This is a genomic window from Pseudomonas sp. NPDC087346, from assembly GCF_044744235.1.
In the GTDB taxonomy this organism is placed as follows: Bacteria; Pseudomonadota; Gammaproteobacteria; order Pseudomonadales; family Pseudomonadaceae; genus Aquipseudomonas.
Genome location: NZ_JBIUXX010000008.1, coordinates 77,014 through 134,684 on the forward strand (window position 1 = coordinate 77,014; position 57,671 = coordinate 134,684).

A 57,671-nucleotide genomic window follows, 5' to 3' on the forward strand; every position below is an offset into this window, starting at 1 on the left:
GGCAATGCCGGTTATTCTTGGCCCCGACTGTTACGTGTGCATCGGGGGAAGGCCAGCATGGATAAAGTCGTTTTGATCACCGGCGGCGGACGCGGAATTGGCGCGGCTACGGCGCTGTTGGCAGCCGGGCAGGGCTATCGGATTTGCATCAACTACCAGTCAGACGAACAGGCCGCACAAGGTGTGCTGGAGCAAGTTCGGGCGTTGGGCGCGCAGGCCATTGCGGTTCGTGCTGACGTCAGTATCGAAGATGAAGTGATCGGTTTGTATCAACGTATCGACACCGAACTTGGCCGGGTCACCGCACTGGTGAACAATGCCGGCACCGTCGGACACAAATCGCGGGTCGATGAAATGTCCGAGTTTCGTATTCTCAAAATCATGAAAACCAACGTTTTGGCGCCGATCCTCTGCGCCAAACACGCGATCCTGCGCATGTCGCCCAAACATGGCGGGCAGGGCGGCAGCATCGTCAACGTGTCGTCGGTGGCGTCGCGCCTCGGTTCGCCGAATGAGTACGTTGACTATGCAGCCTCAAAAGGCGCACTGGATTCGTTCACCATCGGTCTGTCCAAAGAAGTGGCGGGCGAGGGGATTCGGGTCAATGCGGTGCGTCCGGGTTTTATCTACACCGACTTCCACGCGTTGAGCGGCGACCCGGATCGGGTCAGCAAGCTTGAGTCGGCAATCCCGATGGCCCGTGGTGGGCGGCCGGATGAAGTGGCGGAGGCGATTGTCTGGCTGCTGTCGGACAAGGCTTCGTATGCCACCGGGACTTTTGTTGATTTGGGTGGGGGGCGTTAGGCCCATGGATTAGTGTTGTATTGGTGGGCCCTATCGCTGGCAGGCCAGCTCCCACAGTATTTGATGTTGAACATAAATTTTGTGTACGACATCGGAACCTGTGGGAGCTGGCCTGCCAGCGATAGAGCCAACGCAATCAACATCAAACCATCAGAACGACCGCACAATCCGCCCCAACGTCTCCATCGCCTGCTCCGAATCCTCGGTCCACGGGCTACCGTAGTTCAACCGAATGCAATTCCTGAACCGTTGAGTCGGCGAGAAAATCGGCCCCGGCGCGATGCTGATGCCTTGCGCCAGCGCCATCTGAAACAACTTCAGCGAATCCATTTGCGGTGGCAATTCCAGCCACAAGAAGTAGCCACCCGCCGGCTGACTGACGCGGGTCTGCGCCGGGAAATAACGGGCGATGGCAGCGAGCATGGCGCTTTGCTGTTCTTCCAGCGCATAACGCAACTTGCGCAGGTGACGGTCGTAGCCGCCGTGTTGCAGATAGTCGGCAATCGCCGCTTGGGCCGGCATCGAGGCGCACAGCGAAGTCATCAGTTTCAGGCGTTCGATTTTCTGCGCGTAGCGCCCGGCGGCGACCCAGCCGATGCGGTAGCCGGGGGCCAGGCTCTTGGCGAACGAGCCGCAATGCATCACCAATCCTTCGGTGTCGAAGGCCTTGGCCGGTTTTGGCGCCTGTTGGCCGTAATACAGCTCGGCGTAGACGTCGTCTTCGATCAGTGGCACCTGGTGCTTGCGCAGCAGCTCGACCAGTTCCTGTTTCTTCGCTTCGGGCATGGTCGCGCCCATCGGGTTCTGGAAACTGGTCATGCACCAGCAGGCCTTGATCGGGTGCCGCTCCAGGGTTTGTGCGAGCACACCCAGATCAATGCCGTCACGCGGATGCACCGGGATTTCCACGGCTTTGAGCTTCAGGCGTTCCAGCACTTGCAGGCTGGCGTAGAACGCCGGGGCTTCGATGGCTACCAGATCGCCCGGTTCGGTCACGGCTTGCAGGCACAGGTTGAGGGCTTCGAGAGCGCCGTTGGTGATCAGCAGTTCTTCCATCGGCAACATCAGGCCGCCGACCATGTAGCGCAGGGCGATCTGTCGACGCAGTTGCGGGTTGCCCGGCGACATATCGGTGACTACCATGCGCGGGTCCATCTCGCGGGCGGCGCTGGCCAGTGATCGGGACAGGCGTTGCAGCGGGAACAGGGTCGGGCTGGGGAACGCCGAGCCGAAGGGCACGGTGCTCGGGTCTTTGATCGATTCCAGCACGGAAAACACCAGTTCGCTGACGTCGACTTCGGTGGAATCGCTGACGTGGCTGCTGATCACTGGCTCGGAGAATGGACTCGGCGCATGGGCATTGACGAAATAGCCGGAACGCGGACGCGCGCGGATCAAGCCACGTCGCTCCAGCAGGTAATAAGCCTGGAACACCGTGGACGGGCTGACGCCATAGGTCTGGCTGGCGTAGCGCACCGATGGCACGCGCTGGCCGGGGCCAAGGACGCCGGAGCGGATCAGTTCAGCGATGTCTTCGGCGAATTTTTCGTAGCGTTTCATCGGTTGCCTGGTGAGTAAGTGAATCGAGTGTACGCAATTGTGGTGAGGGGACTTGTCCCCGTTGGGCTGCGAAGCGGCCCCTCGCGGTATAACAAGAGCATCTGATGTGCAGGTTTTGCGACTGCTGCGCAGCCGAGCGGGGACAAGTCCCCTCGCCACAGGGTTCCTGGCGCCTGAAGTTTTCCAACAGGCTCGGAGTTTAAAGGCTCAGCGATTCATCGGCGCAACAAACCTGCTCTTCGCCACGCTATTGACCTCAGGCTCATCACTGTCAGTCACCTTGAAGCTCAAGGTCTGCGAGCCACTCGCCGGGCGTTCCGTGGTCATCGCCACCGACACCGGAACATCGACAATCTCGCCCGGTGCCAGGCTCAGTTCGGTCTTGCCTTGTAACTGGAAGCCGTCGCCGTCCACCAGACTGAGCTGATAGTCCTGACGTTGCTGGGTCTTGTTGATGACTTTGAGGCTGTAGATGTTCTCGATCTGGCCCTGTGCGTTTTCCCGGAACAGGCCACGGTCCTTGGTCACGTCGAGCGAGACCATTGGCCGTTCGACCAGCGCCAGTGCCAGCGCGCCGATCATCAGCAACAGCACCACGGTGTAACCGATCAGTCGCGGTCGTAGCAGGTGAGTCTTGCCGCCCTGCAATTCACGCTCGGAACTGTAGCGGATCAAGCCGCGCGGGTAGTTCATTTTGTCCATGATCGAGTCGCAGGCGTCGATGCACGCGGCGCAACCGATGCATTCCATTTGCAGACCGTCGCGGATGTCGATGCCGGTCGGGCACACCTGCACGCACAAATGGCAGTCTATGCAATCGCCGAGGCCGGCTTCGGTTGGCTTCACCTCACGTTTGCGCGGGCCACGGTTTTCGCCACGGGCCACGTCGTAGGAAATCGCCAGAGTGTCTTTGTCGAACATCACGCTTTGGAACCGCGCATACGGGCACATGTGCATGCACACCGCTTCACGCAGCCAGCCGGCATTAATGTAGGTGGCGGCAGTGAAGAACAACACCCAGAACAGCGAAACGCCGCCGATTTGCAAAGTCAGCAGCTCTTCGGCCAACGGCCGGATCGGGGTGAAGTAGCCGACGAAAGTCAGGCCGGTGAGTACGCTGATCGCCAGCCACAAGGTGTGTTTGGCGGCGCGTCGAGCCAGTTTGTTCAGGCCCCACGGCGAGGCTTGCAGCTTGATCCGCTGGTTGCGTTCGCCTTCAGTGATTTTCTCGCACCACATGAAAATCCATGTCCACGAGCTCTGCGGGCAGGTGTAACCGCACCAGACCCGTCCGGCGAACACGGTGATCGCGAACAGGCCGAACGCGGCAATGATCAGCAGCGCCGACAGCAGGATGAAATCCTGCGGCCAGAAGGTGGCGCCGAAGATGTGGAATTTGCTTTCCGACAAGTCCCACAACACCGCCTGACGTCCGCCCCAATTCAGCCACACAGTGCCGAAAAACAGCAGAAACAGAACCCCGGCGCCGCTCATGCGCAGGGTGCGGAACAGGCCGGTAAAGCTGCGGGTGTGAATCTGGTTGTCGCTGGATCTGGCCTTTGCCTTCATTGGGCGACCAGGAATGTTTTTTATGGTTGGAGATGCTTCTACGGTTCGGACGGGGATTTGTTCGCTCATGGTCTTTCGCTCATCAGCCTCCATCAGGCCGATGCACTATGAGCGCCGATCTGTTTGCATAACAGACTCAGCTATTTGAATAAAAAGCGTATCAGATGGGCTTTTACGCAGGCCCTGCGACAACTTGAAGCAGCCCGTAACAATTGGCGCAAGCGCCTATCGCAGGCGTCTGCGCCGGGTGTTGATCAGGGTCAGTCAAATCACCGAATCACTCTCATCGGCTTTCAGATGCTTACGACCGTCAGTGGCGCCTGCTACGGTCAATGCATCGGCTTCTGCTTCGGTGATGTAGATGCGCCGACCTTCGATCTCCACCGCCGACATGGCTTTCGCGCTGTCGGTGATCACCGTCAAATCGCCGCACAGACGGATCTGCTCGCCGTTTTCAGTGGCAAAAAAACAGGTCTGGTTTTCGATGCGTACGGTCATGGGTCTGTCCTTTTTTCCGAGGTGTCTGAAAGGTTAGGGCGCAGCGGCGGATGATCGTTCTACGCAACCGATTAATGGTCGCTGCTGTCCATGCTCTATCGACCTCTCAGGGATTACGCGATGAACGCTTGGTGGCAGGAAGTGTGGGACACGCTGCAACAGGAATTCGCTGATGTCGGCGATGCCTCGCAACTGACGCGGATTACCGTGCGTTTGCTGATGGCGGCGGTACTGGGCGGGATTCTCGGCTTCGAACGTGAGCACAAGGGCAAGGCTGCCGGGGTGCGTACGCACATGCTGGTGGCGCTCGGCGCGGCGTTGTTTGTAATGGTGCCGCAGGTGTCAGGCGCACAGGCTGATGCGATGAGTCGGGTGGTGCAGGGGGTGATTGCCGGGATCGGCTTTCTTGGCGCCGGCACCATCCTGAAGAATCACGAAGGTGATGAAGGCCACGTCAAAGGCCTGACCACCGCCGCCGGATTGTGGATGACCGCCGCCATTGGCGTGGCGGCTGGCTTGGGTAAAGAGGCAACGGCGCTGCTCAGTACGTTGCTGGCACTGGGTGTTTTCAGCGTGATGCCCCGGATCGTCAAACTCTTCGAAAAAGATCAGTAATGACACATAAGTCCTGTAGCTAAAGATCAAAAGATCGCTGCCTCGTTTCACTCGTGAGCTCCTACAGGGGTTCTGTAGGAGCTGCCGAAGGCTGCGATCTTTTGATTTTGCTTTGGGTAGTCAGACGATGACCGGGGGCATGGTGGTTGGCGGTTCTTCTTTTGGCGGCGGCGTGGTCCCCGGTGGCTCCTGTTCCGGGATTGGCTGCGGTTCGGTCTCGGGCAGGGTGGGTTTGTCGATGTTCGGATCGGGCGTTTCTGCCGGGATCGGGATATTCATCTGATGACCTCCGTGTGGCACATGGCGTGAGAAGTGCTTAAGTGGATTGACCACTTGATGACGAATTCGATCCGCTTTTATCCGCAGGCAAATCCCCGTGAACTTTTCCCCGCGATGGTCGCTCGGAAACTAAGTGAGTTCATCCCGGGGCAGCTGCTTCGTTGTGAACACTGATCCGGCACAAGAGCGTCCTTGGGGCGTTAAGGAGAGATGCTCGATGACTGCTGAAAAACCCTCAGAGCAGAGCTACAACCCGCACATGCCGCTGTCACAGGCGTTGCTGTTGCCGCGCATCGTGATCGAAAACACCATGCCGACCCTGGATGGCGGGCAGTTTGCCGTCAAAGCCGTCGTCGGCCGCGAAATCCTGGTTACCAGTAAAGTCTTCGCTGACGGTCACGACAAACTGGCCGTGCGTATTCGCTGGCGTGATGGTGTCGATGACACCTGGCACAGCGAGGTCATGAGCGATCAGGGCAATAACGGCTGGGCAGGGCGGTTTCGCCCTGAGGTGCAGGGCAGATATGTCTTCTGTATCGAAGCGTGGATCGACCACTTCGCCAGCTTCCAGTACGAACTGGAGAAGAAGCACAGCGCAGCGGTCCCGGTGTCGCTGGAGCTGCAAGAAGGTCGCACGATGGTGCAACAGGCCGCCGAGCGCAGTGAAGGTCAGCTCAGCGAACAACTGGCTGCGCTGCATCAAAAATTGTCCGGGTTGCTCGAAACCGAGCAGGTCGCGCTGTTCTTGCACTCGCACAGTGCGCAGCTGATGGCCGAGGCCGATCATCGCGCCTACTTGAGTCTGAGCGCCGAATTCCCGGTGGACGTTGAGCGCGAACTGGCGGAATTCGCCAGTTGGTATGAACTGTTTCCCCGCTCGATCACCGACGATCCTCACCGTCACGGCACCTTTAATGACGTGCATTCGCGCCTGCCGATGATTCAGGATATGGGCTTCGACGTGCTGTACTTCACGCCGATTCACCCGATCGGCCACAGCCATCGCAAGGGCCGCAATAATTCCTTGACTGCCGGGCCCGATGATCCGGGCAGTCCTTACGCGATCGGCAGCGAGGAGGGTGGACACGAAGCGATCCACTCGCAACTCGGTACCCGCGAAGACTTCCGCCGCCTGGTGGCCGCTGCCGCCGAGCATGGTCTGGAAATCGCCCTCGACTTTGCCATCCAGTGTTCCCAGGACCATCCGTGGCTCAAGCAGCATCCGGGCTGGTTCAACTGGCGGCCGGACGGCACGATCAAATACGCGGAAAACCCGCCGAAGAAATATCAGGACATCGTCAACGTCGACTTCTATGCGCCGGATTCGATTCCGAGCCTGTGGGTCGAGTTGCGCGACATTGTCGTTGGCTGGGTCGCGGAGGGCGTGAAGATCTTCCGCGTCGACAACCCGCACACCAAGCCGCTGCCGTTCTGGCAATGGCTGATAGCCGACGTGCGGGCAAAACATCCGGAGGTGATGTTCCTCGCCGAGGCCTTTACCACGCCGGCAATGATGGCGCGTCTGGGCAAGGTCGGTTACAGCCAGAGCTACACCTATTTCACTTGGCGCAATACCAAGGCCGAGCTGGCCGAATACTTCACTGAGCTCAATCAGTCGCCGTGGCGCGAGTGCTACCGGCCGAACTTCTTCGTCAATACACCTGACATCAACCCGGCGTTCCTGCATGAGTCAGGGCGCCCGGGATTCCTGATTCGTGCGGCGCTGGCAACCATGGGTTCCGGCCTGTGGGGCATGTATTCCGGGTATGAACTGTGCGAGGCCGCGCCAGTGCCGGGCAAGGAGGAATACCTCGACTCGGAGAAGTACGAGATCCGTGTCCGCGACTTCAATGCGCCCGGCAACATCATTGCCGAGATCGCCCAGCTCAACCGGATACGCCGGCAGAACCCGGCGTTGCACACCCATCTGGGGCTGAAAATCTACAACGCCTGGAACGACAACATTCTGTATTTCGGCAAGCGCAGCGCGGATGGCAGCAACTTCATTCTGGTAGCGGTCAACCTTGATCCACGTAACGTGCAGGAAGCGAATTTCGAACTGCCGCTGTGGGAAATGGGCCTGCCGGACGATGCGACCACCCACGGCGAAGACTTGATGAACGGCCATCGCTGGGACTGGCACGGCAAGTACCAGTTCATGCGGATTGACCCGTCGTATCAGCCGTTCGGGATTTGGCGAATCAGCCACTCTTGAGGCAGGCAAATATCACTGTGGGAGCTGGCTTGCCAGCGATTGCAATCAGTCAGCTTGCATCTTTGGGACTGGACCACCGCCATCGCTGGCAAGCCAGCTCTCACAGTGACCCAATTTCTTCAGGAAACAGGTTGTTTTCCTGAATTGAACAGGAGTTTCACATGGCGAAGAAACCCAAGTCAGCCACCTTCATCAAAGATCCGCTCTGGTACAAGGACGCGGTGATTTATCAGGTTCACGTCAAATCGTTTTTCGACTCCAACAACGATGGTATCGGCGACTTTCCCGGCCTGATCGCCAAGCTCGATTACATCGCCGAACTGGGCGTCAACACCATCTGGCTGCTGCCGTTCTATCCATCGCCACGCCGCGACGACGGCTACGACATTGCCGAATACCGTGGCGTACACAGCGACTATGGGACCATGGCCGACGCCAAGCGCTTCATCGCCGAAGCGCACAAACGCGGCTTACGGGTAATCACCGAGCTGGTGATCAACCACACCTCCGACCAACACCCGTGGTTCCAGCGTGCGCGTAAAGCCAAACCCGGTTCGGCGGCACGGGATTTCTATGTGTGGTCGGATGACGATCAGAAATACGACGGCACGCGGATCATTTTCCTCGACACCGAAAAGTCCAACTGGACCTGGGACCCGGTCGCCGGCCAATACTTCTGGCACCGCTTCTATTCGCATCAGCCGGATCTGAATTTCGACAACCCGCAAGTGATGAAAGCTGTGCTGTCGGTAATGCGTTACTGGCTGGACATGGGTATCGACGGCTTGCGGCTGGATGCGATCCCTTACCTGATCGAGCGCGACGGCACCAACAACGAAAACCTCCCGGAAACCCACGACGTCCTCAAGCAGATTCGTGCCGAAATCGATGCCAACTATCCCGACCGCATGCTGCTGGCCGAGGCCAATCAGTGGCCGGAAGACACTCAGCTGTACTTCGGTGACACCGATGCCGCTGGCGAGAATGGCGACGAATGTCACATGGCGTTTCACTTCCCGTTGATGCCGCGAATGTACATGGCGCTGGCGCAGGAAGATCGCTTCCCGATCACCGATATTCTGCGTCAGACCCCGGAAATTCCCGCCAATTGCCAATGGGCGATCTTCCTGCGCAACCACGATGAGCTGACCCTGGAAATGGTCACCGACAAAGAGCGCGACTACCTGTGGAATTACTACGCCGCTGACCGGCGTGCGCGGATAAATCTCGGTATTCGTCGGCGTCTGGCGCCATTGATGGAGCGCGACCGTCGTCGCGTCGAGCTGCTCAATAGCCTGTTGCTGTCGATGCCTGGCACACCGACCCTGTATTACGGCGATGAAATCGGCATGGGCGACAACATCTACCTTGGCGACCGCGATGGCGTGCGTACGCCGATGCAATGGTCGATCGACCGCAACGGCGGTTTCTCTCGCGCCGATCCGGCGAGTCTGGTGCTGCCGCCGATCATGGACCCGCAATACGGTTACCTGTCGGTCAACGTCGAAACCCAGGCTGGCGATCCGCATTCGTTGCTCAACTGGACGCGACGCATGCTCGCAGTGCGTAAACAATCCAAGGCGTTCGGGCGTGGCACGCTGAAAATGCTCTCGCCGAGCAATCGGCGGATTCTCGCCTATACCCGCGAATTCACCGACGCTGACGGCAAACACGAAATCATTCTCTGCGTGGCCAACGTGTCGCGCAGCGCGCAAGCGGCGGAACTCGATCTGTCGGCCTACGTCGGCATGGTTCCGGTGGAGATGCTCGGCGGCAATGCGTTCCCGCCGATTGGCCAGTTGAATTTTCTGCTGACCCTGGCGCCGTACGGCTTCTACTGGTTCGCACTGGCGGCGGAAAACCAGATGCCGAGCTGGCATGTCGAACCGGCGCAAAGCCTGCCGGACTTCACTACGCTGGTGCTGAAAAAACGCATGGAAGAACTGCTCGAAGCGCCGTCACGCTCGACGCTGGAGCAGGGCATTCTGCCGAGCTGGTTGCAGAATCGTCGCTGGTTTGCCGGCAAGGATGCGGCCATCGACAAGGTGCATCTGGCTTACGGCGTGCGTTTCGGCGATGCGCAGCATCCGGTGCTGCTCAGCGAGATCGAGGTCACCAGCGGCGGGCAGGTCAGTCGTTATCAACTGCCGTTCGGCTTTATCGCCGAAGATCAGGTCGGTCCGGCCTTGCCGCAGCAACTGGCGTTGTCCCGTGTCCGCCGCGTGCGGCAGGTCGGTTTGATCACCGATGCGTTCAGCCTCGAATCGTTTATCCGCGCCGTACTGCAAGGCATGCAGGCCAACACCGTGTTGTCGTCGAGCGAAGGCGATATCCGTTTCGAACCAACGCCGCTGCTTGAGGAGCTCGGTCTCGGCACAGAGTCGGAAGTACGCTATCTGTCGGCAGAGCAGTCGAACAGTTCGGTGGTGATCGGCAATAGCCTGGTGCTGAAACTGATCCGTAAAGTCGCCTCCGGGGTGCACCCGGAACTGGAGATGAGCGCTTATCTGACTGAGGCCGGTTTTGCCAATATTTCGCCGTTGCTCGGCTCTGTAGTCCGCCGCGATGCCAACGGTGAAGACAATCTGCTGATGATTGCCCAAGGCTATCTGAGCAATCAGGGCGACGCCTGGGAGTGGACGCAGAACAACCTCGAACGTGCCTTGCGTGATGAACTGGCGGACGCCATGTCCGAGCAGGAACAGCACTACAACGCGCTGGGCGAGTTGAAGGATTTTGCCGGAATGCTCGGCCAGCGCCTGGGCGAGATGCACCAGATACTGGCGGCGCCGACCGACAATCCGGACTTTGCCCCGCAAGTCACCAGCGTCAAGGATGCACAGACGTCCGGCAAGGATGTCGCGGCGCAGGTCGAGCATGCGTTGAAACTGCTCAAGCAGCATCAGGGCACTCTCGGCGAAGCGGATCAGAAACTGGTCACACGCCTGCTCGACAACAAAAAAACCATCCTCAGCCATGTGCAGGATCTGGCGAAGAAAGCCGTCGGTGGTTTGCGCATTCGCGTCCACGGCGACCTGCATCTGGGGCAAGTGCTGGTGATCAAGGGCGATGCCTATCTGATCGATTTCGAGGGTGAACCGGCGCGGCCATTGTCCGAACGGCGTGGCAAGCACAGCCCGTACAAGGATGTCAGCGGCGTGCTGCGCTCATTCGATTACGCGGCAGCGATGACCATCAACGTGCACAACGTCGATCACAGCTCCGAGTCTGAGGCGGCGCGTCAGCGGGTTGCCGAACGTTACTTGCGTGAAGCGCGTGAGGCATTTGTCGAGGCATATCGCCGGGCAGCAACTAGTCTTGATCATGCCTGGCAAGATCCTGAAGGTGCCGACGCCGCGCTTGCGTTGTTCGGTCTGGAGAAGGCGGCCTATGAAGTGGCCTATGAAGCCGAAAATCGCCCGACGTGGCTGCCCGTGCCGTTGCACGGTTTGTATGGGTTATTGAGGGGGCTTAAACCCTTTTCCGATCTTGGTGGAGAGTAGTCATGAGCTGGTCAAACAAAGAACACTCGAACAAGGAACAGGGGCAAGCCAAAGAAGCCTTGCTGCCGACGCCAAAAGACATCGACGCGCTGGTTCGCGCTGAACATCACGAGCCGTTTTCCATCCTCGGCCCGCATGACGATGGCGCCGGAGGGCAGTTCATTCGCGCCTATTTACCCGGTGCGTTGAGCGTGGTGGTACTCGACAAAGACAGCGGCGACGAGCGCGGCGCGCTGGAGCAGAGCGAAACCCCGGGGCTGTTTGTCGGGCACTTCGATCAGTCGCGGCCTTATGTGCTGCGCACGCGCTGGGCCGGTGGTGAACAAGTCGCGGAAGATCCTTACAGCTTCGGTCAGTTGCTCGGTGAAATGGATTTGTATCTGTTCGCCGAAGGTAATCACCGTGACCTGAGCAGTTGCCTCGGCGCGCAACTGCAAACCATCGACGGCGTTGACGGCGTGCGTTTCGCCGTGTGGGCGCCGAATGCGCGGCGGGTATCGGTGGTGGGGGATTTCAACGTTTGGGACGGTCGCCGCCATCCGATGCGCCTGCGTCATCCGTCCGGGGTCTGGGAGTTGTTTATTCCGCGCCTTCAAGCGGGGGAGTTGTACAAATACGAGATTCTCGGCGCCCGCGGCATCTTGCCGTTGAAGGCCGACCCGATGGCGCTGGCCACCAGCTTGCCACCGGACACCGCCTCGAAAGTCGCCGCGCCGTTGCAGATCGACTGGCAGGATCAAGACTGGATGACTGGTCGTCACGAGCGGCAAAGCCACACTGCGCCGCTGTCGATCTACGAGTTGCATGCCGGTTCCTGGCAATGCGAACTCGATGATCTCGGTGAAGTGGCCCGGCAATACACTTGGCCGGAGTTGGCCGAGCGGCTGATTCCGTACGTGAAGGAGCTGGGTTTTACGCACATCGAACTGATGCCGATCATGGAACACCCGTTCGGAGGTTCGTGGGGTTATCAGTTGTTGTCACAATTCGCACCGAGTGCGCGTTATGGCACGCCGGAGCAGTTCGGCGAATTCATCAATGCCTGCCATAAGGCCGATATCGGGGTGATTCTGGACTGGGTGCCGGCGCATTTTCCTACCGATACCCACGGTCTGGCGCAATTCGATGGCACTGCGCTGTACGAGTATGGCAACCCTCTGGAGGGTTTCCATCAGGATTGGGACACGCTGATCTACAACCTCGGCCGCACCGAAGTTCACGGCTACATGCTCGCTTCGGCGTTGCATTGGTTGAAGCATTTTCATATCGATGGGCTGCGGGTCGATGCGGTGGCGTCGATGCTCTATCGCGACTATTCGCGCAAGGCTGGCGAATGGGTGCCGAACCGCCATGGCGGACGCGAGAACCTTGAAGCCATCGACTTCCTGCGGCACTTGAACGATGTGGTGGCGCTGGAGGCTCCGGGCGCTTTGGTGATTGCCGAAGAGTCCACCGCGTGGCCGGGCGTCAGCCAGAGTACGCAGCAGGGTGGGTTGGGGTTTGCCTACAAGTGGAACATGGGCTGGATGCACGATTCGCTGCATTACATTCAGCAAGACCCGGTGTACCGCGCGCATCACCACAACGAGTTGAGTTTTGGCTTGGTGTACGCCTGGTCCGAGCGTTTCATCCTGCCGATTTCCCATGATGAAGTGGTGCACGGCAAGCATTCGCTGATCGACAAGATGCCCGGTGATCGCTGGCAGAAGTTCGCCAACTTGCGGGCGTATCTGAGTTTCATGTGGACCCATCCGGGGAAGAAACTGCTGTTCATGGGCTGCGAGTTCGGCCAGTGGCGCGAGTGGAATCACGACCAGCAGCTGGATTGGTATCTGCTGCAGTACTCGGAACACAAAGGCGTGCAAAAACTGGTTGGCGACCTCAATCGGTTATACCGCGAAGAGCCGGCGCTGCATGAGCAGGATGATGCGCCACAGGGTTTTCAGTGGTTGATTGGTGATGATGCGATCAACAGCGTTTATGCGTGGTTGCGCTGGAGCAAGGATGGCAAACCGGTGCTGGTGGTGGCCAACTTTACGCCAGTGCCGCGTCAGGCATATCGGGTCGGCGTGCCGTTTGCCGGGCGCTGGACCGAGTTGCTCAACAGTGATGCCGATACTTATGCCGGGTCGAATTATGGCAATGGTGGCGGGGCGTTTACCGAAGAAGTGGCAAGCCACGGGCAGTCGCTGTCGCTGGAACTGAATCTGCCGCCGTTGGCAGTGTTGATCCTCAAACCTGAATAAACGTAAGCCTGTGGGAGCGAGCTTGCTCGCGAGGCGGTGTGTCAGTTGTTACATAAATTGACTGACAAAATGCCTTCACGAACAAGCTCGTTCCCACAGGGTTTATTTTGATTTACTCACCAACGCATCCGCACACCGAGGCTGCCGATCAGCCCGTTCAGATCGTTGTCATCCACATCACTGCTGTAATCGGCGCTGACATACAGACTCACCATCGGCGTCATCCGCGCCACCAATCCCAGGCCTAATTCGACCGTTGATGAATTGCGGCTGCTGCTGATCTTGTCCACCTGATCCAGGGTTACCGTGTTGCCGGTGTACACCGTGTGCCAGAGGTTGGTGCGCACGTAAGGTTCGAGTGGCAGGCCGTTGAGGTCGTAACTGCCTTTGAGTCGTGCGCCGACACGACCGCTCCACGCCGTCAGATCGGTCGAGGACGCGTTGCCCGAGCCGGCGTATGGCGTATCGAGCGTCAGCCGTTGATTGATCAATTGCGCCTGCGGTTCGACCACCCAGTTTTTGCCCAGACCAATCGGAAACCCACCTTCGACCGACAGCGTCAGTGCGCTGCCTTCGGTGGCTTGCCGTGCACCTTGTTCGTTGCGGCTGAAACCACTGACCCGGCCGCCACTGGCCGACACATCGACATGCCAGCCTTGCGCGCCGGTCAGGGTGTAGTAGGCGCCGAGACTTTGGCCTTGCAGGTTCAAAGTGTCGGTGGTCGGATCAACCAGAGCGCGGTTGCTGATCAAGCCGTCGCTGTTGGCCTGAATGTGGCTGAGCCCGCCGATCAGGCCGAACGTCTGGGTCTGGCCACCGGAGCCTTGCAAGGTCAGGACCGCCGGGCCTCTGGCATCAGCGCTGCCGGGCGTCATAAAACCCGAGGAAAGCACGTCGGTTTGTGCCTGCCGCGAGCTTTGCCCGTAGAGCTGATCCCAGGCGGCGGGTGCAAGATCTTCGGTGATCAACCGCGTACCGAGCAGGTCGGGGCGAGGGCTGAGACGCCGCGTTTCGGGGGTGATGACAGTTGCGGGCAGGGTCATCACGGGTACGTCCTGGCGATACCAGGGCGTCGTTTCATCCGCAGCAGGACTGGCCTGAGCCTCCATGGACGAGCACAGCAAGATTGAACTTGAGACTGTGCAGAAAGTGATTTTGATCTCATGTGGGGTGATTGAAATTTTCATGGAGGTCTACCTTGCAATCGCATGCGCTCTCTCGCTGTGGCGTCTCTCCTACCCGAATGAGGGGCGACCGAATGGAGCGGGGCGAGCCACGGCCGCTCGATTTTGCGAGTGTCCGAAGGCCCGCCCCGGGTGTTTTTTCCGGGGGTAGTAAGGTAGAGATAAGAAGAGCGATGGCAGCGCGTCAAGAAATTGCACGATGAGCGGTAGCAGTAAATCATGCGATGCAAGCGTTTGTTTTTCTGAACATATCCAAGCTGTTGTTTGTATGGAGAAACACCGCGAAAGCCCTTTGTCTGGGCATCTTGGCTGCCGACCATCGTCTTACCAACTGATTCGAATCCCGAGGTTGCCGACCACGCCTCGTTGCTCATTACTGTCAATATTGCGGCTGTAATCGGTGCTGGCGTAGACGCTGACGGCGCGGTCGAGGGTAAGGATTACGCCGAGGCCGATGTCGGCGGTCGAGGACTTTTGTTCGGTACTGATCACATCGGTATCGCCGAAGGTCACCGAATCGGTGCCGGAAAAGGTGTGCCACAGGTTGGCGCGCACATACGGTTCCAGCGGCATGCCGTTGACCTGATAGTTGGCCTTGAGCCGCGCTCCGAGACGACCGGTCCAGGAACCGTCGGAGTCGAAAGAGACTTTCGAGATGCCGTCGTTCTGGGTGTCGAGGGAGATTTTCTGGTGGATGACCTGAGCCTGCGGTTCGAGCACCCAGGTGTCATTCAGCGCGAACGGATAACCGGCTTCCGCCGACAGGGTCACCGCATGGCCCCGGTTGTCCAGTTTCAGGCCACGATCCGAACGATTGTCGCCGTCGAAACGCGTGCCCATCGCCACGGTGTCGATGTACCAGCCGTGCGGATCGATCAGCGTCCAGTACAGGCCGTAGCTGTCGCCTTCGAGTTTGATCTTGCCGGCGCTGTTGTCTTCAAAGCCTTCGTTGAAACCGTCGACATCGCCTTGCAGGCGACTGTGGCCGACGAAGAAACCGATGCGTTGAGTCTGGCCGCCGGAGGTCGCTGCGCTGTACAGATCGTTGCCGACCTGAAAACCGTTGAGCGAACCGTCGAGGCGCGGGGTGACGGTGCCGGCCCAGGTTTGTTCGAGGTTCTTGCCGTAGACCCGACCCCATCCTGCGCCGAACGCGCCGGTTTCGGTGAGCAGGCGCTGATCGCCCTGACGGTCATGGAAGGTGCCGAGGGCATTGAGGGTGAGTTGTGCGGCAGCGGGCGGCAATACCGACCAGGTCGGTACTTCCGGACGATACAGCGGGATCGGTTCTGCTCCCGCCACGGAGGCTGGCAAAACCGGCAGCGGTGGACTACCCGCCGGGGCCACGGCGGCAATAGGGGCGGCGACTACCGGCACCAGAATCGGTGGCAGCGAAGGATCGGGATTCGGCACGCTCATGAGCTCGGGCGAGACCACGGCTGAGCGCAAATACCAACTGTTTTCCGTGCCAGCGGTGACGCCGCCCTTGAACAGGTAGTAGTCAAAGGCTCCGGCAGATACTGGACCGTTGAGGGTGAACGCGTTGTTGCTGCCGGTCGTGCTGCCCTGGGCCTGTACCAACTGGATACCGTTTTGCCGGGTCAGCGCACCGAGGCCGCCGACGTTGCTCACGGTAATCACCGTTGCGCCGCTGAGGCTGCCGTTATTGACCACCAGTTTGTCGCTCGGTGAGTCATCGCCGGCGACAACACTCTGTAGCAATAGCCGGCCGTTGTTGCCGACGTAGTTGCCTTGCACTGTCAGCGTGTCATCGGTACGACTGTTACCGCGAGTCAGATCAATCGTGCCGGCGTTGTTCAGTGTCACCGCTTGCCCGGCGACTGCGGAGGACACCGCGCCGAGGGTGGAAAACAGCGAACTGCTGGCATCGACGTTCAACGTGCCGCTGCCACTGGCCGCATCCCCGAGCACCAGACTGCCCGAGCCCAGATCCATCTGCGAGCCATTGTTCAGATTGACCGTTTCCCAACTGGTGAAGCGGCCGGGCAGTGCCGTCTGGATGTTGTCGAGGGTCAGCAAGTCGTTACCTGCGCCGCCGTCAACGTTGGGCGTCAGCGCGAGAATGCTGTCGTCGAGGTTGCGCAGGGTGGCGCTGTCATTGCCATCGCCCATCAGAATCGCCGAACGGATGATCCCGCCGCCATCCCACACCAGCGTGTCATCGCCGACACTGGCGCGGATCTCCCCTCCGATGTCCCCTCCGGTCACGGTGATGTTGTCGTTGCCGCCGCTGACACTGATGTTGCCGCCGATACTCCCGCCGGAGACGATGATGGTGTCGGTACCGAAACCGGTCACCAGATTGCCGATGATCTGCCCGCCGGACATGTCGAAGATGTTGTTGTCGAGTTTCATGTCGACCCGGCCGATGGTGCCCCCGGTCATGCGTGCGACATCACCGTCCTCGAATGCGCCAACGATGGTGCCGCCAGTCATCAGGAATGTGTCGCGTCCGTCGCCCTGGGCAAGAGAGCCGATCGAACCGCCACTCATGACGAAATCATCAATGCCTGCGCCTTGGGCGACGGCGCCGGTGATGACCCCGGAGGCGATGTTGACACTGTCTGCGCCCGCACCAAACGTCACGCTGCCGTTGATTCGACCGGTGCCGTTGGTGGGAAGAGTCAGGCTGTTGTTACCCGCCAGGTCGGTCAGTGAACCGCTGGTGCCGCTGTCGCAGGTGAACGCGTCATTGCCGGGCCCAGGCACCAGCGTACAGGCGGCGTAAGTCGGCGAGCTGGCCAACAGTAATACCGAGGCGGGCAGGAAAAACGCGTGCGGCAGGATTCGCAAAGACAGGACGGATCGCTTCATGATGGCAATTCCCTACTTCAATTCAGGGGAATTCATCCTTGAGCGTCCGTTGGTTCCACAGCTGATGAGTTACACGAAGTCCGCAACCTAACGGATTGAATGCGCTATTCCTTATAGCTTTTTAAGTTGTAGATGGTTTTTCCGCGTACGGTGCCGGGACTGACGAACGGTTTTGTCAAAACCGCAATTAAAGATGCACTTCAACCGCCAGCGGCAAATGGTCAGAAAGATGAGTCCACGGTTTATTGCCGAGAATCTGCGGGTCGTGACTGCTGGCATTGCGCAGGTAGATTCGGTCCAGTCGCAGCAATGGGAAACGCGCCGGATAAGTCTTGGCCGGGCGCCCATGATGGCGTTCGAAAGCTTCATGCAGATAGTCGCGGCGGGCAAGGGCGGTATTGCCCTGCAACTGCCAGTCGTTGAAGTCGCCGGCAATAATTACCGGAGCGTCATCCGGCAGCGATTCCAGCAACTGGCAGAGCAACTCCAGTTGTAGCTGCCGGTGACTTTCCAGAAGACTCAGATGCACGCAGATCGCGTGGACTTCGGCATGCCCCGGCACGTCCAGTACGCAGTGCAGCAGACCCCGGCGTTCGGGGCCGGTGATCGAAACATCGAGGTTACGGAATTCACGGATCGGGTACTTGGACAGCAGTGCATTGCCGTGATGACCGTCGGGATAGACCGCGTTACGACCATAGGCAAAATCGCTCCACATGCTGTCGGCGAGAAACTCGTATTGCGAGGTTTGTGGCCATTCGTTGTAACGGTTGGAGTGACGTTCGTGTTCGCCGACCACTTCCTGCAGAAACACCAGATCCGCCGATGTGCTGCGCACTGCTTCGCGCAGCTCGGGGAGGATGAAACGCCGGTTCAGCGCGGTGAAGCCCTTGTGAGTATTGACCGTCAGCACGCGCAGACGATGGACGACTGCGGCATCGACAGCATGACGCTCGGGATCACTGGACACGTTGGCTCCTCTGAATCGGGGTGGCTTATTCATGCGACTGATGCGAGCGCACGCAGTTCACTTCAATCACCACAAACCCATTGTGGGAGCAGGCCTGCTCGCGAAGGCGTCGGCACATTTTGTATTTCTGCTGACGGATACACCGCTTTCGCGAGCAAGCTCGCTCCCACAGGGATGTAACGGTTCAGACGAAGACGATTTCGTAGGGCAAGCGCATGCGCTCCAGTAGCGTCGGCGATAAAGTCGGGGCGATGCCCATGGTCGGGTCGCCGTTGAGCTGGCTGGCGTAGGCGTGGGCGGCGTGGCTTTTGCGGGCGACGGTCCAGGTATCAAGTCGTACCTTGCGCGCACGTTCCCAGGGAATCTGTTTCTGCTCACGTTCCGGACGGTGCCAGGCCCAGACCGGCAAATCATAAAAGGTCGCGCCGATCTGTTGTGCCGCCCTGAAACTGGCGCGACCCACCACGTCATGGTCGTCGGTGCCATCTTCACGCCAGGTGCTGAAAACCACATCGCCCGGGCGCAGGTAACGGCTGATGAATTCCACCAACTGGTTTTCCTGGTCGTACAACGCATTGTCAGTGAAGCCGCCGCGCACCCATTTCAAGCTGTGCATCGGCAGGCCGAGGCGGCGCAGGGCTTCGACGCTTTCCTGCGGGCGGAACACGCTCAGGCGTTTTTCCGACCATTGCCGCGAGCCGGGATGGCTGGCGCTACCATCGGTGATCGACAGCAGTTGCAGAGGGTGACCGAGGCTTGAGAGGAGTTGCAGGAGACCACCGCAGGCCACTACTTCATCGCCGGGATGCGGCGCGATCAACACGGCGCGAGCGCCAGCAGGGACCAGACTGTGAGTGCCAATGACCGGGATGTTTTCCAGTTGCGGGGCGTTGTTCCAGATTTGTGCAGGCAGGGTACTTTCGCTGAGGGATAAGGTTTTCATGGGTGCTACGTCCTTGTTGTGTCTGGCCCTCAATCGCGCACATGGCGTGTCTATGACACGTCTGGCCGACCCGTGAAGGCAGTTTGATTGCAATGTGCAGCGCTCCGAACCCTGGATTGCTGCGGGCAGAGTATTGCTCAATAAGGACGATTCGTCGCGTCACAGATCAATCTGATCCGCTTTTTTTTGCGTTATCTGTACTAATTTGTGCAGATAGTCACCAAATCCGCCGCGTGCGCGACTGTCGAGTCGAGCACTGGTGTGTACTTGCGGTCGATGGCTCCAGGCGATATTTGCACCGCTGAGTTCCAGCTGACGAACCAGTTGCACATCCTCATCACAGGCCAGCGGTTCAAATCCGCCGGCCCAGCGATAGGCATCGGCGCTGATGCCGAGGTTGGCGCCGTGGATATGCCGATGACCGTCACAGGCCTGATAGTGGCTGTGATAGCGGATTTGCGCGGCCTCATCAAACGACTCGTGCCAGCGCTCGACGGTAACTGTGCCGCACACCGCATCTGCGCCCAGTCCGAGCTGCGCTACCAGCCAGTCATCGGCCACGCGACTGTCGGCGTCCGTACAGGAAATCCACCGCGCCCCGCGCTCCAGCAGAATCCGAGCACCGGCTGCGCGAGCCTGGCCGACATTGCGCGCCTCGATGCTCAGACACGCCACCGGATATTGGCTGACGATCTGCGCCGAGCGGTCGGTGCAACTGTCCAGCACCACAAGGATCTCCACTGGCTCCCCAGCCAGTAATCCATGCTTGCTGGCGCGCAGCGCCGTACTCAGGCAGGCGTCGAGCAGGTCCTCTTCGTTGTGCGCCGGAATCAGGATGCCGATCATCGCAAACCCTCCAGCGCCGCCACCGAACGTGGTTCGCGGCTCCACACTTCGAGAATGAAATCCGCTTCCTGATGCAGCAGCAGACGCGGCATTTGTACCTGCTCATGGATCATGTCGTGAACCTGCCGCGCATTCAGCGGGCATCCGTCGATTGGCGGACGCCAGTGACAGGCGAGCAATTGGCCGTCGGCGGTGAGGGATTGACTGATGTGCTGGATAACAGCTGTCAGATCTTTACCGTCGAGGTAGTAGCCGATTTCGCTAAATACAATCAGGTCGAATTTCTCTTGCGGCCAGTCCTCGGGCAAGCGACTTTGGCGAACTTCTGCGTGATCGAACAGACTCAGGCGAGTGGTCGCCAGTTTCACCGCCGCCGTGGCGGTATCGCAGCACAAAAGTCGATCACAACGCCCCGCCAGTTCGGCGCTCAACTCACCATTGGCGCAGCCCGCTTCGAAGATCGATCGATAATGTGGACGCGGCAGGGCAGCGAGGGTAATCGCGCGTTTGCGTTGTTCGTACCAGCGTTCGCGGAATGCCCACGGATCGTCATTGCCGGCGAACAGGCCTTCGAAATAGCGATCTTCAACGCTCACAGGAACACCACTTCAAAAGGTTGCAACAGTCGATCAAGCACGTAGGGCGCCAGCACCGGCCCGAGACCGACGTCGGGATCACCCTCCAATTGGCTGGCGAAGGCATGCACTGCGTGGCGTTTGCGGGCGATCTGCTCGGGCGACAGCAGAATCTTGCGTGCGCGCTGCCAAGGCACGAGTGCGTCTTCCGGGGTTGCCCAGTGCCATGTCCATACCGGCAATTCGTGACAAGTTGCGCCAACCCGTCGCGCCGCTTCTGCGCTGGCGCGGCCAACCGCTTCGTGGTCGCTATGGCCGTCCTCACTCCAGGTGGTAAAAACCACGTCGCTGCTGCGCAAATGACCGGCGATAAAGTCGCTGAGCTGATCCTCGCGGGATGCCACTTGTGTGTCGGCAAAGCCACCGCGCAACCACTTCAAACGATGCATCGGCAGGCCGAGACGACGCAGCGCTTCGGCGGATTCCTGCGGGCGGATCACGCTCAAACGCTGCACCGGCCAACGCTGGGAGCCCGGATGACTGGCACTGCCGTCAGTCACCGAAATCAGTTGCAACGGGCGCCCGGCCGCCGCCAACAGTTGCATCAACCCACCGCAACCGAGCACTTCGTCGTCCGGGTGCGGGGCGACAATCACTGCGCGGGAACCGGGCGGCACCAGGCTGAGGATGTCGATGCTGTCCAGCTCTGCCAGATGCCGCGAGCTTTGCCATTGGTGCAGGGTGGTGCCCTGGCCGACAATCGGATTGGTTTTCATAGCGTCCATGCCTCACCGGGCTGGCCGGCAATCAATTGGCCGAGGGCGGCAAGGTCGCGCTCGGCATGACTCTGTCGCAGGAATACCGGCAGATCGGCGATCAACCGGGCGAAGTGCCGATCCTTGCAATACGGTCCGGCGCCGAGTGCGCGGCCAACGTCGCGCATCACCTGTTCGGCGGATTGTTCGATGACAGCGCGCGCGCGTCGGGCCAGCAGTTCAGCGTTTTCTTCAGGGGCTGAATCGATCTTTAATGCACTGCATCGCAGCACATCGGCAGCGGCCTGCAATGCGGTATCGACTGCGCCGAGATGCGCGAGGGCATGCGGTTCTTCACGTTGCGCGCAGTGTTGGCGCAAGCGCTCGGCGATCTGCCGCGTCGCGCCATACCAGCACGCGGCGATGCCGATTCCGCCTTGCCAGAAACCCGGACGTTGCAAGTAATCGCCGGGGCTGCCGATGGCCTGGGCTTCAGCGCCGTCGAACAGCACTTCAACGCTGCCGGTGGCGCCCATGCCGACGGCGTTCCAGCCTTGGTCGGTGATGGTCACTCCCGGTTGATCGAGCGCGACCGCAACCAGTTGCTGTTGCTGATCGCCATCCCAGGCAGTGAGCAACGCGTGGCTGAGCACACTGGCTCCCGAACACCAGGCTTTGCGCCCGTTCAGCGCCACCATGTGCCCGAGCGGAATGACCTGCACCCGCGCTTGCGGCGGTTCAGCGGCCCACATCCCCCAAGTGCTGCCCGGAGTCGGCGTGCCACCGAGTTGCTCGATGATCGCCAGCGCGTCGGTATGGCCCTCGTAGAGTTTGCACAGCCCCAGATCATGCCCGCCGACATCGGCCAGCGCGCGAAAGCGCTCAAGTGTGCGTCCGCTGCCGGGGAGCGGCAAATGATCCAGTCCGGCCTCGACCATCGCCCGCAGACACTGGCCGAGTGCGGCGGTGTCGGCATAGTCCGGCGGGCGACGGGCGAGATAGTTTTGCAGGTCCATATCAGTCTTCTTCTTCACGTTGCAGTTCGAACAGCAGCAGCGAACGCCCGGTGACCGAGTATTCATGGCCGAAGTCGAAGCGTTCCTGGCCGCGAATCGACGGCTGATTGGTGTCGATCATGCACGTCCAGAAACTGCCTTCGGGCACTTCCGGCAATTTGAAATTGACGATGTCGTGATGCGCGTTGACCACCAGCAACAGGGTCGCGTCGGCACCTTTGCGGCGAATCCCGGTTTCCTGTGCGCGACCATCCAGCAGCATGCCGAGGCAACGGTTGTGCGCGTCATGCCAGTGTTCGGTGGTCATCTCCGTGCCGTCCGGCGCCAGCCATGTCACGTCTTTCACACCGATGTCTTCGTTGTATTCGCCGACCAGAAAACGTCCGCGACGCAGGATCGGGTACGCGAGGCGTAACTTGATCAGACGTTTGACGAATTTCAGCAGCGCTTTGCCGTCCTCGCTCAGGTCCCAGTTGACCCAACCGATCTCGCTGTCCTGGCAATAGGCGTTGTTGTTGCCGTCCTGAGTGCGGGCGAACTCGTCGCCAGCCACCAGCATCGGCGTGCCCTGCGCCAGCAGCAAGGTGGCGAAGAAGTTACGCATCTGCCGGTGGCGCAGCGCATTGATCTCAGGGTCATCGGTAGGTCCTTCGACGCCGTGGTTCCACGACAGATTGTTGTTACTGCCGTCCTGATTGTTCTCGTCGTTGGCTTCGTTGTGTTTGTCGTTGTACGACACCAGATCGTTGAGGGTGAAACCGTCATGCGCAGTGATGAAGTTCACTGACGAATACGGCCGCCGTCCACGTTCATTGAACATCTCGCCTGACGCCGTCATGCGGCTGGCGAAATCGGCAACCTGACCGTCGTCGCCTTTCCAGAAGGCGCGCACGGTGTCGCGGAATTTGTCGTTCCACTCGACCCAGCCCGGTGGGAAATTGCCCACCTGATAACCACCGGGGCCGCAGTCCCACGGTTCGGCGATCATTTTCACCTGACGCAGCACCGGGTCCTGGCGGCAGGCGACGAGGAAGCTGTGACGCTCATCGAAACCGTCGTGATAACGCCCGAGAATCGTCGCCAGATCGAAGCGGAAGCCGTCGACATGCATCTCGCTCGCCCAGTAACGCAACGAGTCGGTGACCATTTGCAGTACGCACGGGTGGCTCAAGTCCAGCGTGTTGCCAGTGCCGGAATCGTTGATGTAGAAGCGCTTGTCGTCGGGCATCAAGCGGTAGTACGAGGCGTTGTCGATACCGCGCATCGACAGGGTCGGGCCTTGCTCGTTGCCCTCGGCGGTGTGGTTGTAAACCACGTCGAGGATCACTTCGAGATTGGCTTCGTGCAGATGCGCGACCATTTCCTTGAACTCGGCGATCTTGCCGCTGGCGAGATAGCGCGGGTCCGGGGCGAAGAACGCGATGCTGTTATAGCCCCAATAGTTGGTCATGCCTTTTTGCAGCAGATGCTGGTCGTTGACGAAGGCGTGAATCGGCAACAGTTCCACGGTTGAAACGCCGAGTTTGCGGATGTGTTCCAGCACATCATCGACCATCAGCCCGGCGAAGGTGCCGCGCACGTTTTCCGGCACTGAGGGATGGCGCATGCTGATGCCGCGCACATGGGTTTCATAAATGATGGTCTTGTCCCACGGCACGCTGACGCGATGGTCGTTGCCCCAGGTGTGAGCCGGGTCGATGACTTTGCACTTTGGCACGAAGGGCGCGCTGTCGCGTTCATCGAAACTGAGGTCGGCATCAGGGTGGCCGATGGTGTAGCCGAACAGCGCTTCGGACCATTTGAGCTGACCGACCAGTTGTTTGGCGTAGGGGTCGATCAGCAGTTTGTTGTGGTTGAAGCGGTGACCGTTGGCCGGGTCGTACGGGCCGTAAACGCGGTAACCGTAGATCAGGCCGGGATGGGCGTCGGGCAGATAGCCGTGGTAGATCTCGTCGGTGTACTCGGGCAGTTCGATGCGTTCGAGTTCGACTTCACCGGCATCGTCGAAGATGCACAGTTCAACCTTGGTCGCGTTGGCGGAAAACAGCGCGAAATTGACGCCAAGACCATCCCAGGTCGCACCGAGCGGGAAGGGCAGACCTTCACGAATTCTCGAGGCCTCGACATGAGGTGCGGGTGCGGCTTTTTTTGGATTGGTCATGGTTGCTCCTGCAAAACTGGGGGTGATTGCTACGCTGCTTCTCTCTGTGGGAGCGAACTGTGGTGAGGGGATTTATCCCCGTTCGGCTACGAAGTAGTCGCAAAACCAGCACAAACGGTATGACTGATACAACGCGATTGCCGGATTTGGGGTCGCTGCGCAACCCAACGGGGATAAATCCCCTCACCACAAAAACTCACTCCTGCAAGGGTTAATAGTGTTTCTTCAGGGCGAGTGCGCCCTTTGTGGCGAGCGAACCCGCCACACGGTTGTTCAATTCAGATATCCGGAAAGCGTCAGTTGGCCGGGGGCTTCTTGGTCGCTCGGGGCTTTTTCTCGGCGGCTTTTTCGCCTGGCGGGACGACCTTGGCAGCGCTGGCCGGTTTGGCTTTGGCCGCTGTTGGCGCTTTAGGCTTGGCCGCAGGCGTCTTGGCGTCAGCAGCTTTACTGCCGGCCGCTTTCGGTGATTTCTTCGGAGCGAGCGCCTCGGCTTCTGCCAGTTTGCGCGCCATCTCCCAATGCCGTGACTCATGACCTTCAGGTTTCCCTTCGGATTCCCAGATCTGATAGGCGAACTCGCGGATGCGTTTATCGTCGGTACTCATCGCAATGCTCCTGAGCTGAACTTGTACTTACGTTAAGTGTTGGATAAAGAGATTGACCGGAATATTCCCCAGCGCGTCGCTGACGTTCAGCTCCCTGTTTTTTGTGACTGCTGCGTTTGCAAAAAGTCCCTTCAGGTTTGTGTCGCAGGCGAGGAACGGTAAAACCACCCGCGTATCGCCCCAACGCAGCGCATCCACTTGAGGGATGGCACTGTTTTCCAGCAGCGTCGCGCAACGTACCGGCACGATCACGATGGCCCGCTGACCCTCGTGCTCGCGAGCAAATGCGAGCACGTTGTGCGCCTGACTGCCCAGCACCTCAAGGGCCTGGTACGAGCCGCGCCGGAACAACCCGGCATGTTCGGCGCGCAGGCGCAGCACTTGGGCGATCAAGGCTTGCTTGATGCGCCCGTCACGCCAGTTCGCCAGCAATTCCTCGACTGCGACTTGCGCATGCAAGGCTTGCTCGCGAGCGGCGTAATCCACCGGCCGGCGGTTGTCTGGATCGACCAGGCTGAAATCCCAGAACTCGTTGCCCTGATACAGATCCGGCACCCCCGGCACTGTCATGCGCAGCAAGGTTTGCGCCAAGCTGTTCAGCGCGCCGGCAGCGGCAATGCTGTTGACGGTCTTGATCAGGGCAGCGCGCAGCAGTTCGCCTTCATTACTTGTAAGCAATCTTTCGGTGAAGGTTTGCGTGGCGTTTTCATAGGCTTCGTTAGGCGCGCTCCAGCTGCTTTGCAGCTTGGCTTCGCGCAGGGCTTTCTGTTGCCATTGCCAGATGCGTTTGGCGTAATCCGCAAAACCCGCCTGATCGTCATCACGCAGTTGCAGCGGCCAACTGCCGAGCAAGGCTTGATAAAGAATCAGCTCATCGCCGGACGACGGCAGTTGATCGTCATCGCGCAATGGCCGGGCAAGGGCACGCCACAACTCGACCTGTTCGGCGTACCAGTGGCTGCGCTCGCTGAGCACTGCCAGACGCGCCCGGGTGTCTTCACCGCGCTTGTGGTCATGGGTGGCGGTGGCCAGCAAGTTGTCGGGAAACTGCGCCAGACGTTGCTGATTGACCGCATGAAAGTCGCTGAGCGGCGCGCTGAATTGTTCAGTGTTGTAGCCGACGTCATTGCGCGACAACAACACCGCCGAGCGATACAGCGCGGTGTCTTCCACGGCTTTCGCCGCTGCTGGTGAGGTCAGTTGCTGAAAGCGCACGCAAGCGTGTTTGAGGATTTTCCGTGAACGCCCGCGAGGCTTGCGTCGCCACGGCTGGCCACCGAGCCAACCGGCCAGACAGTCAAGCACCGGCCAATCACTCTCGCCGAGGGTCTGCTTTGCACCCTCCATGGCTTGCTGGAAAAACACCTCGTCCTGCGCCGAACGCCCGAGTGCGCTGATGTAAGTGCGGTACACCGGGAAATGCACAATCAACGCCTGCAATGCGCGACGAATCGCGCCGAGGGTCAGGTCGCGGGTCATCAGGTCATCCCGCGCCACTTGCAGCAGCGCCTGAGCGACGCTTTCGCAATCGCTGGCCAGCGAGCCGTTGAGAATCTGCTGGCGCGCCAGTTGCGCTTCTTCGATAAACGCGGCGGGGCGTTCGGTGCGCCGCTGCCACAGGTCGCCGAGGACGTATTCGCCATCAGGATCGTGTTGCAGCAACGACAGTTGATTCATGAATTCGTAGCCGGTGGTGCCGTCCACCGCCCAGTCGGTGTGCAGGGTTTCGCCGGCACCGAGAATCTTCTCGACGTAGATCGGCAAGTGCCGTCCCGGCGCCAACAGATCGACCCGCCGCCGCAGCTTGCGGCAATAACCGCGAGGGTCGGCGAGGCCGTCGATATGGTCGATGCGCAAACCGTCGACCAGGCCTTCTTCGATCAATTGGAAGATCTTGCCGTGAGTGGCCTCGAACACCGCTGGCCGCTCGACCCGCAGACCGCCCAGCTCATTGATATCGAAAAAGCGCCGCCAGTTGATGTCATCGGCAGCGGTGCGCCAACTGGCGAGACGATAGCTTTGGCGTTCGAGTAGCTGATGCAGTTTGTCGAAGCCTTCGTTGGTGGTGGAGTCGTAGTGCGCGAGATTGCGCTGGATGGCGTCGAGGATCTGCGGGTCGCTCGCCAGTTGCTGCAGTTCTTCCTTCAGCGGCAGCGCCAGCGAATGCGCGTCGGTCTGATAGCTCAGGGAACTGAAGCGTTCGGCAAGGGATTTCAGTGCTTCGACAGGTCTCAGCAGTTCGCCGTAATCACTCGGGCAGATCGGGAAATGATGGTCGTAGTGCTCGACGTAAAAGCTGCCGGTCTGCGCATTGAAGTGCAGTTTCAGCGTGCCTTCCTGCAACGCCACGCCGTAATCACTGCCGAGAAACGGCAGCAGCAACTGGCCTTCCATCAGCGGGTCTGGCGAGTGCCACTGGATATCGAAGAACTCGCCGTACGGGCTCAGTCGTCCCCATTCCAGCAGATCAAGCCACCACGGATTGTCACTGCCGCCGACCGCCATGTGGTTGGAAACAATGTCGAGGATCAGCCCCATGTCGTGCTCGCGCAACGCGCCAACCAGACGCCTTAACGCCGGCTCGCCGCCGAGTTCCGGGTTAACCCGGGTCGGATCGACCACATCGTAGCCGTGCATCGAACCGGAACGTGCCGCGAGCAGCGGCGAGGCATAAATGTGGCTGATGCCGAGACTGGCGAAGTACGGCACCAGCGGCACCGCTTGTTCGAGGGTAAAGCCTTTATGAAATTGTAGGCGCAGGGTGGCGCGTAGCGGGCGGATAAGCGTTTGGTTCATTGATCACGCTCGGCTGCCTGAAGGCGCGCGCAGGCGAGCAGTTCCAGACGTCGCGCAGCATCCGCGCCGTCGAGCAATGCTTCGCTGCTGTTGGGCAGGCGTCGCGACCAGTTCGGGTGGGTGTCTGTGGTGCCCGGCAGGTTGGCCTGCTCCTCGATGCCCAGCGCATCTTCCAGCGGTAGCAGCACCAGCGGCGCCCGGGTGTGGCCGAGGAAACGAACGGCAGCGTCGACAACCTGATCGGCTTCGTGGGATTCCTCGCGAAAGTTCTGCGGGTCCTGGCTCAAGACGCTGCGCAGGCCTTCGCGCTCACGCTGACGGTGGCGGCGCCATTCGATTTCGCCGCTGGCATCGACCAGATTCAGGCGTGCGTTCCAGTCGATATCCTTGCCATGCCACCAGCCATTGAGTGTCGGCAAGTCGTGGGTGCTGGTAGTCGCCAAGGCATTGTCCGGCCAGTCGAGAATCGGTTTGAAATGACAGTTGTCCTGTTCGAACAACAGCACGCGCATGCCCAGCATCGAGCGGGCGATGAGTTTTTCCCGCAGGCCGTCGGGAACAGTGCCGAGGTCTTCACCGAGGACGATGGCCTGATGGCGATGGGATTCAAGGGTCAGCAGGCGCAACAGATCGTCCACCGGGTAATACAGGTACGCGCCGTCAGCCGGGATCGCACCGTTGGGAATCACCCAGAGCCGTTGCAGGCCCATGACGTGGTCGATGCGCAACCCGCCAGCGTGGGCGAAGTTGGCTCGCAGCATGTCGATAAAGGCGCGAAAACCGTTACGCACCAGACCTTCCGGAGAAAACGCGGAGATTCCCCAGCCCTGACCGGAGCGGTTGAGAATGTCCGGCGGGGCGCCAACGGTGAGCGAGGCAAGTAATTCATCCTGAAAACTCCAGGCCTGACTGCCGGCGCCATCGGCACCGACCGCGAGGTCAGCGATCAGACCGATGCCCATGCCAGCGCTACGGGCGGCAGTTTGCGCGCGCTCCAGGCAGCGATGAATCAGCCATTGGCAGAACGCGAAGTAGCCGATGCGCTCGCTGTATTCTTCTGCAAACGCTTCGAGGGCGGCGCCGCGTGGGTCGTGCCAATGCTCGGGCCATTCGCGCCAGTCGAGGCTTTCGCCACGGGATGCGCGCATTTCCTGGATCGCTTCGAAACGGCAGTGATTTTCCAGTGCTTCGCCACCCGTGTGACGGAAACTGGCGAAATCGGGATGCAACGGGTGATCGCCGCTGGTGAAGCCTTCGTACAAGGCTTGCAGGAGTTTTTGCTTGGCATCGGCGGCGCTCGGCCAGTCGATCAGCTTCAAATCTTCCAGTTGCGCGAACTGCTCGGCCAGACCGGTCGCGTCAATGGCATCGCGCAAGGCACGTTCGCCAAGGATCGTGCCCGGCGAGGCATACAAGGAGTTGAGAAACAGCCGGCTCGACGGCGAGTAAGGGCTGTAGCGTCCGGTGTCAGCGCTGAACATCGCGTGCAGCGGGCTGATCGCCAAGGCTTCGGCACCACGTTCGCCGGCCACTCGCGCCAGTTCTTCCAACGCTTGAGTGTCACCAAAACCGCCATCGCCGGGCCGGCGCAACGAATACAGTTGCACGCTCAGGCCCCAGGCGCGGGGGATCGGATTGTCCACCGCATCGCCGACGCTGAAACAGCGCTCGGGCGCGACGGCCAGGGTGAAATATTGATCGGCGATGTGTACCTGTTGATATCCCGCAGGGATCAGCCCGGGCAATATCGCTTGGGCATCGAGCTTCAGGTTCAGCCGCGAGCCGTCTTCGAGGTGGATTTCGCAGGGCGTTTCAGGTTCGAAATAGCGGGCCAGATCCAGCCCGGCGCCGACGTCACTGGTCAGCAGCGGAGGCAGGTGACGATCCTGTTGCACTTGTTGCAATTCAAGCAGGCTGGCGTCGATTTCCTGAGCCGTGCTGGCGGGGTGGCCAAGGCCGATGAGGACATTGCGCAGCACCGCCGGGGCGACTTTTTGCGGGCGACCGTTGGCGTCGATCCAGTCGACGGCAAGGCCCGCTCGGCTGGCGAGAATTTCCAGTTGCGCATCGCTCATAGGCGCTCTCCGTTCAGAGGTTGCAAAGGGGTTGCGGCCGTGAGGCTGACAAGCGCGCAATACGGGGCGAGTACGCCCGGTTCCGACAGATCAGTGGCGGCAGGCTGCTGAAACAGCCACACCGCATCGGTCTGTTCAGGGTTGACCACTGGCGTGTCGCTGAGGTTCAGGTCAATTCGCAACTCGCTGCCATTGCCCAGGCGCCAGCGCGCACTGACCGCGCCATAGCCGAGCATGTGTGCGCCAAGCGCCTGGGTGCCGGACAGATTGGGGATGATGTGTTGGTGGCGCAGTTGCAACAGTTGCCGGTACAACGCCAGCGTTTGCTGCTGAATCGCCGAGCCGTTGCCGATCAGGCGTGGTTGCGAAGCGTGGAAGGTTTGCTCGGCGTTGGGGTCGGGAATTCGTTCGCGTTTGTGCGGATCTTTAAACGCGCTGAACGCGGCAAATTCATTGCGCCGGCCTTCGCGTACCAGTTCGGCCAGTTCGCCGTGGTGACTGGTGAAGAACAGAAACGGTTGTTCGGCGGCGAACTCGTCACCCATGAACATCAGCGGGATCATCGGCGAGAGCAACAGCAGCACCGTGGCAGCCTGCAACGCTCGGGGATCGGCCAGTTGATGCAGGCGCTCGCCGAAGGCGCGGTTGCCGATCTGGTCATGGTTCTGCAAGAACAGCACGAACGCGGTCGAGGGCAGATGTTCGCTGGGTTCGCCGCGCGGTTCGCCGTGGCGGGTGATGTGGCCCTGAAATACAAAACCCTGGCTCAGGCAACGAACCAGTTGCTCAGTCGGCTGCGAGGCATAGTCGGCGTAATAGGCGTCGGTCTCGCCGGTCAGCAGGACGTGCAGGGCGTTATGCCCGTCGTCGTTCCACTGCGCGTCGTAATCGTATTCGAGCAGGCTCGACTGGTTCAGCTCGTTTTCTACGGTGAGCCAGACATGCCGCGTCGGGTCGATCTGCTGGCGGATGCGCTGGGCCATTTCACTGAGGAAATCCGGGTCCTGAATCGCATGCACCGCGTCCAGTCGCAGGCCGTCGAAGCGGTATTCCAGTAGCCACATCAGTGCGTTTTCAATGAAAAACTCACGCACTTCGCGACGGCGGAAGTCGATGGCAGCGCCCCAGGGCGTGTGTTTGTCTTCGCGAAAGAAACCTTTGGCGTAACGGTTCAGGTAATTGCCGTCGGGGCCGAAGTGGTTGTAAACCACGTCGAGAATCACCGCCAGGCCATGGCCGTGGGCGCTGTCGATCAGATGTTTGAGTTGTTCCGGGGTGCCATACGAGGCTTGCGGCGCGTAGGGCAGTACGCCGTCGTAACCCCAATTGCGCTCGCCGGGAAATTGCGCCAGCGGCATCAGTTCAATGGCGGTGATGCCCAGCGTCACCAAGCGTGCGAGATGTTGTTCGACTTCGGCAAAACCCCCAAGCGCACCGACGTGCAGCTCGTAGATCACCGCTTCGCTCCATGGCCGACCGTGCCATGCGCTGTGTCGCCACTGATAGGCCAGCGGATCGACTACAACGCTGTGGCGGTCGATATCTCCATCCTGCGCTCTGGAGGCCGGATCGGGCACTTCCAGTTCGCCATCGATGTTGTAGCGGTAGCGGCTTCCGGCCGGGCAGAGGGTCTCGATCACGAACCAGCCGTCACCCTGGGGCAACATCGCCAGGGATTGCCCGTGTTCAAGCTCCACACTGACGTAAAACGCATCCGGCGCCCACAACGCAAATTGTGTGTGTTCGGCGTCCAGCATGATCGCGCCGTGGGGCCAGGTTTCAAGGGACCGTAACGGCATCGTTGATAACCTCCCTGGTTATTTGTGGCCGGTTTTGCCCAGCGCCTTGGCCACCAGTTGCTCGTAAAGCTCGGCGTAGGGTTCGACTGCTTTGCACCAGTTGAACGGAGCGGCCATCGCCCGGCAGCGCATGGCATTGAGTAGTTCGGGGAAAGCGAAAACCTTGAAGGCGCGGCTCAGCGCTTCTCGGTAGCTTTCGACAGTGGACTCGTCGAACAGGAATCCGGTGACGCCGTTTTCAATGGTGTCGGCCAGCCCGCCGGTATTGCGCGCCACCGGCAACGAGCCGAAACGCTGCGCATACATCTGGCTCAGGCCGCAGGGCTCGTAACGCGACGGCATCAGCAGGAAATCGCTGCCGGCAAACATGCGTCGGGCATCGGTTTCGTTGAAGCCGATACGCACGCCGATCTGGCCGGGAAAACGCAGCGCCAGTTCGCGCATGGCTTGTTCTTCTTCCGGCTCGCCACGGCCGATGATCGCGATTTGGCCACCGTTCTCGACGATGTATTCGGACACCGCTTCAGTCAGATCCAGACCTTTTTGATAGACCAGTCGCGAGACCACGGCGAACAGCGGGCCTTCGGAATCGGCGAGGCCGAACAGTTCACGAACGTGCGCAGCGTTGACCGCTTTACCTTCCCAGTCGCCGATGGCAAACGGTGCGAACAGGTGCGGATCGGTGGCCGCATCCCAGCTCTCGTCAATGCCGTTGGGGATACCGCTGAGCAAGCCTTGCTGGGTCTTGGCGGCGAGAAAACCGTCGAGACCGCAGCCGAAATCCGGGGTGGTGATTTCCTGCGCATAGGTCGCGCTGACCGTAGTGATATGGCTCGAATACGCCATGCCGGCCTTGAGAAACGACATCTTGCCGTAGAACTCCATGCCTTCCTGTTGCAGGGCATGGTGCGGAATACCCAGCTCCGGGCACGAGCCAAGGCTGGTCACGCCCTGATAGGCAAGGTTGTGAATGGTGAACAGGGTCGGCGTGCGCTGCCCGCGCCAGTGCATATAAGCAGGCGCCAGACCAGCCGGCCAGTCGTGGGCGTGCACCAGATCCGGGCACCAGTGAATCTGCGCGAGGTTAGCAGCGATATCGGCAGCGGCCAGACCCAGACGGGCAAACCGAATGTGGTTATCCGGCCAGTCGCGACCGTTGTTGGCGCCGTAAGGCGAACCTTCGCGCTCGTAGAGTTCGGGGCAGATCAACACGTAAATCACCAGACCATCAGGCATGTCCATGCGCCCGATCTGGCAAGGAGGCAGCGCTGCATGGCCGCCGAGTTCGCCGATGATGTGGATCGGATTTTCGCTGTGCATCACTTGCGGGTAACCGGGGATCAGCACGCGAACATCATGCAGGTGCGCCATGGCGCGGGGCAGGGCGGCAGAAACGTCACCCAGGCCACCGGTCTTGACCAGATCGGCGATTTCCGAGGTAACGAACAACACTTTCTTCTTGTTTGGATTCTGACTGGCCACCGGGGCAAGCGTTCTGGTGCTCGGGACGTTGATCGACCGGCTGCCGGGAACGCTCACGGTGCTCGATTCGCCAATCGATGGTTGAGCACGCTCTCCCTGAATATCCAATGCCGCACTGATCATATGAATCTCCCGTGTCGTTGATCTGATTCTTGTCTTGAACAAGCGATTTCCGTGGCCAGAGTCCTGTGGCCAGGCGCAAACGCGCCACGCATCGGTGAGCAAACGCTACCCAACACGCGCAAGCAGAATGGGTGAGGGTGCCGTTGCAAGGATTGCACCAGTCGCGTTGGCACTGCCTTTCAGATGACCCGTCGCGATCTGCAAAAGTTTCGAGAATTTTTCCAGTTTGTGACCAGCCGGTTTTACCCCGCGAAATCCAGTCTAGGCCAGATCCTAGAGCGGGCCCGGGCAAAAAGGTAAATTGTTCGACAATCGGTTTGCGAGTAGTGTGAGTAGCGGGGTATAGGGGTGACTCGCACCGACGAAGGGCAGGTATTTTTGGCGGGATGGGCTAAAACGGTGACTGGATGGTCATGGTTTTGTGCTAGCGCGAAATGCGCTCGCACTGTTGTGGTGCGGACAGTTTGTTGATTGGGTGACTGTCAGAGGCCCTTGTAGGAGCTGCGGCACGCTGCGATCTTTTGATCCTGGTTTTAAAAACAAGATCAAAAGATCGCAGCGTGCCGCAACTCCTACAGGGATTTGTTGTGTTAGTTGAGTGGGCGAATTGGGTTGCCCGTTGACCACGCCTGAATATCTTCGATCATCTGCGAAAAAAACTGTTCATAGTTCTGCCGGCTGACATAGCCGACATGCGGGGTGGCCAACACGTTTTCCAGTGTGCGAAACGGGTGCATCGGCGGCAGCGGTTCTTCATCGAATACATCCAATGCTGCACCGGCAATGTGCTGTTTCTGCAGGGCCTTGATCAGCGCCGCTTCATCGACAATCGGCCCGCGCGCAGTATTGACCAGCAACGCCGTGGGTTTCATCCAGCCTAGTGCCTGTGCATCCACCAGCCCGCGACTGCGTTCGCTGAGCACCAGATGCACCGAAAGCACATCGGCCTGTTCGAACAACTGCTGCTTGCTGACATAAGTCACGCCAGCCTGCTCGGCGCGTTCGGCGGTGAGGTTTTCGCTCCAGGCGATCACGCGCATACCAAACGCTTGCCCGAACTTCGCCACTTTCTGGCCGATGCTGCCCAAACCGAGAATGGCCAGGGTCTTGCCATGCAGATCGCCGCCCAGCCCTTGCTGCCACTTGCCTGCGCGCAAGGCGTTGGCCTCGTTCACCAGATTGCGCGTGGCGGCCATGATCAGCGCCCAGGTCAGTTCCGGCGCCGCGTGTTTATAGCTGTCGGTGCCGCTGACCTTGATCCCTAGCTTCGTCGCAGCCGGGATGTCCAGCGCCGCGTTGCGCATGCCGCCAGTCACCAGCAACTTGAGCTTGGGCAGACGTTTGAGCAAATCTTCGTCGAAACGCGTGCGCTCACGCATAACGCAGATCACTTCAAACCTGGCCAGTCGTTCGGCCATCGTGGCGTTGTCCGCCGGGTAGTCGTGGACGAACGTCACCTCACCGATACTCTCCAGCACCGACCAGTCGACCACGTCGCGGGCCACGTCCTGCCAGTCATCGATCACTGCAATCTGCACCGCCATCAGCCTTACCTCATCAACGCACGGGATTGGTTTTGTTCAGCCAGTCGAGCAACGCCTTGTGAAATTGTTCAGGTTCTTCCATTTGTGGCGCATGGCCCATGCCGGGGAATTCCACCAGCGTGGACTGCGGGATCAGCTTGGCGACTTGCTTGCCGAGCACTTCGTAGTGGCCGATTTTCGCTTTCACCTCGGGTGGCGCGATGTCTTTGCCGATGGCGGTGGTGTCGGACGTACCGATCAGCAGCAGCGTCGGCATTTTCAGGTTCTTGAATTCGTAATACACCGGCTGGGTGAAAATCATGTCGTAGATCAGCGCCGAGTTCCAGGCCACCTGGGTTTTGCCCGGGCCGTTGCTCAGGCCGTCGAGCATGTCGACCCAACGGTCGAATTCGGGTTTCCAGCGACCATCGTAATAAGTCGTGCGCTCATAGTCGCGAATGCTTTGGCCGGTGACTTTGAGTTCACGCTGATACCACTGGTCAACGGTGCGATAGGGCACGCCGAGGGCTTTCCAGTCTTCCAGACCAATTGGATTGACCAGCGCCAGTTGATCGACCTGATCCGGGAACAGCAGTGCGTAACGGGTGGCGAGCATGCCGCCGGTGGAATGCCCCAGCAGAGTCGCTTTCTGGATGCCCAGCGCTTTGAGCAGTTGCTGGGTGTTGGTGGCCAGCTGCTGGAAGCTGTATTGGTAGTTGTCAGGTTTGCTGGATGTACAGAAACCGATCTGATCCGGAGCGATCACCCGGTAGCCGGACTCGCTGAGGGCTTTGATCGAACTGTCCCAGGTTGCGCCGCAAAAATTCTTGCCGTGCATCAGCACCACGGTGCGGCCGTTGGCTTTGCCATGGGCGGCGACGTCCATGTAACCCATTTGCAAGGATTTGCCCTGGGATTGGAAGGCGAAGTGTTTAAGCGTGTAGGGGTATTCGAAACCTTGCAGCTCCGGGCCGTATTGCGGGCCTTCGGCATGCGCCATCAACGGCAGGACGGCGGTCAGGAACAGGCCGGGCAGCCAGCGGGTGAGCGTCACGGACATAGGGGCAAACTCCATTGAAATCGGTCGATGCTGGAACGGCCGGATTAGGGCGACGTTAAAAACAGGCAATGTCCGCGCTCAATCGTTCAACCGAGCCAGCCGAGGGTCAAAAAGGCCAGCACCGCATAACGTGCGCCTTTGGCCAGGGTGACGATCAGCAGGAAACGTCCGAGCGGCTCGCGCATCACACCGGCAATCAAGGTCAGCGGATCGCCGATGATCGGCAGCCAACTGAGCAACAACGACCAATGCCCGTAACGCTGATAATGCTTGCGTGCCTTGGCCATATGCGCGGCACTCACCGGAAACCAGCGCCGATCCTGAAATTGCTCCAGCCGGCGCCCGAGCCACCAGTTGACCACTGAACCCAGCACATTGCCCAGCGTCGCCACGGCCAGCAGGCCCCATAGCCAATAACGGTCGCTGAGCAGCAACCCCACCAGCAGCGCTTCGGATTGCAGCGGCAACAGTGTCGCCGCACCGAATGCGGCGAAGAACAGCCCGAAATAAGCCACCGCCATCAGTGGGCCGGGTAATCCGCCACCACGACATCAGCACCGCTCTTTGTCAGACCGATCACTTGATAGGCGTCGCTCATGCCATCCATTTCCATTCCCGGCGAACCGATCGGCATCCCCGGCGCGGCAACGCCCAGCAGATCGTCACGTTTGCTCAGCGCCAACACTTGGTCGGCGGGTACATGGCCTTCGACGAATTTGCCGTTGATGATCCCGGTATGGCACGAAGCCAGACGCGGCGGTACGCCATGTTGCTGCTTGAAGCTGCTCATGTCGGCTTCGACGTGATCCTCGACCTTGAAGCCGTTGGCTTCCAGGTGGCTGATCCACTTCTTGCAGCAACCGCAATTGGCGTCGCGATGCACTTCGATCGGGATCAGATCGGCGGCCTGGGCCAGGGAAGAGATGAACAGGACGCTCAGGGCGGCTAGACGCAGGGAGGTTCGCATGATGGATTCTCGACAAGGATGACGGTCAAAAAGGAGAGTATTTTGACCGGATTATCCTGCAAGGCATCAACGGAGTGTTTCAAGTTGATACAAGGCAAGTCGGCAGAATGATCGTCGATCAAGCCTGACAGCCCACTGAGTACGAGATTACAAATCTGTCAGATACCACGCGATCCCCTGTAGGAACTGCGGCACGCTGCGATCTTTTGATCTTGTCTTTAAATCAAGATCAAAAGATCGCAGCGTGCCGCCGCTCCTACAAGCGGGGGTGTCAGCGGACTTTGAAGCGGCCCATGATCGCGCTGACGCGGCTGTTGGCTTCGAGCAACTGCCGGGTGTTGAGTTCGCTGGCGTGACCGCTTTCTACCAACTCTTCAACCATATGACGGATCTGCACCATGCTGCGGTTGATCTCTTCGGTCACCGCGCTTTGCTGCTCGGCGGCGGTGGCGATCTGGGTACTGAGGCTGTTGATGTGGCTGACCGAACCGGCCATTTCGTCCAGGCCCGAGTTAACCCGCGCAGTGGCATCGGCAGCAGACTGGCAACTGGCCTGGGTGTTTTCCATGGCTGCCACCGAAGAACTCACACCTTGTGTCAGGCGAGCCAGCATTTCGTTGATTTCCGAAGTGCTGGCCTGAGTACGAGCGGCGAGGGCGCGCACTTCGTCGGCCACCACTGCAAAGCCGCGACCTTGTTCACCGGCACGCGCTGCCTCGATGGCGGCGTTGAGCGCCAGCAGGTTGGTCTGGCCGGCAATCGCGCCGATCACCCCGAGAATTTCGGTAATGCGCTGGGCGTCCTGTTGCATGCTTTCGACTTTGTGCGTGGCGCTGGCCACCTCGTCGATCAGTGCTATCACGCTGCTGGAGGCTTCACCAACGACCACGCGGGAACGATCGGCGTTTTCGTTGGCGCGCTGGGTGAACGCAGCGGTTTCGGCGGCATTCTGCGCGACGCTTTCAGCGGTGGAACTCATTTCGGTGATGGCCGTCACGGTCTGATCGGTTTCCGAAGCGTGACGCAGCAGAATCTGGCTGGTGTGCGCCGAGGTGCGTTGCAGACCGTCGAGACTCGAGGCCATGGCGCCGGTGGCTTGCGTGACTTCGCCGATCATGTTTTGCAGGTAGGTAATAAAGGCGTTGATCGAGTGACCGATGGCACCGAGTTCATCTTCGGCACGGATGGTGATGCGCCGAGTCAGATCAGCATCGCCACTGGACAGCAAATCAATGTTGGCTTTCAGGGCTTTCATGCGCTGAACCAACTGACGGATCGCATAGACCTGCAACAGCACCAGCAGAATCACCAGCGGAATCTGCAACAGGCTCAAGGTGCTGAGCACATCATCACGCTGGGCAGTGAGCATCTTGGTCGGCAGGGCAGTGGCAAGGAACCACGGCGTGCCTTCGATTGGACGCATGAAGAAGGTGCTGGCTTCACCGTTATTGTCGAATTCGACGCGCTGCGCTTGATCACGGTTTTGCAGGCCGGTTTTAACCTGGCTGGCGAAGGTCGAACTTGAAGCCAGATCGCTGATGTTCTTCAACACGATCGGCCCGCTGATGCGCGAGCTGTTGCTGATGATCTTGCCATCGGCTTCAACGATCAGCATTTCGGCGTTGAGGTCTTTTTCCTTGCGTGCCACCAGATCATTGAAGAAACCGAGGGTCACGTCGATGGTCGATACGCCCCAGGACACGCCATTCTTCTGAATCGCCATGGCGCAGTTGGTACGTGGTTCGGCGCTCGCGTCATCTTTATAGGCTGCAGCCCAGGCGCACTGGCCGCGCGGGGTCTGCATGCCGCCCTTGTACCAGCTCTGATCGTAGTAGTTGGGCGCTGCGTCGCTGTTCCAGAAGGTATTGACCGCCAGTTTGCCCGAGGCGTCGCGGTGCCAGAAAGTGCTGAACTTGTTGCGTCCTGCCTCACGCTGACCGGGCAGGGGCCAGATACCGCCGCCGAATACTTTCAACTCGCCGTACTGATCGACCAGCCCCGGCAGAACCGTGTCGATGGCTGCACTGTCGAGCAATGGAATGGTCTGGGTGATGCTGCGCTGTTGCGCCTGAACCTTGTTCAGTTCGCCCTGAATCTGCTCGGCGACTTCGGCGATGCGGTTGAGCACCACCTGTTCCTCCGTATGTCGCAGCTTGGGCGCAACAAGTTGGCTGATGCCGACCACGGTCAATACCGACAGCAGCAGGATGAACAGAACCAGAAACAGCGTGTAGCGAGCCTGAATAGTGCGGAATGCGGGCATGGAAACCGGTCCTTGTGCTGCGTTTTTATTGTGGGTGGCGGAAGAAAAGGCGCGGGGGCATGTCAGCGTATCGTCGGTGAATGAGGAAGCTTTAGGTACTTTCGTCCAAGAAACTCCGATATCGACCGATGGCAGGTATCAGCTCTGATACAAGCAAGCCGGACAGCTCGTTCGTTAGAGCAGAAAACCTCTGGCGAAGAATTTTCAAAAGAGCGGCAAGCCAGCATTTACAGCGCTCTTGGCATTTGTATCGAGAATGTATAAGAATTGTAAAGAAAGGCATTTATAGTTTTGGTGCCACCAGTTCGCCGGTAGATACTCGCGGCATTCAAGTCTTTCAAAAGGACGTTTTCATGGTCATCTCGCAGGGAGTCCACTCATGACTATCGGCTATACCGGTACCTGGCAGGCCAAGGCTGGTGTTCTGGTACGTAATACTGGCGCGAAAAAACAAGTTTCTCAGAGCGTCAAGGTCCAGCAAATGCTGACCAAGGTCGGCAACGATCCAAACGTGCTGAACACTGCCGAGATGGACAAGCAGAACCTGCGCAAGCAGATCAAGGGCTTCGACCCTACGAACGTCTCGGCGAAACAACTGGGTAATCTGAGTTCGTTTCTGCGTGGCAGAGGGCTGATCTCTGAGGTGACCTCGATCAGCCTGTTCAATGCCGGCGACAAGTTCGATCGTTTCGGCGTGCAAGATCCTGACGCCAAGTTCGATGCACTTGCATATTTCGCGACTCAGCTGGATGCCATCCAGACCAATGGCCTGAACGGCAATTACTACGGCAAGGCGCTGATTCCCGAATATAAAAAAGCTATCTATGTTCTTCAAAACCTGAAGACGTACGGCGAAGGCAATGCGTCAAAACCGGTGGATTCAGGCGTGAAGGCCAAGGCATAAATTCGTAATGACTGGCCCGTTCACCCCTTGAACGGGCCTCGATTGTACTTACCCTTCGATCAGACCTGCTTGCTGTTGCGCACGGTCATGCAAGCGCTGCATGTGAGGGCAATGCAATGTCAGTTTGCGCGCCCCATATCCTCGGTGAAACAGCGCCAGCCATCCCTCACTCCGGTCATCCGGGGCAACTCCAGTGAATGCAAAACCCAGCGTCGAGAGCTGCTGCATGGCGTCGGTAAAGCCCTTCGCCAGTCTCAGCCTGAGCGATATCAACCAATGCGCCGGGAGTTGCCGCAATTGATCAAGCAAGCTGGCGTCCAGCTCCTTGATGTTGACGTCGTATCGACCTGACGAGTGATCGAAACTCATCCTGGGGTGCTTCCAGGCCGGCTGGGTTTCCTCCGTACCGAACGCCGCGCTCAGGTAGTGCATGAGCTCACGACAGTCCTCGGGCCAGACCAGGGCAGGGAGAGGCCGCTGATAGCCATCGATGGACTGGAAACCGAGCACGACCGTTTCCCGGTTCAGTTCGCCAAATGGCGAGGCCACATAGTCAGGCAACAAACCGGTACTGTGAAATCCCAGGCTGCTCGCCATGCGCTGGGTGTACGGATGTTGCGTCACCTGTTTGATGGTAACGCTGTGGCAATCGAGTGCTTGCGCATGAATCAGTAGTTTCTGACCCAGGCGCGTTGCAATGTTCTGTCCGCGGGTGTCTGGATCAACCACGCTCAACGCCAGCTCTGCCGTTCGTGTTCCTTTGGAAGCACTACGACTGAGCTCGCGAAACAAGGTCGCGTGCCCACGTATTTGTTGGTTGTCCACGGCCACCAGTGAATGCCAGCGACCTTCTTTGTGGTTCTGGCTGAACATGCACGGCAGATACACGTGAGGTTGAGCGTAATGATCTCCGTAGATCCTGCGGAACAGCGCGCTCACGGCCGAGGCGTCACTGACGCGATAGCGTCGCAGCGTCAGGTTATCCATCATGTCTGCCTCTGGGGCGGACAATCATATTCGCGCAGATCCACCACCCGTTGACGTTTGCCGGAACGCGGATGGCAGGCGAGGTCGTCGCCTGTGCAACCGGTTACGTGTAGATCAAGCAGATGATCGGTAGTCAGTTGTTCGATCATTGGGTAACGCTCGATCAATGCGCTCTTGAGCAAATCACTGGCATTGGCGCTGTCTTGCAACGCGACGGCCGGAACCCACTGGAGGGTCAGCAGATCTTTCTGTCCACGCTGCTCGATGACCAGTTGCCAGTCATCGCTGGCGACGCTGCGTTGCACGATTTCGCCTATATCGAAGATCTGCAAGGTCAATATGCTCACCCGAACGCGCTGACTGTTCATGCTGCGGCCCATCAGCGCAAACTTGCGCCGGGGAGTTGCGCGGGGTTCGCGCCAGCAGGCGAGGTCGCCCACCGGATAGCGGATCAACGGCATCAGCTGACGGGTGAGGTTGGTCATTACCAGCAGTCCGTTGCGACCGCATTCTTCAATCACCTCGCCCGTCAGCTCGTCGATGATTTCCAGCACGCCGTGGTGTTCAAGCATGCGATGTTCACCCAAGGCGCAATCGCGCTCACTGGTGCCGATTAAACCGGCGTCGACGCTCGCGTAGCCGATGGAGGCAATCCGCGCATTCGGGAATACCCGCGCGAGCACCTGCAGTTGCGCTGCGAACAGGCTTTCACCGCCGTAGAGCAAGGTCTGCACCCCTTCAAGCGTCAGTGACCTTTGCTCCATCCATGCGGCAAATTTCAGCAAGTGCGCCGGTACGCCGGCCAGCACATTGATCCGAAAGGCCATGATGGACTCGGCCAGTACGCTGGAATCCACATCGCCGGTGAACGGGAACTCGGTGACTCCCACCTTTACATGCGCGAGCGAGTCGTGGGTGAACATGAAGCTGGCATAAAGATCACCGACGAAGAACAGATTGGCGACCCGATCACCCTCGTTCAGCTGTGTGGTGAGATGAGTGCCAAAGTCGCTTACCAGTGTTTGCCACTCGTCACGGGTGTATATCGACAGCTTGCCGGAACCGGTTGTCCCGCCGGTTCTGAAGACCAATGCGCTGCCAATGGCGGATGTCAGCACTGGCCACTGCTCAAGCTCCTGACTCCCTTGCCAATATTGTGCAGGGTCTGCCAGAGGAAGGTCGGCCAGTGTGGTCACGCCCTCCGGGATTGCCCGAAAGTGTTCCTTGTAGTAGTTCGAGTGCTGTCGGGCAAAGCCGATCAGGCTGTTCAAATCAACGGTCGTGTTCATTCTGTCGTTCTTATAAAAATTGGCTGTATCGAGTGCGATCACTGCTCTTGGCGGCGCATATCGATCAATAACGGCGTCTTGCCGCTGTGTTTGTTGCGGGAGAACTCGTCGATGGCACAGGTTTCAACTTCTACCGCCAGCAACCCGGTCTCGACCAATGTGGTCAGCGTCGAGTAGCCCGACAGCCGTTGATGGACATCCGTCGCTTGCCGTTCGCTGCGAATCCGCATGCGCTCCAGTCCATCAGGTGCGTGGTCAAGAATCAGCTGAAACCGGGTTTGCAGCTGCTGCGCCAGCTCCGCCAGAGAAATGAAGTCAGTGCCGATGCGGATCAGCTTGCCGTGGCGCTGAAGCAGTTCGAAGCGTGGCGACCCAAGACCGCATGCACACGGCCCCGGTACCCAGCGCCCGCTGTCGCCCACGTCGTAGCGCCGCACGGATTGTCCCTGACGCGCCAGCGAGGTAATCAACAGGCGACCGATCTCGCCGTTCGGCACCGGTTGATCCCGATCAAAGTCGACGATTTCCAGCTTCTGGATGTCGCTCAGCAAATGAAAGATGCCATCCGCTGTTGCGTGACAGGCATGTCCCAGCGGGCCGGCATCGACACTGCCGTAAATGGCTGAGCGAATGAGCGTGACGCCGCAGCTTTCGAGCAATTGGCGACAGGATTCACTGATGTGTTCACCGCCGAGAAACACTTTGCTGATGCCGCCGTAAGCCCGCAGGCGCTGCTGTTCGTTGATAAACAAGCGATGCAGGGTACTTGGCATGCCGATCAACACGCTGACCTGCTGCTCGACGATCAGTTGCGCGATTTCGCTGTAGTCCTCATCGGTCGGCGCGCCCATCGGCAGATGCGTAACGCCGAGTAGTTCCAGCACCTTGGCAAAACTGAAAAATCCGCCGTATAACCCGCCACTGAAGAACAGGTTCATGACTCTGTCACGCCCCGGGGCGATGCCGGCGGCCAGCAGACCATCGGCAGTTGCGCGCATCTGGCGCTGGAAATCCGCGTAGCTGAACCCTGACAACGCGGGTACGCCGCTGCTGCCACCAGAGCGGAAATACAACTGTGTTGCCGCGTTGAATGGCTGCGAAACGAAGGCTTCTTTGCTCATGATCGGCGCGTCGATCAACGTTTCCGGCGCGGGCTGACGGTCGAGCGTGGCGTGGGTGGCCAGCACCGACGGTGCCAGGCTGACCGATACTCGCCGGCTCAGACGTTGCAGGGCGTAGACGCCATCATGGGGTTCGCCGTCGTAGCCGTCATGGATGGCGTTGATTGGCGCCAGTCGTGTGACCCCGGCCGCGATCAATGTCTGCGACAGTTCTGCAATCTCTGCTTCGGGACACAGCAAGGCGCAGCTTTGCAAGACATTGCGCCAAGGTAACAAGGTGCGGGTGACCAGGGCGCGCGGCAGCGGTTTGAGCATCAGGCTGCGAAACAACGGCGAGGGTTCGAATTGCTGATCGTGACTCCAGATGACCCGCCAGTTCGATGTGCTCCAGATCTGGCCAGTCTGTGCGGTGAAGCTTTGCGCGAGTCGGGCCATAGTGACCTGGGTGGTGATCTGCGAAGCTTCCTGAAGTGTCGGTACCAGCGCGGGCCATTGTCCGGCGCGTCGTTCAAAGGCTTCGGCCAGTGCGGCGCCGATGTCACGCAAGACTTCGGCATCGTCACTGTCAACGAGCAGCCATTGCGGGCTGGAGCAGGCTTGTTGGTCGAGGCGGCAGACTTCGTCCACTACTGCGTCGAGCACTGACGACGAGGCGGTCTCGGGCGTCAGATAAATGAAACTGATGCGATGCCCCCAATCGATCCAGCGGCAACCGGCCGGGAGCTGTTGGCGGATCGCTCGCAGCGCCGCTTCGCCACCCCATGCCGAGACGCCGTTGGCGTATTGGCACAGTTGGCCGATTTGCGCCGTGTTCGCCGGCAACACTGCAACATAGTCTTTGAGCTGGCCGCTGGCATCGCAATGCACCAATGCACTGAGTAATCGGGCCGTGAACCCGTCATCGCTGCTGCTGGGTCGAAGCCAGTTGACGTTGCCGCTCAACAGGCCTTCAACCACCGCGCAAAATGCCAGTAACGGCGCGTTGGCGGGAGTGATGTGAACCACCAGACCAAGAGGGCTCCAGCGTTCGAAGCGCGCCTGACGATAGTCAATGCGGCGCATCGAGTGCGGCTGAAGTCCGAGTTCACGCTCAAGCTTGGATTGCAGCGCCTGCGGCTGGCAAAAGTCGATCAGCGCCTGACGCTGTTCGGTGTCCAGACCCGGCTCGGCGTTGGCCAAGTGCTCGGCGAACGCCTGCACTGCGGCCATCAGCGTTGCTGTTTCAAGCGGCGTATTCAGCCGCTGTGGCAGATCCTGATGAAGTTGTTCCAGGGCGCTGGTGAGGCCGCAGTCTGCGCGCAGTTGTCCGTTGATCAAGTACATATCAGTGACTCCCCAGCAATTCAGCGGCGGCCATGGCACAGCTTCGGCCAACGTCGGTGCCGGCGCGGCCGTGCAGTTCGAACCAGTCGCTGCTCAGGCCGCAGTCGCAGCTTGTGCCCGGATGCAGGGTCGCGAGATCGCTCATGACCACCGCATGTGCCGGGCTCGATGAAATGTAGGGCGAGACAATACCGAGCAAGCCGCGCTGGCCATACGGCAGGACAGAAAAATCGACCGGGTTGCGCACATACACTTTCGAGTACACCGGTACATGGAAGTGATGGTGCGCACATTCGACATAGGGCACGGCGTGTTCGACCGCGCCGAAACCGTCGCGACAGTCCTGCACGGCGATCCCTAATTGCTGTTGAATTCGTGCATACAACTGCGCTTTGGGAACCTCGTCAGCGGCTTGGGTTTTCCAGCCGCCGCCAAAAAACGCCAATGATCCGGGCGGCAATTGCACATTCGCCACGCCGGTGGCCTGCATGCGTTGCAGGGTCTGCCAGAGAAACGCCGGGAAGCCGAAAATTCGTACCGGCAAGCCTTCTTCGGCAAATGCCTGCAAGGCTGCAATGACCCCGAACAGGTCAAACTGATGACCGTCGCCGTTATGACGCAGCGCATAAACCACGCGATTGACCGGGGCGAAGCGGCACAGGAACTGGTCGGTGAAGGACGTGCCCAAGGTAATTCGGCCTTCGGGCTCGTAGCTCAGCAGCAAGTAGTTGCAGGGTGTATCGGGGGTGTTCCAGCCGTATTCATGGAAAATTCTTTCAACCATGTACTGCGCCGCCGAGAGGCTGCGCTGGTCATAGCGCATGCGGCTTTTCTGCCCGCTGGTACCGGATGAGGTCAACTCCAGGGCATCTTCGCCAGTTGGGCTGAGCAGCAGGTGTCGCTTGAAAAAACTGGCGAAGATCGGCGGCAGTCGTGCCCAGTCGTCCAGTTGATCCAGCTCCTCGATCTGCATGTCATTGGCGTTGAGCCAATGTGCGTAGCCGGGCGTATGCTCGGCATGAAAACGGGTGATTTCGGCCATGGCCTGATTGAACAAACCTTGCGGTACGGAATCCGGGCAATAGGGTTGCGTCAACGCGCAGAGCGCGTCGCTGTGGGGTAAATGAATCATCAATAATCCTTTATGGATGGGGTATAGGCGGGGCTAGCGCCGTTGGAGTGTTTCGCAAGAGCCGATACAGAAAGGGCAGGCAGAGCATGCCGCCGAGCGCCGCGTACAAGGCGAACGATTCAAGGCTCTGTGACCCGCCAATGGTTGCGATGATTGATCCGCCGATGCCCATGACGGCGATCGACAGCATGCCGATCATGGCCGAGACCAGCCCCTTGCTGTCATCGCTGGAGAACAGCGCCAGGCGGTATAGCGCCGCGTTGCTCATGCCCAGTCCCAAGGCATAAACGCCAAGGCCGGCGATCAGCCAGACGAGGGTGGCGTTGGTCAGGGCGACCGCGATCAGCATCAATAGCCCGAGGCAGAACGGCCACACGGCCAGGCCAATGATGCGAGAAAGAGAGTGGGTTGGCAGCAGTCGGTCGAGCAGCAGATTGCCGGCGATGACTGCGCAAAAGATCGGGATCTGCCACCAGCCGTACTCCCGTGCAGACAACCCCAGCGACTGAATCAACAGCAGTGGCGCAAGACCGATCCAGGCGATCAGCGGCAGGCTCATCAAGCCTAGCGCCAGGCTGGTGCCAACGAATTTTCGGTTGCCAAGCAGCGCCAGATAGCGCCGTAGAATCTCGCTTGGCGAGAAGGGCACTGGTGCTTGCTGTTGCCCGTCACGCCGGATCACGCCAATCGTTTCCGGCATACAGGCAAACAATCCCAGCCAGGCTGATGCAGCCGCAAGGCCGAGGCCGAGAAACAGTTGGCGCCAGGTCAGCCATTCCAGCAGCAGACTGCCAATCAATGGACCGAGCAATGGCGACAGCAGGGCAACATTGCCCAGTAGCGCCATGAGCCGCACAGCATCAGCTTCACAGAACACCTCTTGAAGTGCCGGGTAACTGACCGCGACAACAAACCCCAGCCCCATACCCTGTAGCAATCGCAACACATTGAACATTTCAATGCTGTGAGAGATAAACGCGGCAGCGCATGACATACCGAACAACGTGCAGCCAGACAGCAACAGCCGTCTTCTGCCGAATCGGTCGGAGAGAGGCCCGATCAGCCATTGCAGGCATACGCCTCCGATCAGGTAGAGATTGAAGGCGTTCGGGACATGGCGGGGATCGGCTTTGAATTCGTCAGTCACGGCCAGCATGGCCGGCATGATCATGTCGCTGGCCATGTAAGTGAGAAGTTCGAACAAGGTTATGGCCAGACAGAATCCGATCACTTGCGCAGGCCGCATGGCTATCAATGTTCTCTGCATAAACATCCTTGATTTATCGAGGCAGGAAAAGTTTGCAGAGACTAGGCGCAGTTGATTCGAGGATCTAATGCTTTGCTGCGACGGCAGATTTCAAATGCTTGCAGCATATTTAAGCGAGTCAAAAATCAGCACTGGACGGCGTTTTTCGATCAGCCGCGCAGAAACAAAAATGCCCGCCAGGAGGCGGGCATGCTGTTAAGAGGTTCGGTATTTTGTATGTAGAGATGTCGAATGAACGATCCTGTTCTATCGATGGTAGTAGCCGGGGCCTTCCTGGTAATAACGGTGGCCGTCGTGCCAGCCACCGTGGGGGAAGATTATGCAGCCACTCAGGGCCAGCACGGCCAGTACAGGAATCAGCCAGGTGATTCGACGGAACATTTCAAAAATCCTCATGGTTAAGCCGTCATGAAGCCAAAACTCTTCATCGGCTGTAACATGAGACCCCGCTCGCGCCATCTCATCCCGGTGAAACGGTAAGTGCATGGCATGCAAACGGATACAAACCGGATACATTTGAACGTTTCAGGAACCCGCAATGACCCAGAAGCAACGCTTGAAATACTCGATTCTGATTGCCCTTGCAGTACTGGCGACCATGCTCGGTCTGTCCTGGCTGCAAAGCACCGGGAGGATCGACGAGAAGACGTTCCAGTACATCGCGATTGGCGTCGCAGTGGTGGTGGTTGTGATCAACGGGGTGATACGCCGCAAGGTCAAGCCTTGACGGCGTCTGCCGTCAGCGTCACTCGCTGTCGAGTACCGCCGCGGCTTGCGGATGCAGGCTGTAGCTCTTGTCTGCGTTGAAGGTGACGACACCTTCGGCGCACAAGCGCTTCAATACTTCCCGAACGCTGAGAAACGACAGCGGAATGTCCAGATCCAGCAGATAACTGTGGACGCCGCGTACGCCCAGTCGACGGTCGCTGTGAGCGGCGCTCAGCAAGGCGTCGATGACCTTCAGGCGGATCAGACTGGTACGCAGACCGAAACTCTTGAGCAGCAGACGGATGCGTTCATTGCCGTGACGCTCGATGCGTTGCCCGAAATCGCTGGCGCGTGGGTCCATGGAAGCTCCTTGTGGCGCCTGGCTACCGTCCGTTGGTAGTTGCGAGTTGTACATGCGATTACTCCTTTTCAGAGCCTGATCAGGAAACGGGTTTGGGTGCTCTCTCTAAACAAGACGTTTCAGCACGACAAATCATGAAAGAAAATATGTAGAAAATTTGTCGCGGATTCGTTGTTTCCCTGTAATGACTACTCGAAAACCCTACCGGCCAGCCTAAATTTTTTTCTCCGAATTCGTCTTCTGAACAGCCGCATTGTGCCTTTTAGCGCCTGCGTGAATTTCAGGCCGACTCCGCTGTGCCCGCAGATTTCTTTCGCGGCATAACCGAGGCGGCTGTTTTCCTATTGATCAGGAGCGAGCGTGATTATTTTCAGGCAGTTAACCGGGTTGGCCCTCGCCGGAACGTTTCTCGGGCTTAGCCTCTCGGCGCATGCGCTCAGTCCAGTCGTGTCAGCCAGTGCCGAGATCCGTCGTACCGGTTTTGGTGTGCCGCACATTCGCGCTGAAAACGAGCGAGGTCTCGGGCTCGGTATCGGTTATGCCTACGCGCAGGACAACCTTTGCCTGCTCGCCAACGAGATCGTCACGGTCAACGGCCAGCGTTCGCGCTATTTCGGCCCGGAGCAGCTCACCGTTGAAGAGCGCGTAAACCGCGTCAGCGATGTGTTCTTCACCTGGCTCAACACACCAGAAGCGGTGAGTACGTTCTGGCAGGCGCAACCCGTCGAGGTGCGTGACCTGATGCAAGGCTATGTCGAGGGTTACAACCGTTATCTCGCCGAGCGCCGTCAGCAAGGCCTGCCGCAACAATGCCAGGGCCAATGGGTGCGTGATATCGCCACCGAAGACCTGGTCAAACTGACCCGTCGTCTGCTGGTGGAGGGCGGAGTAGGGCAGTTCGCCGAAGCCCTCGCCGGTGCCACGCCACCACAGGCCACAGCGCAAACTCGACACGATGTCGGCGCCTATCAGTTGGCGGATGCACGCATGCAGCGCTTTGCTCTGGATCGCGGCAGCAATGCCGTGGCAGTCGGCAGCGAGCGCTCGTTCAACGGTCGCGGAATGCTGTTGGCCAATCCGCATTTCCCCTGGGTCGGCGGCATGCGTTTCTACCAGATGCATTTGACGATCCCGGGCAAGCTGGATGTCATGGGCGCTGCGTTGCCGGGGTTGCCGATGATCAACATCGGTTTCAATCAACATCTGGCGTGGACTCACACGGTCGATTCGTCGAAGCATTTCACGCTGTATCGGTTGCAGCTTGATCCGCAAGACCCAACGCGTTACCTGCTGGATGGCAAGTCGTTGCCGCTGAACAAGCAGACCGTGACCGTGCAGGTCAAACAGGCTGACGGCCAGGTCGTGCCGGTATCGCGCGATATCTACAGTTCGCAGTTCGGCCCGATTGTGCAGTGGCCGGGCAAGCTCGACTGGGACAATCAATACGCTTACAGCCTGCGCGATGCCAACATCGAAAACGATCGTGTGCTCAAGCAGTGGTATGCGATGAATCAGGCAACCAGTCTCAAGGATCTGCAGGATTCGGTGCACAAGATTCAGGGTATTCCGTGGGTCAACACCCTGGCGGTGGATGACAAGGGCCAGACGCTGTACATGAATCTGTCGGTGGTGCCGAACGTCAGTGCCGACAAACTGGCAAGGTGCAGCGATCCGCGCATTGGCTTGCAGATGATCGTGCTCGACGGTTCCAACAGTGCATGTGCCTGGGATGTCGATCCGCAAGCCGCGCAGAAGGGTATCTATGCGTCGGCGCAGTTACCGCAACTGATGCGCAAGGACTTCGTCCAGCATTCCAACGATTCGGCATGGCTGGCCAACCCGGCGCAACCGCTGACCGGGTTTTCGCCACTGATCAGTCAGGAAAACCAGCCACTGGGGATGCGCTCGCGATTTGCCCTTGACCGGTTGAACACCTTGGGCAAGAAAGGCTCGCTGGCGGTGGTCGATCTGCAACATATGGTGATGGACGACAAGGTGTATCTGGCGACTCAAGTGCTGCCTGATTTGTTGAAGTTCTGTGCAGGGGATCTCGGGGTCGATGCAGCTGTATTGAAACCGGTCTGTGTCAGTCTCAAGGACTGGGATGGCCGGGCGAATCTGGATTCCGGCATTGGCCTCGTACACTTCCAGAACATTATGCAAACCCTGCAAGAGGCGCCTCAGGTCTGGCGTGTAGCGTTCGATCCAAAGGACCCGCAAAACACGCCGCGAGGCCTGGCCGTCGAGCAACCGGCGGTGACCAAGGGGCTGCGCGAGGCAATGCTGGCTTCGGTCGAGCTAACGAAAAAAATGGGCCTGAAAGCGGATACACGCTGGGGTGATATTCAGGTGGTGAGCAGTGGCGGCCAGCAAACATCGATTCATGGCGGGCCGGGTACCTTGGGCATCTATAACGCCATTCAGAGCGTGCCGCGTGAAGACGGCAAACTTGAAGTGGTCAGCGGCACAAGCTATCTGCAAGTGGTGACCTTTGACGACAAGGGGCCGCATGCTCAGGGCTTGCTGGCGTTCTCGTTGTCCAGCGATCCTGAGTCGAAATACTCGCGGGATCAGACCGAGGCGTTCTCGAAAAAACAGTGGAGCGTGTTGCCGTTTACTGAACAGCAGATCAAGGCTGATCCGCAGTATCAGTTGCAGACGGTTCGCGAGGTCGCGGGCAAGTCTGCCGAGGTTGCTACGCACTAAACGATTGGATATTGCAGGAACAAGAAAGCCGCTGCCCTGTTTCAGGGGTAGCGGCTTTTTTGTTATGGGATAAACATTCAGTGTTTCAGCCTTTTGGCGGCTGCCGTGGCATCGAATTGATGACCGGGTTGCCTTCGGTATTGCGGGTCAGGTAGACCGGGAGTACCCGCGGCAGGGTGTTGACCAGGCCGTTGATCTCTTTGATGTTGTAGACGCCACCGACCCGGATCGTGCCGGTACTGTTATCGGCAAGCATCAACGGTTTGCTCAGGTAACGATTGATCAGCGGCAAGGCGTCGTTCAGTGCGAGGTTGTCGAGCACCAGTTTGCCGCTTCTCCAGGCCAGTGAATTGTCGTTGGCGTAGGTCTGGCTGATCTGCGGCATGTAGTCGCCGCGTTTGTACTGGGCATTCATGGACGGGCCGAGGCGCAGGCCGTCACCGGGCATTGCTGCATTGCTGGTGACCAGTACCGAACCTTCGACCAGATTGACCCGCACCTGATCTTCATACAGCCAGACGTTGAATCGGGTGCCGGTCACCCGGATTTTGCCGTCGCCAGCCCTGACAACGAACGGGTGGAAGGCATCGTGGCTGACGCTGAAAAACGCCTCACCCTTTTTCAGCGTGACGCGACGTTCATCCTTGTAGTTGCTGTAGGTCAACTCGGTGTTCAGATTCAATTCAACCTGACTGCCGTCATTCAAGGTGACCTGGCGCAAGTTGCCGGCAGATTCAAAGTGCTGGTAACTGTTGGGCAGCCAACCCATGTTCCATCCTGCGATCGCTGCCAGCGGCAACGCGAGCGCACACACCGCAGCGGCCACTGCGTATTGACGCCAGACGGGGCCTGGCTTGCTGAGCGGCAACGTGACCACCGGTTCAGGGCGCGGCAAATGCTCGGCGACATCCCAGATTTCCAGCATGGCTTCATATTCGAATGCATGCAGCGGGTGAGCGTCGCGCCATTGCTCAAATGCCAGACGCTCCTCTGCGGAGCAGTCGACAGCGTGCAGACGCATGCACCAATGCGCGGCGGCATCGGTGATCGCATCGTATTCGGCTTCCGAGAGGGTTTCTTGGGTCATTGATCCGTCCTGGTTTCCTGCATTCTAACCTTGCGGGCAAGGTGCCGAGAACAACCGTCATGGCAATTGCCCATCAAAGTGGAACTTATTTTTTCTCCGGACGCCCAAAAACAGGACATCCGAGGAACATCATTCATGAATGGAGTGAAAAAATGATCAAAAGAACTTTTGCCGCGATCATCGCTACAGCGGCCTTGTTCAGCGCCGGTGCTGCCATGGCCGATCGCCCGGGAGCCGGATGGATCACCATCGAAAAAGCCATCGAGATCGTTAAAACCAAGGCCGGTTACGTCGAAGTGTATGAAATCGAGGCAGACAACAGCGGTTACTGGAAGGGTGAAGGACGCAAAGCCGATGGCGTCGTTTACGAGTTCCGCATCGATGGCGCGTCAGGCAACGTTTTGCGCGACCAAAAAGACTGACTCGCGATCTGCTGATCTAATGCGCAGGCAGAATCGCCTGCGCATTTTTCAGCATCGACTCAGGTCAGGACTCCGCTGGGATTGGTCAGCGGGTCCAGTTGTCGGCCCATTTCACAGATCAGAAACGCGATGGAATCGGCGTTACGCAAAATCGTGTCGATACGTGGATGTGGATTATCCGGGTTCAAAAAAGCCGTACGGGCATCCTCCATGTTTGAGCTGTGCGTGGCCTTGAGAATCTCATTGCCGACATGCTCGGTGCCGAGTATTTCATCCAGTCCGAGCCATTTTTGTGACTCATGGCTCCAGCGCGAGAACAGTTCGTCGCGTGGCGTGGCCAACGACAGCGCTTCGCGCTGGAATCGCGTCTGATTGACTTTCATGGCGGCGCCGTAACCGGTCACAGTGGAAATCAGATCAATAAACGGCCGTCGCGCCTCCAAAGTTGCGATGTCCACGGTCTTGGCTGCCTGATGCGAAAATTCGTGTATCAGCGTCGCGGCCTGCGCATGACCGTCGACGTTGAACGGCTCGGTCAAGGCAAACTTGTACCAATCCAGTTCCTGATTGAAGAACTTTTCGGTGAAATGCACTTTCTTTTTCAAATCGCCGTCCAGTACGAAGGCAATCAGCCCGGTTTGCCGGTACTTGTTTGAGCCGACCACAAAACGCTCGGTACCCATCAAATCTTCGGTGGGGTCCACCAGTGCGTTGCAGACCGGCAAAATGGCCAGTTTCACTTTGGCCAGAATGTCGGCATCAATGCGCCGCACATCAAAAAACGCCTTGAGGAAAGTATCCAGCCGGTTACCGGGGGCGTAGTTCCTCAGTTGCGCCATATTGTGCAGGCTGTTGAACGCGTAATAGCGGGCCAGATCGACCGCCTGCGTCAACATGCGCGCCTTCTCCGGATGCGTGGCGCGAATCTCCTGCATGCCTTGCGCTTCGATATTCAGCCAGAGCCTGGTTTCACGATCATTGCTGTATTCATTGCGCAGTTTCGTCAGCGCTTTGCCGAAGTGCACCGTGTGCCGATCCGGGTCCAGCACCAATTGCCGAGAGGGTGTGTGCTGTAAAACCGGCCCGAGCTGTTCAGCGCCGTTTATTTGCCATACGACGCCTGGACGGCTCACTGGATAGACCTTGCCGGCGATGGGTGCATAGGCAGTTTTTTTCAGCAGGTCTTCATAGGTTCCATTGAGCGGATTGTGGGTCAGATCCTTCAGGGCGACTGTCGGCGCCTCGTATGTTTGAAGAGCGGTGCGAGCTGCTTGGGTGGGGCGGATATTCGTCCAGTGGGGCGTGCTGAAAGTTGCTGGTGCGGGAGCCTGCGGTGTGGCGACGGCTTCGGTCTCCAGCGTTGACTCCAGTGACAAACGTCCCAGCGTGACCATTTCTACCGCGCCAGAAATAAACGTGCCCAGTGCGCGCTTCCAGTGATGATCCTGCAGCGCCTCGGCGGATTCCTTGAAGTCCTTGAAGCTCTGCCAGATAAATTGCACGTAGGCCAGTTTGCCTGGCAGCAGTCCCCCGAACAGCCTGATGCCCGAACTGAAAAGCTTCTTCGCAGCCTCCCAGTCTTGCTGCGCTGAAGGAATTGAATGGGTGCCCAGCAATCTTGGCAACAACGCGAGGTTGTCGCTGAACAGTTGCGTCAGCACGTTACCGTCAACAGCCTTCGAGGCCAGGGTCAATTCGCTCGGCTGACTGACACTGGCCTTGAACAACGAGGTAAAGATCGATTGCTGACTTTCGGGCAAGCGTCGCACCAACAAGTCCTGAAGAGCGCCCGGAGTTTCAAGTGCGGCGATGACAGCCGCATCATGTTCAAACTCGCGGAACGTGTGTTCACCATGATAGGGCGAATACAACACCTGTGGCCCGGATTGTCCGGACACCGGGCCGATCAAATATAAGCCCAGGGCTTTGATCGCCGCAGCGCCGGGAGTCTTGATCAGCTCCAGCGGCCGAATCATTGCAGTTGTGCCTTCTACAGCGGCGCGAGCGGTGGCATCGGGCATGTCGAGCACTTGGGTAATGAGATCAAAGGCACTGGCCGACAGATGTTGTTGCAGTTTTAGCTGGTGGGCATGTTGCAGCAGTTGCCAGGGAAGTTGCCGGACAAAACGCTGCTTACGTTCCTCGGCGTCGTTTCCGGAAAGCGCCGCCGTGACGCTGGCGGCGAAAGTGGAGCCGATGTTCAGCGACAACAACAAGCTTCTGACTGCCCCTTGATTGAGGCCAGCGGGCAATTCACGCTCGCTGCCCGAGGTGATTTTGAAACCGGTTTGCTGGGCGGTGTGGGAGTGGTGCAAGGCAAACCGGGTGAGGCTCATGGCCGGACCGGCCAGGGTCAGCGCCGGGGTGATTTCGATCTGCTCAGGGTCCAGCTCGCCGGACTGGAAGCGTTTGCCCAATAGCGTTTTCAGTGTTTGCTGAATGTACTCTTGCAAGGTCGGTATGGCATTGAGGTAATCCTTGTCCTCGCTGACGCTGTTGCGCCACTGCTCCAGCAGCTCCAGATGCAACTGCTGCTCGTCCAGCGTTGCCATGCCCAGCCAGGCGGGTAGCGACTGTTGCATGGCGATTGCCTTGGCCAGCGCGGTTGCACGCTGCAGGTTGGTCTCCGGCATGTGTGCGATCAGGGTTTTGAAGGCTTTGCCCTGATTCGGCTGTTGCAGGTTCAGGCTGCGTACCCGTTCACAGCGCTCAAGAAACTGCTCGATCGCGGATTGCATGCGATTGTGCAGTACGTTGTCGGTGATCAGTCGCAAGTCACCCATGGTGTAACCGTGATGAATCCCGTCAATGAGCGGAGATAGATTTTCCAGCAGTGCGAGGCGTTTTGCCGGGTGACGCAGGCGCTGATTCAAGATCAATCGGGCGTTTTCGACAGAGCTAAACACCTCCAGCCCCATCGCCGGTGACCACAGTATCGCGCGCCCCGAATGCAGATCATCCAGGCCACCGCGCTCAGTCAGCAGGATGCAATCGGCCAGGGGCAGCGCTTCGGCAAGACCTGTGGCTTGCAACGTCAGTGACCAGGCATCAGGACGGAAACCGTTGAGTCCCGTGCGGCGGTTGCGATCCGCTTCGTCGGGATTGAAAACTGCGTCGACAATGGCTTGCTCAGGGCGCTGCAAGGTTCCGTCGAGTACGCGCAGCCTCGCTTCGCCGGTGATGCCCACATGCAGGGCATGTGCGAGATTCGACTTGATACGCTCCAGATAACTGCGTTGCTGAACCTGCGTGCTGAAGGGTTGTGCGGCAAAATCCGCAGCGATGAGGGGCAGGATGCTGGTGAACTTCTTGACTTCAACCCGTGCGGCGTCCGCCATGACCATGGACGGTAACTGACTGCCGCTGAGCGTCGGTCTTGTGCTCCAGCGTCCCCGGGCATCCAGTGTCAGCAGCCGGTCATGGATCATCGAGCGGATGTCCAGCGCCTTGTCGAACAAGGCTGCGATATCGATCACGCCGTCGCTGTGACGGTACACCTGCAAGGCGTACTCGATGTTCTGACGCTGTTTGGTGATGATCGCTTCGAGCAAGACGCTGAAAATATTTCCAGCGATCGACTCTCCCGAAACTTGAGGTTTTTCGAAACCGAGAAAGCGATTTCGCTCATCCAGACTCAGCAAGCCGTAGAGTTCGTCTTCGTGACCAGCAGCCCCGAACTTGCTCAGCAGAGTGTGTTTCAGGTCCTGATAGTCATTGAGCACCTGCAAGCCCTGTGAAGGGGTGTACAGGAAGGCGTGGGCATGACTGATCATCAGCGATCCGGCCAGTTCGACGAAGCTGGATTGAAATTCCCAGATGCGCACGGTTTCAAGCGTGCCGGTTGGTCTGGAAGAGCTGTTCGGTTCAATCCACGACAGTAAATTGTCGAATTGTCCGGCATCAATAATGCCGCTTTCGCGTTTGAGCATGATGTCAGTCAACGCTTGCTGCCTTAGCGCCAGGCTGAAAAATGCCCGGCGTGACAAGCCGTCTGCGGATGCGCCGTTCCAGTACTGTTCCATTTGCTGGTACAGCAACGCGAGGAGTTTTCCCGAGGCTGTTTTGACTGCGGTTTCCCAACGTATCTGATCACCGGCAGCCAAAGGTTTGCGTGGATTTGAGTACGTGTGTGACTGGCCGGCCGGCCACCCGGGGTGACGATAATTGAGCAGTGCTGCGGCGCCCAGTGTCATTGCCCCACGCTCACTTGCCGGATTGTTACCCTGCAATTGTTCATCGCCAGGCGCAGCGACAGCGTGGAAGCTGACGCGAGTTCTGGACTGGTCGATGCCGGGCATTAGCGGCGTCAGCAGTTCACTCATTACTGCGTCAAGCAAAGTCTCGAGTTCAGGCAGGTTCATCAACTCGGCGAGGATTGCCTCAGCGTTCAGTCGCTGGCAGTCATTCATGGTGGCTTGCTGATCGTCGAATATATCGCCTTCGATGAGCTGGAATGTAACGCTCAAGGTGCGCTTTTCCAGTAGATCCTTGCGTTGCGAGATGGCGAGGAACTTCAGCAGTCGGTCTTCTTCATCGATTTGCTTGAGGCGCTCTTCCAGGTGCTCAGTCAATGTGCTGAGGTTGTCGAATTTTTTCAGCCCGTCCAGTGCGGAATAGAGCATGACGGCGCGATCCTCGGGCGTGAAACTCAGGACGAAACAGCCTGCGAGGGTCAACGGCAGTGGGGCATGGGTGTTGATCAGTATGCGGTGGGCCAGCATGGGTGCAGCTTGTTGACTACGCAGTGTCTGGGTCGCCAGTTGCACACTGGCCAGCCACTCGAAATCCTTGTCCGAAAGACCGTGGACCTTGCCAAGCGCCTTCCATAGTCCGGGTGAATGTAAAACGGCCGGGAATAGCAGTGGGGTAGCAGAAGCAGGCATTAGCGGGTCTCGATCAGGGCGCCGTTGGGGGCGCCGTAAGGTTGAGACGCCAGACTAAGTGCCGAGCGAGATGAGCAGGTGGTACATAGTTATTGCACAAATGATCGCCAGATGTGCCAGTGCCAGCGACTTGAACGGTTGACAGCACCGGGCCCTGACGTGATTAATCGGTGGGCAAGTTATTCGTACGCTGTTGTTCCCTCCAATAATTAGT

Annotated in this window: 42 protein-coding genes; 10 read left to right on the forward strand and 32 right to left on the reverse strand. The window is 59.0% G+C overall.

What is annotated here, in order from left to right:
• Positions 1 to 57 precede the first annotated feature (57 nt).
• Positions 58 to 804 (forward strand): SDR family oxidoreductase, encoded by a 747-nt coding sequence (locus tag ACIOZM_RS07120; RefSeq protein ID WP_401211202.1) that lies wholly within the window; start codon positions 58 to 60, stop codon positions 802 to 804.
• 150 nt (positions 805 to 954) lie between these two features.
• Here the strand turns inward: ACIOZM_RS07120 and mapR are convergent, their stop codons facing one another.
• The 3 genes from mapR to ACIOZM_RS07135 all read right to left on the reverse strand — a co-directional run bounded on the left by mapR (position 955) and on the right by ACIOZM_RS07135 (position 4,431).
• The gene (mapR, locus tag ACIOZM_RS07125) at positions 955 to 2,364 is read right to left on the reverse strand and encodes a GntR family transcriptional regulator MpaR (RefSeq protein ID WP_401211205.1); all 1,410 of its coding nucleotides are present in this window, start codon (positions 2,362 to 2,364) and stop codon (positions 955 to 957) included.
• Between the two features lie 207 nt (positions 2,365 to 2,571).
• Positions 2,572 to 4,002: a cytochrome c oxidase accessory protein CcoG gene (gene ccoG / locus ACIOZM_RS07130; RefSeq protein ID WP_401211208.1), complete on the reverse strand. Its 1,431-nt coding sequence runs from the start codon at positions 4,000 to 4,002 to the stop codon at positions 2,572 to 2,574.
• 195 nt (positions 4,003 to 4,197) lie between these two features.
• The gene (locus tag ACIOZM_RS07135; protein ID WP_401211210.1) at positions 4,198 to 4,431 is read right to left on the reverse strand and encodes a DUF3203 family protein; all 234 of its coding nucleotides are present in this window, start codon (positions 4,429 to 4,431) and stop codon (positions 4,198 to 4,200) included.
• Between the two features lie 120 nt (positions 4,432 to 4,551).
• Here ACIOZM_RS07135 and ACIOZM_RS07140 point away from each other — a divergent pair, with 120 nt between their 5' ends.
• Positions 4,552 to 5,046 (forward strand): MgtC/SapB family protein, encoded by a 495-nt coding sequence (locus ACIOZM_RS07140; protein ID WP_401211213.1) that lies wholly within the window; start codon positions 4,552 to 4,554, stop codon positions 5,044 to 5,046.
• Positions 5,047 to 5,166: 120 nt separating this feature from the next.
• Here the strand turns inward: ACIOZM_RS07140 and ACIOZM_RS07145 are convergent, their stop codons facing one another.
• The gene (locus ACIOZM_RS07145) at positions 5,167 to 5,325 is read right to left on the reverse strand and encodes a hypothetical protein (protein ID WP_003224520.1); all 159 of its coding nucleotides are present in this window, start codon (positions 5,323 to 5,325) and stop codon (positions 5,167 to 5,169) included.
• A gap of 217 nt (positions 5,326 to 5,542) precedes the next feature.
• Between ACIOZM_RS07145 and ACIOZM_RS07150 the strand changes: the two genes are divergently transcribed.
• The 3 genes from ACIOZM_RS07150 to glgB all read left to right on the forward strand — a co-directional run bounded on the left by ACIOZM_RS07150 (position 5,543) and on the right by glgB (position 13,289).
• On the forward strand, positions 5,543 to 7,540 hold the full coding sequence (locus tag ACIOZM_RS07150) for an alpha-1,4-glucan--maltose-1-phosphate maltosyltransferase (protein WP_401211217.1): 1,998 nt from the start codon (positions 5,543 to 5,545) through the stop codon (positions 7,538 to 7,540).
• A 161-nt stretch (positions 7,541 to 7,701) separates the two neighbouring features.
• Positions 7,702 to 11,043 carry a maltose alpha-D-glucosyltransferase gene (treS, locus tag ACIOZM_RS07155; RefSeq protein WP_401211220.1) on the forward strand — a complete coding sequence of 1,114 codons (3,342 nt, stop codon included), beginning with the start codon at positions 7,702 to 7,704 and terminating at the stop codon, positions 11,041 to 11,043.
• A gap of 2 nt (positions 11,044 to 11,045) precedes the next feature.
• Positions 11,046 to 13,289 (forward strand): 1,4-alpha-glucan branching protein GlgB, encoded by a 2,244-nt coding sequence (glgB, locus tag ACIOZM_RS07160; protein WP_401211222.1) that lies wholly within the window; start codon positions 11,046 to 11,048, stop codon positions 13,287 to 13,289.
• A 116-nt stretch (positions 13,290 to 13,405) separates the two neighbouring features.
• Here the strand turns inward: glgB and ACIOZM_RS07165 are convergent, their stop codons facing one another.
• The 19 genes from ACIOZM_RS07165 to ACIOZM_RS07255 all read right to left on the reverse strand — a co-directional run bounded on the left by ACIOZM_RS07165 (position 13,406) and on the right by ACIOZM_RS07255 (position 39,267).
• On the reverse strand, positions 13,406 to 14,476 hold the full coding sequence (locus tag ACIOZM_RS07165) for an autotransporter domain-containing protein (RefSeq protein ID WP_401211226.1): 1,071 nt from the start codon (positions 14,474 to 14,476) through the stop codon (positions 13,406 to 13,408).
• A 321-nt stretch (positions 14,477 to 14,797) separates the two neighbouring features.
• Positions 14,798 to 17,308 carry an autotransporter outer membrane beta-barrel domain-containing protein gene (locus ACIOZM_RS07170; protein ID WP_401211229.1) on the reverse strand — a complete coding sequence of 837 codons (2,511 nt, stop codon included), beginning with the start codon at positions 17,306 to 17,308 and terminating at the stop codon, positions 14,798 to 14,800.
• Between the two features lie 187 nt (positions 17,309 to 17,495).
• Entirely contained in the window at positions 17,496 to 18,278 is a 783-nt protein-coding gene (locus ACIOZM_RS07175) for an endonuclease/exonuclease/phosphatase family protein (protein ID WP_401211231.1), read from the reverse strand.
• 184 nt (positions 18,279 to 18,462) lie between these two features.
• Positions 18,463 to 19,221, reverse strand: coding sequence for a PIG-L deacetylase family protein (locus ACIOZM_RS07180; protein ID WP_401211233.1), 759 nt, complete (start codon positions 19,219 to 19,221; stop codon positions 18,463 to 18,465).
• Positions 19,222 to 19,380: 159 nt separating this feature from the next.
• Positions 19,381 to 20,067 carry a glycosyltransferase gene (locus tag ACIOZM_RS07185; protein ID WP_401211236.1) on the reverse strand — a complete coding sequence of 229 codons (687 nt, stop codon included), beginning with the start codon at positions 20,065 to 20,067 and terminating at the stop codon, positions 19,381 to 19,383.
• Positions 20,064 to 20,663: an SAM-dependent methyltransferase gene (locus tag ACIOZM_RS07190; protein WP_401211239.1), complete on the reverse strand. Its 600-nt coding sequence runs from the start codon at positions 20,661 to 20,663 to the stop codon at positions 20,064 to 20,066. The genes ACIOZM_RS07185 and ACIOZM_RS07190 overlap by 4 nt, the downstream gene beginning before the upstream one ends.
• Positions 20,660 to 21,418: a PIG-L deacetylase family protein gene (locus tag ACIOZM_RS07195; protein WP_401211419.1), complete on the reverse strand. Its 759-nt coding sequence runs from the start codon at positions 21,416 to 21,418 to the stop codon at positions 20,660 to 20,662. Before ACIOZM_RS07195 ends, ACIOZM_RS07190 begins: the two co-directional genes overlap by 4 nt.
• Positions 21,415 to 22,413 carry an acyl-CoA dehydrogenase gene (locus ACIOZM_RS07200; protein WP_401211242.1) on the reverse strand — a complete coding sequence of 333 codons (999 nt, stop codon included), beginning with the start codon at positions 22,411 to 22,413 and terminating at the stop codon, positions 21,415 to 21,417. The genes ACIOZM_RS07195 and ACIOZM_RS07200 overlap by 4 nt, the downstream gene beginning before the upstream one ends.
• Before the next feature lies 1 nt (position 22,414).
• Positions 22,415 to 24,574, reverse strand: coding sequence for a glycogen debranching protein GlgX (gene glgX / locus ACIOZM_RS07205; protein WP_401211244.1), 2,160 nt, complete (start codon positions 24,572 to 24,574; stop codon positions 22,415 to 22,417).
• A 296-nt stretch (positions 24,575 to 24,870) separates the two neighbouring features.
• A complete protein-coding gene (locus ACIOZM_RS07210) occupies positions 24,871 to 25,179 on the reverse strand; it encodes a DUF2934 domain-containing protein (RefSeq protein WP_401211247.1) in 309 nt (102 codons plus the stop codon).
• Between the two features lie 27 nt (positions 25,180 to 25,206).
• The gene (locus ACIOZM_RS07215) at positions 25,207 to 27,975 is read right to left on the reverse strand and encodes a malto-oligosyltrehalose synthase (RefSeq protein WP_401211250.1); all 2,769 of its coding nucleotides are present in this window, start codon (positions 27,973 to 27,975) and stop codon (positions 25,207 to 25,209) included.
• Positions 27,972 to 30,050 (reverse strand): 4-alpha-glucanotransferase, encoded by a 2,079-nt coding sequence (gene malQ / locus ACIOZM_RS07220; RefSeq protein ID WP_401211253.1) that lies wholly within the window; start codon positions 30,048 to 30,050, stop codon positions 27,972 to 27,974. Before malQ ends, ACIOZM_RS07215 begins: the two co-directional genes overlap by 4 nt.
• Positions 30,047 to 31,849: a malto-oligosyltrehalose trehalohydrolase gene (gene treZ, locus ACIOZM_RS07225; RefSeq protein ID WP_401211256.1), complete on the reverse strand. Its 1,803-nt coding sequence runs from the start codon at positions 31,847 to 31,849 to the stop codon at positions 30,047 to 30,049. The genes malQ and treZ overlap by 4 nt, the downstream gene beginning before the upstream one ends.
• 18 nt (positions 31,850 to 31,867) lie before the next feature.
• The gene (glgA, locus tag ACIOZM_RS07230; RefSeq protein WP_401211259.1) at positions 31,868 to 33,454 is read right to left on the reverse strand and encodes a glycogen synthase GlgA; all 1,587 of its coding nucleotides are present in this window, start codon (positions 33,452 to 33,454) and stop codon (positions 31,868 to 31,870) included.
• A gap of 590 nt (positions 33,455 to 34,044) precedes the next feature.
• Positions 34,045 to 34,998 (reverse strand): D-2-hydroxyacid dehydrogenase family protein, encoded by a 954-nt coding sequence (locus ACIOZM_RS07235; protein WP_401211261.1) that lies wholly within the window; start codon positions 34,996 to 34,998, stop codon positions 34,045 to 34,047.
• 13 nt (positions 34,999 to 35,011) lie between these two features.
• Positions 35,012 to 36,037 carry an alpha/beta fold hydrolase gene (locus ACIOZM_RS07240; protein ID WP_401211264.1) on the reverse strand — a complete coding sequence of 342 codons (1,026 nt, stop codon included), beginning with the start codon at positions 36,035 to 36,037 and terminating at the stop codon, positions 35,012 to 35,014.
• A gap of 86 nt (positions 36,038 to 36,123) precedes the next feature.
• Positions 36,124 to 36,558 (reverse strand): YqaA family protein, encoded by a 435-nt coding sequence (locus tag ACIOZM_RS07245; protein ID WP_401211266.1) that lies wholly within the window; start codon positions 36,556 to 36,558, stop codon positions 36,124 to 36,126.
• Positions 36,558 to 37,004, reverse strand: coding sequence for a DUF411 domain-containing protein (locus ACIOZM_RS07250; protein ID WP_401211269.1), 447 nt, complete (start codon positions 37,002 to 37,004; stop codon positions 36,558 to 36,560). The genes ACIOZM_RS07245 and ACIOZM_RS07250 overlap by 1 nt, the downstream gene beginning before the upstream one ends.
• A gap of 271 nt (positions 37,005 to 37,275) precedes the next feature.
• Complete coding sequence (locus ACIOZM_RS07255; protein ID WP_401211272.1) at positions 37,276 to 39,267, reverse strand: methyl-accepting chemotaxis protein; 1,992 nt, start codon at positions 39,265 to 39,267, stop codon at positions 37,276 to 37,278.
• Between ACIOZM_RS07255 and ACIOZM_RS07260 the strand changes: the two genes are divergently transcribed.
• Together ACIOZM_RS07260 and ACIOZM_RS07265 are read left to right on the forward strand one after the other, a co-directional pair.
• Positions 39,266 to 39,415, forward strand: coding sequence for a hypothetical protein (locus tag ACIOZM_RS07260; protein ID WP_401211274.1), 150 nt, complete (start codon positions 39,266 to 39,268; stop codon positions 39,413 to 39,415). The two genes, ACIOZM_RS07255 and ACIOZM_RS07260, sit on opposite strands and share 2 nt — an antisense overlap.
• Before the next feature lie 231 nt (positions 39,416 to 39,646).
• Positions 39,647 to 40,171 (forward strand): hypothetical protein, encoded by a 525-nt coding sequence (locus ACIOZM_RS07265; protein ID WP_401211276.1) that lies wholly within the window; start codon positions 39,647 to 39,649, stop codon positions 40,169 to 40,171.
• Positions 40,172 to 40,219: 48 nt separating this feature from the next.
• On the opposite strand, the gene ACIOZM_RS07270 is transcribed toward ACIOZM_RS07265, so the two are convergent.
• From ACIOZM_RS07270 to ACIOZM_RS07295, 6 genes are all read right to left on the reverse strand, one after another.
• Complete coding sequence (locus tag ACIOZM_RS07270) at positions 40,220 to 41,158, reverse strand: GNAT family N-acetyltransferase (RefSeq protein WP_401211422.1); 939 nt, start codon at positions 41,156 to 41,158, stop codon at positions 40,220 to 40,222.
• Positions 41,158 to 42,447 carry a phenylacetate--CoA ligase family protein gene (locus ACIOZM_RS07275; RefSeq protein ID WP_401211278.1) on the reverse strand — a complete coding sequence of 430 codons (1,290 nt, stop codon included), beginning with the start codon at positions 42,445 to 42,447 and terminating at the stop codon, positions 41,158 to 41,160. The genes ACIOZM_RS07270 and ACIOZM_RS07275 overlap by 1 nt, the downstream gene beginning before the upstream one ends.
• A gap of 38 nt (positions 42,448 to 42,485) precedes the next feature.
• Positions 42,486 to 44,891, reverse strand: a complete 2,406-nt coding sequence (locus ACIOZM_RS07280; protein WP_401211281.1) for an aldehyde dehydrogenase family protein — start codon at positions 44,889 to 44,891, stop codon at positions 42,486 to 42,488.
• Position 44,892: 1 nt separating this feature from the next.
• A complete protein-coding gene (locus tag ACIOZM_RS07285) occupies positions 44,893 to 46,023 on the reverse strand; it encodes an acyl-protein synthase (protein ID WP_401211283.1) in 1,131 nt (376 codons plus the stop codon).
• 10 nt (positions 46,024 to 46,033) lie between these two features.
• The gene (locus tag ACIOZM_RS07290) at positions 46,034 to 47,290 is read right to left on the reverse strand and encodes an MFS transporter (RefSeq protein WP_401211285.1); all 1,257 of its coding nucleotides are present in this window, start codon (positions 47,288 to 47,290) and stop codon (positions 46,034 to 46,036) included.
• 246 nt (positions 47,291 to 47,536) lie between these two features.
• Positions 47,537 to 47,671, reverse strand: a complete 135-nt coding sequence (locus ACIOZM_RS07295) for a hypothetical protein (RefSeq protein WP_401211287.1) — start codon at positions 47,669 to 47,671, stop codon at positions 47,537 to 47,539.
• A gap of 157 nt (positions 47,672 to 47,828) precedes the next feature.
• Between ACIOZM_RS07295 and ACIOZM_RS07300 the strand changes: the two genes are divergently transcribed.
• Positions 47,829 to 48,017, forward strand: a complete 189-nt coding sequence (locus tag ACIOZM_RS07300) for a hypothetical protein (RefSeq protein ID WP_401211290.1) — start codon at positions 47,829 to 47,831, stop codon at positions 48,015 to 48,017.
• 18 nt (positions 48,018 to 48,035) lie between these two features.
• Here the strand turns inward: ACIOZM_RS07300 and ACIOZM_RS07305 are convergent, their stop codons facing one another.
• A complete protein-coding gene (locus ACIOZM_RS07305) occupies positions 48,036 to 48,413 on the reverse strand; it encodes a fe2+ zn2+ uptake regulation protein (protein WP_401211292.1) in 378 nt (125 codons plus the stop codon).
• 306 nt (positions 48,414 to 48,719) lie between these two features.
• On the opposite strand from ACIOZM_RS07305, the gene ACIOZM_RS07310 reads away from it, so the two are divergent.
• Complete coding sequence (locus ACIOZM_RS07310) at positions 48,720 to 51,065, forward strand: acylase (protein ID WP_401211295.1); 2,346 nt, start codon at positions 48,720 to 48,722, stop codon at positions 51,063 to 51,065.
• 85 nt (positions 51,066 to 51,150) lie between these two features.
• On the opposite strand, the gene ACIOZM_RS07315 is transcribed toward ACIOZM_RS07310, so the two are convergent.
• A complete protein-coding gene (locus ACIOZM_RS07315) occupies positions 51,151 to 52,152 on the reverse strand; it encodes a FecR family protein (RefSeq protein WP_401211298.1) in 1,002 nt (333 codons plus the stop codon).
• 152 nt (positions 52,153 to 52,304) lie between these two features.
• On the opposite strand from ACIOZM_RS07315, the gene ACIOZM_RS07320 reads away from it, so the two are divergent.
• On the forward strand, positions 52,305 to 52,574 hold the full coding sequence (locus ACIOZM_RS07320) for a PepSY domain-containing protein (RefSeq protein WP_401211300.1): 270 nt from the start codon (positions 52,305 to 52,307) through the stop codon (positions 52,572 to 52,574).
• A gap of 59 nt (positions 52,575 to 52,633) precedes the next feature.
• Here the strand turns inward: ACIOZM_RS07320 and ACIOZM_RS07325 are convergent, their stop codons facing one another.
• On the reverse strand, positions 52,634 to 57,457 hold the full coding sequence (locus ACIOZM_RS07325) for a dermonecrotic toxin domain-containing protein (RefSeq protein ID WP_401211303.1): 4,824 nt from the start codon (positions 57,455 to 57,457) through the stop codon (positions 52,634 to 52,636).
• Between the last annotated feature and the right edge of the window lie 214 nt (positions 57,458 to 57,671).

Excerpts from the sequence above, each read along its gene's own strand:
- ACIOZM_RS07295 (WP_401211287.1), bottom strand. The coding sequence starts at position 47,671 with ATGTTCCGTCGAATCACCTGGCTGATTCCTGTACTGGCCGTGCTGGCC.
- ACIOZM_RS07145 (WP_003224520.1), bottom strand. The coding sequence starts at position 5,325 with ATGAATATCCCGATCCCGGCAGAAACGCCCGATCCGAACATCGACAAA.
- ACIOZM_RS07165 (WP_401211226.1), bottom strand. The coding sequence starts at position 14,476 with ATGAAAATTTCAATCACCCCACATGAGATCAAAATCACTTTCTGCACA.
- ACIOZM_RS07185 (WP_401211236.1), bottom strand. The coding sequence starts at position 20,067 with ATGATCGGCATCCTGATTCCGGCGCACAACGAAGAGGACCTGCTCGAC.
- ACIOZM_RS07120 (WP_401211202.1), top strand. The coding sequence starts at position 58 with ATGGATAAAGTCGTTTTGATCACCGGCGGCGGACGCGGAATTGGCGCG.
- ACIOZM_RS07270 (WP_401211422.1), bottom strand. The coding sequence starts at position 41,158 with ATGGATAACCTGACGCTGCGACGCTATCGCGTCAGTGACGCCTCGGCC.
- ACIOZM_RS07315 (WP_401211298.1), bottom strand. The coding sequence starts at position 52,152 with ATGACCCAAGAAACCCTCTCGGAAGCCGAATACGATGCGATCACCGAT.
- ccoG (WP_401211208.1), bottom strand. The coding sequence starts at position 4,002 with ATGAGCGAACAAATCCCCGTCCGAACCGTAGAAGCATCTCCAACCATA.
- treZ (WP_401211256.1), bottom strand. The coding sequence starts at position 31,849 with ATGCCGTTACGGTCCCTTGAAACCTGGCCCCACGGCGCGATCATGCTG.
- ACIOZM_RS07320 (WP_401211300.1), top strand. The coding sequence starts at position 52,305 with ATGATCAAAAGAACTTTTGCCGCGATCATCGCTACAGCGGCCTTGTTC.
- ACIOZM_RS07265 (WP_401211276.1), top strand. The coding sequence starts at position 39,647 with ATGACTATCGGCTATACCGGTACCTGGCAGGCCAAGGCTGGTGTTCTG.
- ACIOZM_RS07280 (WP_401211281.1), bottom strand. The coding sequence starts at position 44,891 with ATGTACTTGATCAACGGACAACTGCGCGCAGACTGCGGCCTCACCAGC.
- ACIOZM_RS07140 (WP_401211213.1), top strand. The coding sequence starts at position 4,552 with ATGAACGCTTGGTGGCAGGAAGTGTGGGACACGCTGCAACAGGAATTC.
- mapR (WP_401211205.1), bottom strand. The coding sequence starts at position 2,364 with ATGAAACGCTACGAAAAATTCGCCGAAGACATCGCTGAACTGATCCGC.
- glgA (WP_401211259.1), bottom strand. The coding sequence starts at position 33,454 with ATGATCAGTGCGGCATTGGATATTCAGGGAGAGCGTGCTCAACCATCG.
- ACIOZM_RS07260 (WP_401211274.1), top strand. The coding sequence starts at position 39,266 with ATGGAAACCGGTCCTTGTGCTGCGTTTTTATTGTGGGTGGCGGAAGAA.
- ACIOZM_RS07285 (WP_401211283.1), bottom strand. The coding sequence starts at position 46,023 with ATGATTCATTTACCCCACAGCGACGCGCTCTGCGCGTTGACGCAACCC.
- treS (WP_401211220.1), top strand. The coding sequence starts at position 7,702 with ATGGCGAAGAAACCCAAGTCAGCCACCTTCATCAAAGATCCGCTCTGG.
- ACIOZM_RS07170 (WP_401211229.1), bottom strand. The coding sequence starts at position 17,308 with ATGAAGCGATCCGTCCTGTCTTTGCGAATCCTGCCGCACGCGTTTTTC.
- ACIOZM_RS07215 (WP_401211250.1), bottom strand. The coding sequence starts at position 27,975 with ATGAACCAAACGCTTATCCGCCCGCTACGCGCCACCCTGCGCCTACAA.
- ACIOZM_RS07195 (WP_401211419.1), bottom strand. The coding sequence starts at position 21,418 with ATGAAAACCAATCCGATTGTCGGCCAGGGCACCACCCTGCACCAATGG.
- ACIOZM_RS07325 (WP_401211303.1), bottom strand. The coding sequence starts at position 57,457 with ATGCCTGCTTCTGCTACCCCACTGCTATTCCCGGCCGTTTTACATTCA.
- ACIOZM_RS07240 (WP_401211264.1), bottom strand. The coding sequence starts at position 36,037 with ATGTCCGTGACGCTCACCCGCTGGCTGCCCGGCCTGTTCCTGACCGCC.
- ACIOZM_RS07305 (WP_401211292.1), bottom strand. The coding sequence starts at position 48,413 with ATGTACAACTCGCAACTACCAACGGACGGTAGCCAGGCGCCACAAGGA.
- ACIOZM_RS07245 (WP_401211266.1), bottom strand. The coding sequence starts at position 36,558 with ATGGCGGTGGCTTATTTCGGGCTGTTCTTCGCCGCATTCGGTGCGGCG.
- glgX (WP_401211244.1), bottom strand. The coding sequence starts at position 24,574 with ATGACCAATCCAAAAAAAGCCGCACCCGCACCTCATGTCGAGGCCTCG.
- ACIOZM_RS07135 (WP_401211210.1), bottom strand. The coding sequence starts at position 4,431 with ATGACCGTACGCATCGAAAACCAGACCTGTTTTTTTGCCACTGAAAAC.
- ACIOZM_RS07275 (WP_401211278.1), bottom strand. The coding sequence starts at position 42,447 with ATGAACACGACCGTTGATTTGAACAGCCTGATCGGCTTTGCCCGACAG.
- ACIOZM_RS07180 (WP_401211233.1), bottom strand. The coding sequence starts at position 19,221 with ATGAAAACCTTATCCCTCAGCGAAAGTACCCTGCCTGCACAAATCTGG.
- ACIOZM_RS07300 (WP_401211290.1), top strand. The coding sequence starts at position 47,829 with ATGACCCAGAAGCAACGCTTGAAATACTCGATTCTGATTGCCCTTGCA.
- ACIOZM_RS07210 (WP_401211247.1), bottom strand. The coding sequence starts at position 25,179 with ATGAGTACCGACGATAAACGCATCCGCGAGTTCGCCTATCAGATCTGG.
- malQ (WP_401211253.1), bottom strand. The coding sequence starts at position 30,050 with ATGAGCGATGCGCAACTGGAAATTCTCGCCAGCCGAGCGGGCCTTGCC.
- ACIOZM_RS07200 (WP_401211242.1), bottom strand. The coding sequence starts at position 22,413 with ATGGACCTGCAAAACTATCTCGCCCGTCGCCCGCCGGACTATGCCGAC.
- glgB (WP_401211222.1), top strand. The coding sequence starts at position 11,046 with ATGAGCTGGTCAAACAAAGAACACTCGAACAAGGAACAGGGGCAAGCC.
- ACIOZM_RS07290 (WP_401211285.1), bottom strand. The coding sequence starts at position 47,290 with ATGCAGAGAACATTGATAGCCATGCGGCCTGCGCAAGTGATCGGATTC.
- ACIOZM_RS07150 (WP_401211217.1), top strand. The coding sequence starts at position 5,543 with ATGACTGCTGAAAAACCCTCAGAGCAGAGCTACAACCCGCACATGCCG.
- ACIOZM_RS07235 (WP_401211261.1), bottom strand. The coding sequence starts at position 34,998 with ATGGCGGTGCAGATTGCAGTGATCGATGACTGGCAGGACGTGGCCCGC.
- ACIOZM_RS07255 (WP_401211272.1), bottom strand. The coding sequence starts at position 39,267 with ATGCCCGCATTCCGCACTATTCAGGCTCGCTACACGCTGTTTCTGGTT.
- ACIOZM_RS07250 (WP_401211269.1), bottom strand. The coding sequence starts at position 37,004 with ATGCGAACCTCCCTGCGTCTAGCCGCCCTGAGCGTCCTGTTCATCTCT.